51 protein-coding genes (2 of these 51 cut by a window edge) are annotated in these 57,671 nt (G+C 64.4%); 27 read left to right on the top strand and 24 right to left on the bottom strand.

The genetic code is table 11. The features are described 5' to 3' along the window. The 5 genes from chvE to FB597_RS12795 all read left to right on the top strand — a co-directional run. A protein-coding gene (gene chvE, locus FB597_RS12815) for a multiple monosaccharide ABC transporter substrate-binding protein (protein WP_141913457.1) crosses the window boundary here: on the top strand, window positions 1-246 show its final stretch. The gene continues 828 nt to the left of window position 1, outside the view; the window shows 246 of its 1,074 coding nt (coding positions 829-1,074); the start codon falls outside the window, past its left edge; it ends in the stop codon at window positions 244-246. Window positions 247-377: 131 nt separating this feature from the next. After that, window positions 378-1,907, top strand: a complete 1,530-nt coding sequence (gene mmsA / locus FB597_RS12810) for a multiple monosaccharide ABC transporter ATP-binding protein (protein WP_141913456.1) — start codon at window positions 378-380, stop codon at window positions 1,905-1,907. Between the two features lie 45 nt (window positions 1,908-1,952). Beyond that, window positions 1,953-3,179, top strand: a complete 1,227-nt coding sequence (gene mmsB, locus FB597_RS12805; RefSeq protein ID WP_144769755.1) for a multiple monosaccharide ABC transporter permease — start codon at window positions 1,953-1,955, stop codon at window positions 3,177-3,179. Between the two features lie 88 nt (window positions 3,180-3,267). After that, window positions 3,268-5,028, top strand: a complete 1,761-nt coding sequence (locus FB597_RS12800; protein WP_144769754.1) for an IlvD/Edd family dehydratase — start codon at window positions 3,268-3,270, stop codon at window positions 5,026-5,028. A gap of 66 nt (window positions 5,029-5,094) precedes the next feature. Continuing rightward, a complete protein-coding gene (locus FB597_RS12795; protein WP_144769753.1) occupies window positions 5,095-5,871 on the top strand; it encodes an SDR family NAD(P)-dependent oxidoreductase in 777 nt (258 codons plus the stop codon). 469 nt (window positions 5,872-6,340) lie between these two features. On the opposite strand, the gene FB597_RS12790 is transcribed toward FB597_RS12795, so the two are convergent. Beyond that, the gene (locus FB597_RS12790) at window positions 6,341-7,282 is read right to left on the bottom strand and encodes a LysR family transcriptional regulator (protein WP_141913452.1); all 942 of its coding nucleotides are present in this window, start codon (window positions 7,280-7,282) and stop codon (window positions 6,341-6,343) included. Between the two features lie 322 nt (window positions 7,283-7,604). Between FB597_RS12790 and FB597_RS12785 the strand changes: the two genes are divergently transcribed. Further along, complete coding sequence (locus tag FB597_RS12785; protein WP_141913451.1) at window positions 7,605-8,750, top strand: porin; 1,146 nt, start codon at window positions 7,605-7,607, stop codon at window positions 8,748-8,750. A gap of 164 nt (window positions 8,751-8,914) precedes the next feature. Further along, window positions 8,915-9,796, top strand: a complete 882-nt coding sequence (locus FB597_RS12780) for an SMP-30/gluconolactonase/LRE family protein (RefSeq protein WP_144769752.1) — start codon at window positions 8,915-8,917, stop codon at window positions 9,794-9,796. A gap of 26 nt (window positions 9,797-9,822) precedes the next feature. Here the strand turns inward: FB597_RS12780 and FB597_RS12775 are convergent, their stop codons facing one another. Beyond that, on the bottom strand, window positions 9,823-10,680 hold the full coding sequence (locus FB597_RS12775) for an IclR family transcriptional regulator (RefSeq protein ID WP_144769751.1): 858 nt from the start codon (window positions 10,678-10,680) through the stop codon (window positions 9,823-9,825). A 292-nt stretch (window positions 10,681-10,972) separates the two neighbouring features. On the opposite strand from FB597_RS12775, the gene FB597_RS12770 reads away from it, so the two are divergent. The 7 genes from FB597_RS12770 to FB597_RS12740 all read left to right on the top strand — a co-directional run bounded on the left by FB597_RS12770 (window position 10,973) and on the right by FB597_RS12740 (window position 18,225). Beyond that, complete coding sequence (locus tag FB597_RS12770) at window positions 10,973-12,250, top strand: L-fuconate dehydratase (RefSeq protein WP_144769750.1); 1,278 nt, start codon at window positions 10,973-10,975, stop codon at window positions 12,248-12,250. Between the two features lie 64 nt (window positions 12,251-12,314). Then, entirely contained in the window at window positions 12,315-13,091 is a 777-nt protein-coding gene (locus FB597_RS12765; protein WP_141913447.1) for an SDR family oxidoreductase, read from the top strand. A gap of 7 nt (window positions 13,092-13,098) precedes the next feature. Further along, entirely contained in the window at window positions 13,099-13,446 is a 348-nt protein-coding gene (locus tag FB597_RS12760; protein WP_141913446.1) for an L-rhamnose mutarotase, read from the top strand. Between the two features lie 160 nt (window positions 13,447-13,606). Then, window positions 13,607-15,160: a sugar ABC transporter ATP-binding protein gene (locus FB597_RS12755; protein WP_144769749.1), complete on the top strand. Its 1,554-nt coding sequence runs from the start codon at window positions 13,607-13,609 to the stop codon at window positions 15,158-15,160. Between the two features lie 21 nt (window positions 15,161-15,181). After that, entirely contained in the window at window positions 15,182-16,231 is a 1,050-nt protein-coding gene (locus FB597_RS12750; RefSeq protein WP_144769748.1) for an ABC transporter permease, read from the top strand. A gap of 90 nt (window positions 16,232-16,321) precedes the next feature. Continuing rightward, the gene (locus FB597_RS12745) at window positions 16,322-17,260 is read left to right on the top strand and encodes an ABC transporter substrate-binding protein (RefSeq protein ID WP_144769747.1); all 939 of its coding nucleotides are present in this window, start codon (window positions 16,322-16,324) and stop codon (window positions 17,258-17,260) included. An 89-nt stretch (window positions 17,261-17,349) separates the two neighbouring features. Beyond that, window positions 17,350-18,225 (top strand): amidohydrolase, encoded by an 876-nt coding sequence (locus tag FB597_RS12740; protein WP_141913442.1) that lies wholly within the window; start codon window positions 17,350-17,352, stop codon window positions 18,223-18,225. Window positions 18,226-18,252: 27 nt separating this feature from the next. On the opposite strand, the gene FB597_RS12735 is transcribed toward FB597_RS12740, so the two are convergent. The 4 genes from FB597_RS12735 to FB597_RS12720 form a co-directional block, all read right to left on the bottom strand. Then, window positions 18,253-18,876 (bottom strand): LysE family translocator, encoded by a 624-nt coding sequence (locus tag FB597_RS12735; RefSeq protein WP_141914177.1) that lies wholly within the window; start codon window positions 18,874-18,876, stop codon window positions 18,253-18,255. 113 nt (window positions 18,877-18,989) lie between these two features. Continuing rightward, a complete protein-coding gene (locus tag FB597_RS12730) occupies window positions 18,990-19,706 on the bottom strand; it encodes an MgtC/SapB family protein (protein WP_144769746.1) in 717 nt (238 codons plus the stop codon). 155 nt (window positions 19,707-19,861) lie between these two features. Continuing rightward, window positions 19,862-20,887, bottom strand: a complete 1,026-nt coding sequence (locus FB597_RS12725) for a TRAP transporter substrate-binding protein (RefSeq protein ID WP_144769745.1) — start codon at window positions 20,885-20,887, stop codon at window positions 19,862-19,864. 268 nt (window positions 20,888-21,155) lie between these two features. Further along, window positions 21,156-21,947 (bottom strand): phytanoyl-CoA dioxygenase family protein, encoded by a 792-nt coding sequence (locus FB597_RS12720; RefSeq protein WP_141913439.1) that lies wholly within the window; start codon window positions 21,945-21,947, stop codon window positions 21,156-21,158. A 270-nt stretch (window positions 21,948-22,217) separates the two neighbouring features. On the opposite strand from FB597_RS12720, the gene FB597_RS12715 reads away from it, so the two are divergent. Further along, window positions 22,218-23,288 (top strand): MBL fold metallo-hydrolase, encoded by a 1,071-nt coding sequence (locus FB597_RS12715; RefSeq protein WP_144769744.1) that lies wholly within the window; start codon window positions 22,218-22,220, stop codon window positions 23,286-23,288. Between the two features lie 28 nt (window positions 23,289-23,316). Here the strand turns inward: FB597_RS12715 and FB597_RS12710 are convergent, their stop codons facing one another. Together FB597_RS12710 and FB597_RS12705 are read right to left on the bottom strand one after the other, a co-directional pair. Continuing rightward, window positions 23,317-23,874 carry a phosphonate degradation HD-domain oxygenase gene (locus tag FB597_RS12710; protein ID WP_144769743.1) on the bottom strand — a complete coding sequence of 186 codons (558 nt, stop codon included), beginning with the start codon at window positions 23,872-23,874 and terminating at the stop codon, window positions 23,317-23,319. Window positions 23,875-24,022: 148 nt separating this feature from the next. Beyond that, complete coding sequence (locus tag FB597_RS12705; RefSeq protein WP_141913436.1) at window positions 24,023-24,238, bottom strand: glycine zipper 2TM domain-containing protein; 216 nt, start codon at window positions 24,236-24,238, stop codon at window positions 24,023-24,025. A 203-nt stretch (window positions 24,239-24,441) separates the two neighbouring features. Here FB597_RS12705 and FB597_RS12700 point away from each other — a divergent pair, with 203 nt between their 5' ends. From FB597_RS12700 to FB597_RS12690, 3 genes are all read left to right on the top strand, one after another. Then, window positions 24,442-24,858 carry a PaaI family thioesterase gene (locus FB597_RS12700; RefSeq protein ID WP_144769742.1) on the top strand — a complete coding sequence of 139 codons (417 nt, stop codon included), beginning with the start codon at window positions 24,442-24,444 and terminating at the stop codon, window positions 24,856-24,858. A gap of 104 nt (window positions 24,859-24,962) precedes the next feature. After that, on the top strand, window positions 24,963-26,045 hold the full coding sequence (locus FB597_RS12695; protein ID WP_141913434.1) for an alpha/beta fold hydrolase: 1,083 nt from the start codon (window positions 24,963-24,965) through the stop codon (window positions 26,043-26,045). 123 nt (window positions 26,046-26,168) lie between these two features. Then, the gene (locus tag FB597_RS12690) at window positions 26,169-26,765 is read left to right on the top strand and encodes a GNAT family N-acetyltransferase (RefSeq protein WP_144769741.1); all 597 of its coding nucleotides are present in this window, start codon (window positions 26,169-26,171) and stop codon (window positions 26,763-26,765) included. A gap of 81 nt (window positions 26,766-26,846) precedes the next feature. On the opposite strand, the gene gabD is transcribed toward FB597_RS12690, so the two are convergent. The 6 genes from gabD to gabT all read right to left on the bottom strand — a co-directional run bounded on the left by gabD (window position 26,847) and on the right by gabT (window position 34,161). Further along, complete coding sequence (gene gabD / locus FB597_RS12685; protein WP_144769740.1) at window positions 26,847-28,307, bottom strand: NADP-dependent succinate-semialdehyde dehydrogenase; 1,461 nt, start codon at window positions 28,305-28,307, stop codon at window positions 26,847-26,849. 19 nt (window positions 28,308-28,326) lie between these two features. Further along, a complete protein-coding gene (locus FB597_RS12680) occupies window positions 28,327-29,160 on the bottom strand; it encodes an ABC transporter permease (protein WP_141913431.1) in 834 nt (277 codons plus the stop codon). A gap of 28 nt (window positions 29,161-29,188) precedes the next feature. Next, complete coding sequence (locus FB597_RS12675) at window positions 29,189-30,472, bottom strand: ABC transporter permease (RefSeq protein ID WP_144769739.1); 1,284 nt, start codon at window positions 30,470-30,472, stop codon at window positions 29,189-29,191. Between the two features lie 77 nt (window positions 30,473-30,549). Then, window positions 30,550-31,602: an ABC transporter substrate-binding protein gene (locus FB597_RS12670; protein WP_144769738.1), complete on the bottom strand. Its 1,053-nt coding sequence runs from the start codon at window positions 31,600-31,602 to the stop codon at window positions 30,550-30,552. Between the two features lie 109 nt (window positions 31,603-31,711). Then, window positions 31,712-32,845, bottom strand: coding sequence for an ABC transporter ATP-binding protein (locus FB597_RS12665; RefSeq protein WP_144769737.1), 1,134 nt, complete (start codon window positions 32,843-32,845; stop codon window positions 31,712-31,714). 47 nt (window positions 32,846-32,892) lie between these two features. Further along, the gene (gene gabT / locus FB597_RS12660) at window positions 32,893-34,161 is read right to left on the bottom strand and encodes a 4-aminobutyrate--2-oxoglutarate transaminase (RefSeq protein WP_186442788.1); all 1,269 of its coding nucleotides are present in this window, start codon (window positions 34,159-34,161) and stop codon (window positions 32,893-32,895) included. 132 nt (window positions 34,162-34,293) lie between these two features. Here gabT and FB597_RS12655 point away from each other — a divergent pair, with 132 nt between their 5' ends. Beyond that, complete coding sequence (locus tag FB597_RS12655) at window positions 34,294-35,856, top strand: PLP-dependent aminotransferase family protein (protein WP_144769735.1); 1,563 nt, start codon at window positions 34,294-34,296, stop codon at window positions 35,854-35,856. A gap of 16 nt (window positions 35,857-35,872) precedes the next feature. Here the strand turns inward: FB597_RS12655 and FB597_RS12650 are convergent, their stop codons facing one another. Further along, complete coding sequence (locus FB597_RS12650) at window positions 35,873-36,802, bottom strand: LysR family transcriptional regulator (RefSeq protein WP_144769734.1); 930 nt, start codon at window positions 36,800-36,802, stop codon at window positions 35,873-35,875. 154 nt (window positions 36,803-36,956) lie between these two features. Here FB597_RS12650 and FB597_RS12645 point away from each other — a divergent pair, with 154 nt between their 5' ends. Beyond that, window positions 36,957-37,964 (top strand): zinc-binding alcohol dehydrogenase family protein, encoded by a 1,008-nt coding sequence (locus tag FB597_RS12645; RefSeq protein ID WP_144769733.1) that lies wholly within the window; start codon window positions 36,957-36,959, stop codon window positions 37,962-37,964. A 191-nt stretch (window positions 37,965-38,155) separates the two neighbouring features. Continuing rightward, complete coding sequence (locus tag FB597_RS12640; protein ID WP_144769732.1) at window positions 38,156-39,478, top strand: hemolysin family protein; 1,323 nt, start codon at window positions 38,156-38,158, stop codon at window positions 39,476-39,478. A gap of 108 nt (window positions 39,479-39,586) precedes the next feature. Here the strand turns inward: FB597_RS12640 and FB597_RS20275 are convergent, their stop codons facing one another. The 3 genes from FB597_RS20275 to FB597_RS12630 form a co-directional block, all read right to left on the bottom strand. Then, a complete protein-coding gene (locus FB597_RS20275; RefSeq protein WP_186442780.1) occupies window positions 39,587-39,751 on the bottom strand; it encodes a hypothetical protein in 165 nt (54 codons plus the stop codon). Window positions 39,752-39,764: 13 nt separating this feature from the next. Further along, a complete protein-coding gene (gene ggt, locus FB597_RS12635; RefSeq protein ID WP_144769731.1) occupies window positions 39,765-41,525 on the bottom strand; it encodes a gamma-glutamyltransferase in 1,761 nt (586 codons plus the stop codon). 195 nt (window positions 41,526-41,720) lie between these two features. Next, window positions 41,721-42,779, bottom strand: coding sequence for a LacI family DNA-binding transcriptional regulator (locus tag FB597_RS12630; protein ID WP_144769730.1), 1,059 nt, complete (start codon window positions 42,777-42,779; stop codon window positions 41,721-41,723). 379 nt (window positions 42,780-43,158) lie between these two features. Between FB597_RS12630 and FB597_RS12625 the strand changes: the two genes are divergently transcribed. From FB597_RS12625 to FB597_RS12610, 4 genes are read left to right on the top strand one after another with little or no spacing between them, the layout of a single operon-like run. Beyond that, the gene (locus tag FB597_RS12625) at window positions 43,159-44,511 is read left to right on the top strand and encodes a GntP family permease (RefSeq protein WP_141913420.1); all 1,353 of its coding nucleotides are present in this window, start codon (window positions 43,159-43,161) and stop codon (window positions 44,509-44,511) included. Window positions 44,512-44,564: 53 nt separating this feature from the next. Continuing rightward, the gene (gene gntK, locus FB597_RS12620; RefSeq protein ID WP_144769729.1) at window positions 44,565-46,118 is read left to right on the top strand and encodes a gluconokinase; all 1,554 of its coding nucleotides are present in this window, start codon (window positions 44,565-44,567) and stop codon (window positions 46,116-46,118) included. 49 nt (window positions 46,119-46,167) lie between these two features. After that, a complete protein-coding gene (locus FB597_RS12615) occupies window positions 46,168-46,962 on the top strand; it encodes an SDR family NAD(P)-dependent oxidoreductase (RefSeq protein ID WP_144769728.1) in 795 nt (264 codons plus the stop codon). A 33-nt stretch (window positions 46,963-46,995) separates the two neighbouring features. Further along, on the top strand, window positions 46,996-48,033 hold the full coding sequence (locus FB597_RS12610; protein ID WP_144769727.1) for an L-idonate 5-dehydrogenase: 1,038 nt from the start codon (window positions 46,996-46,998) through the stop codon (window positions 48,031-48,033). 256 nt (window positions 48,034-48,289) lie between these two features. Here the strand turns inward: FB597_RS12610 and tal are convergent, their stop codons facing one another. The 4 genes from tal to pgi all read right to left on the bottom strand — a co-directional run bounded on the left by tal (window position 48,290) and on the right by pgi (window position 53,460). Then, a complete protein-coding gene (gene tal, locus FB597_RS12605; protein ID WP_144769726.1) occupies window positions 48,290-49,225 on the bottom strand; it encodes a transaldolase in 936 nt (311 codons plus the stop codon). A gap of 127 nt (window positions 49,226-49,352) precedes the next feature. Continuing rightward, window positions 49,353-50,207, bottom strand: coding sequence for an SIS domain-containing protein (locus FB597_RS12600; protein ID WP_050468741.1), 855 nt, complete (start codon window positions 50,205-50,207; stop codon window positions 49,353-49,355). 47 nt (window positions 50,208-50,254) lie between these two features. After that, window positions 50,255-51,721, bottom strand: coding sequence for a glucose-6-phosphate dehydrogenase (gene zwf, locus FB597_RS12595; RefSeq protein WP_141913415.1), 1,467 nt, complete (start codon window positions 51,719-51,721; stop codon window positions 50,255-50,257). 83 nt (window positions 51,722-51,804) lie between these two features. Next, window positions 51,805-53,460, bottom strand: a complete 1,656-nt coding sequence (gene pgi, locus FB597_RS12590; RefSeq protein WP_144769725.1) for a glucose-6-phosphate isomerase — start codon at window positions 53,458-53,460, stop codon at window positions 51,805-51,807. Window positions 53,461-53,779: 319 nt separating this feature from the next. Here pgi and edd point away from each other — a divergent pair, with 319 nt between their 5' ends. Further along, window positions 53,780-55,651 (top strand): phosphogluconate dehydratase, encoded by a 1,872-nt coding sequence (gene edd / locus FB597_RS12585; protein WP_144769724.1) that lies wholly within the window; start codon window positions 53,780-53,782, stop codon window positions 55,649-55,651. After that, complete coding sequence (locus FB597_RS12580) at window positions 55,648-56,277, top strand: bifunctional 4-hydroxy-2-oxoglutarate aldolase/2-dehydro-3-deoxy-phosphogluconate aldolase (protein WP_141913412.1); 630 nt, start codon at window positions 55,648-55,650, stop codon at window positions 56,275-56,277. The genes edd and FB597_RS12580 overlap by 4 nt, the downstream gene beginning before the upstream one ends. Before the next feature lie 224 nt (window positions 56,278-56,501). On the opposite strand, the gene lgt is transcribed toward FB597_RS12580, so the two are convergent. Both lgt and FB597_RS12570 read right to left on the bottom strand, forming a co-directional pair. Further along, complete coding sequence (gene lgt / locus FB597_RS12575) at window positions 56,502-57,323, bottom strand: prolipoprotein diacylglyceryl transferase (protein WP_144769723.1); 822 nt, start codon at window positions 57,321-57,323, stop codon at window positions 56,502-56,504. Between the two features lie 65 nt (window positions 57,324-57,388). Continuing rightward, window positions 57,389-57,671 carry the 3' end of a LysR family transcriptional regulator gene (locus FB597_RS12570; protein ID WP_141913410.1) on the bottom strand. It continues 620 nt past the right edge of the window, so the window shows 283 of its 903 coding nt (coding positions 621-903); the start codon falls outside the window, past its right edge — the gene reads right to left on this strand; the stop codon is at window positions 57,389-57,391.

Raw genomic sequence — 57,671 nt, 5'->3', positions numbered from 1 at the left:
TCCATCATCCGCGGCGAACAGTATTCGACCATCTTCAAGGACACCCGCGAACTGGCCAAGGTCACCGTCGGCATGGTCGATGCGTTGTTGGGCGGAAAACAGCCGCAGATCAACGACACCAAGACCTACAACAACGGCGTGAAGGTCGTGCCGTCCTTCCTGCTGAAGCCGGTGGTGGTCGACAAGAGCAACTGGAAGGAAGTCCTGATCGGCAGCGGCTACTACACCGAAGCGCAGGTCAAGTAAGCCGGCCGGGCTGCGGCCTTGTGTTGCGGCCCGCCGTTCGATTCAATATATGAGGCATGAATCAGCATAGTCCCGCCCCCTGTGCGGGACTATTGCGTTCAAAAGCAGGTGCAGAACAAGAGGTCAGCATCATGAACAACATTCTCGAAATGCGCGGCATCGAGAAAACCTTCCCTGGCGTGAAGGCGCTCAACAACGTCAACCTGGCCGTGCGCGAAGGCGAGATCCACGCCATCGTCGGCGAGAACGGCGCCGGCAAGTCGACGCTGATGAAGGTGCTCTCCGGCGTCTATCCCCACGGTTCCTATTCCGGCGACATCGTCTACAAGGGCGACGTGCGCTCCTTCAAGGACATCCGCGACAGCGAACACCTGGGCATCATCATCATCCACCAGGAGCTGGCATTGGTGCCGCTGCTGTCGGTGATGGAAAACCTTTTCCTCGGCAACGAGCAGGCCCGCGGCGGCGTCATCGATTGGGAGCATTCCTACGTGCGCGCCAAGGAGCTGCTGGCCAAGGTCGGCCTGAAGGAGTCGCCGCTGACGCTGGTGAACAACCTGGGCGTGGGCAAGCAGCAACTGATCGAGATCGCCAAGGCGCTGTCCAAGGAAGTCAAGCTGCTGATCCTGGACGAGCCGACCGCCAGCCTTAACGAGAGCGATAGCGATGCGCTGCTGGAACTGTTGCTGGAACTGAAATCGCAGGGCATTTCCTCCATCCTGATCTCGCACAAGCTCAACGAAATTTCCAAGGTGGCCGATTCCATTACGGTGCTGCGCGACGGCGCCACGGTGGATACCTTCGACTGCCGCGCCGAGCCGATCAGCGAAGACCGCATCATCCAGAACATGGTCGGGCGCGAGATGGCCGACCGCTATCCGCAGCGCGACCCGCAGGTCGGCGAGGTCATCTTCGAAGTGCGCGACTGGCGCGTGCACCATCCGGTGCTGGCCGACCGGCTGGCGATCAAGGACGTCAACATGAGCGTGCGCGCCGGCGAGATCGTCGGCATCGCCGGCCTGATGGGGTCGGGCCGCACCGAGCTGGCCAAGAGCATCTTCGGGCGCGCCTACGGCAAGAAAATCACGGGCAAGGCTTTCCTGCACGGCAAGGAAGTCGACCTGTCCACCATCCAGAAGGCGATCCGGCACGGCATCGCCTACGTCACCGAAGACCGCAAGGGCGACGGCCTGGTGCTGGAAGAAGACATCAAGAAGAACATTTCGCTGGCCAACCTGGGCGGCGTGTCCGAGCGCACCGTGATCGACGAGGCGCGCGAGTACAAGGTCGCCAACGATTTCAGGGGCCAGATGCGGATCCGCTGCTCCAGCGTGCTGCAGAAGGTGGTCAACCTGTCCGGCGGCAACCAGCAGAAGGTGGTGCTTTCCAAGTGGCTGTTTTCCAGCCCGGAAGTGCTGATCCTGGACGAGCCCACGCGCGGCATCGACGTCGGCGCCAAGTTCGAGATCTACAACATCATCAGCAAGCTGGCCGCCGAGGGCAAGTGCATCATTATGATCTCGTCGGAAATGCCGGAGCTGCTGGGCATGTGCGACCGCATCTACGTGATGAACGAAGGCCAGTTCGTGGGCCAGTTCGAGCGCGGCGAGGCCAGCCAGGAAAGCATCATGCGCGCCATCATGCGCAACAAGCGGATCTGAGTATCCGGGCACCGAAAAGAATCGAAGCATCCAAGGAGCACCTACATGGAGACCATGAACATGAGCAAGAAAGAGTCGCTGGCGGCCAGCGGCACAACGATCACGATGGCCGAAAAGAAGGATTACGCCGGCTTCCTGAAGAACAATATGCGCGAGTACGGCATGCTGCTGTCGCTGGTGGCGATCATGGCGTTCTTCCAGATCATGACCGACGGCACGCTGATGCGCCCGCTGAACCTGACCAACCTGGTGCTGCAGAACAGCTACATCGTGATCATGGCGCTGGGCATGCTGATGGTGATCGTGGCCGGCCACATCGACCTCTCGGTGGGTTCGGTGGTGGGCCTGATCGGCGCGCTGGCGGCGGTATTGATGGTGGATTACGGCTGGGACTTCGTCACCGCCTCGGTGGTCTGCATCATCGCCGGCGCGGTGATCGGCGCGGCGCAAGGTTACTGGATCGCTTACTTCAAGATCCCGTCCTTCATTGTCACGCTGGCTGGCATGCTGGTGTTCAAGGGCATGGCGCTGGCCTTGCTGCAGGGCCAGTCGCTGGGCCCGTTCCCGCCGGCGTTCCAGATGCTGTCCTCGGGCTTCATCCCTGAGCTGACCGACAGCGCGCAATTCCGCACCACCTCGCTGATCGTCGGCGTGGTCGCCTCCATCGTGCTGATCGGCATCAAGATCCATGGCCGCCGCAAGCAGACCAAGCACGGCATGGAAGACGAACCGCAACTGTTCTTCCTGATCAAGAACTGCCTGTTCGCTGCCGCCATCATCGCCTTCAGCTATTTGCTGGCGACCTACAAGGGCATGCCCAATGTGCTCATCATCATGTTCGCGCTGATGGTGCTGTACACCTTCATCACCAACCGCACCACGCTGGGCCGCCGCGTCTATGCGGTGGGCGGCAACGAGAAGGCGGCCAAGCTGTCCGGCATCAAGACCGAGCGCGTTTCCTTCCTGACCTTCGTCAACATGGGCGTGCTGGCGGCGCTGGCCGGCCTGATCTTCGCGGCGCGCCTGAACACCGCCACGCCCAAGGCCGGCCTCGGTTTCGAGCTGGACGTGATCGCGGCCTGCTTCATCGGCGGCGCCTCGGCATCGGGCGGCGTGGGCAAGGTCATGGGCGCGGTCATCGGCGCCTTCATCATGGGCGTGATGAACAACGGCATGTCCATCATGGGCATCGGCATCGACTACCAGCAGATGATCAAGGGCTTCGTGCTGCTGATGGCCGTGTGCTTCGACGTCTATAACAAGAACAAGTAAGGCCGGGAAAACACGGGGCGATCCGCGATGGTCCGCCCCGTGTTTTCAATCACCATCTTCAAGAGATCAGGAAACCAGGAATTCCACAATGAGCAGTGACGACAAGAAAGACAAGAGCCGCAAGCTGCGCTCGGCCGGCTGGTTCGGCACCGCCGACAAGAACGGCTTCATGTACCGCAGCTGGATGAAGAACCAGGGCATCCCCGACCACGAGTTCCAGGGCAAGCCGGTGATCGGCATCTGCAACACCTGGTCGGAGCTCACGCCCTGCAACGCCCACTTCCGCAAGATCGCCGAACACGTGCGGCGCGGCATCATCGAGGCCGGCGGCTTCCCGGTGGAGTTCCCGGTGTTCTCCAACGGCGAATCCAACCTGCGCCCGACCGCCATGCTCACGCGCAACCTGGCCAGCATGGATGTCGAGGAATCGATCCGCGGCAACCCGATCGACGGCGTGGTGCTCCTGACCGGTTGCGACAAGACCACCCCGGCGCTGCTGATGGGCGCGGCCAGCGTGAACGTGCCGGCCATCGTGGTGACCGGCGGCCCGATGTTGAACGGCAAGCACCAGGGCCGCGACATCGGATCCGGCACCGTGGTGTGGCAATTGTCCGAGCAGGTCAAGGCCGGCGAGATCACCATCCATGACTTCATGGCGGCCGAGGCCGGCATGTCGCGTTCGGCCGGCACCTGCAACACCATGGGCACCGCGTCGACCATGGCCTGCATGGCCGAGTCGCTGGGCGTGTCGCTGCCGCACAATGCAGCGATCCCCGCGGTCGATGCGCGCCGCTATGTTCTCGCGCACTTGTCCGGCATGCGCATCGTCGACATGGTGTGGGAAGACCTGACGCTGTCCAAGATCCTGACCCGCAAGGCGTTCGAAAACGCCATCCGCACCAACGCCGCCATCGGCGGCTCCACCAATGCGGTGATCCACCTGAAGGCGATCGCCGGCCGTATCGGCGTGGATCTGGAGCTGGAAGACTGGACCCGCATCGGCCGCGGCACGCCGACCATCGTCGACCTGCAGCCTTCGGGCCGCTACCTGATGGAAGAGTTCTACTACGCCGGCGGCCTGCCGGCGGTGATGCGCCGCCTGGGCGAAGCCAACCTGTTGCCGCACCCGGATGCGTTGACCGCCAACGGCAAGATCATGTGGGACAACGTCAAGGATGCGCCGATCTACAACGATGAAGTGGTGCGTCCGCTGGACAAGCCGCTGATCGAGGATGGCGGCATGTGCATCCTGCGCGGCAACCTGGCGCCGCGCGGCGCCGTGCTGAAACCGTCGGCGGCGTCGCCTGAGCTGATGAAGCATCGCGGCCGCGCCGTGGTGTTCGAGGACTTCGCGCACTACAAGGAACGCATCAACGATCCCGCGCTCGACGTCGACGCCAGCTGCGTGCTGGTGATGAAGAACTGCGGTCCCAAGGGCTACCCCGGCATGGCCGAGGTCGGCAACATGGGCCTGCCGCCCAAGGTGCTGGCCACCGGCGTGAAGGACATGGTGCGCATCTCGGACGCGCGCATGAGCGGCACCGCCTACGGCACCGTGATCCTGCATGTGGCGCCGGAAGCCGCGGCCGGCGGCCCGCTGGGCATCGTGCAGGACGGCGACTTCATCGAACTCGACGCCTATGCCGGCAAGCTGCAGCTCGACATCAGCGATGAAGAGATGGCGCGCCGCCAGGCCGAGCGCGCCGCCAGGCTGGCCGAGCAGCAACCGGCGATGGCCGGCGGTTACCAGTCGCTGTACGTCGACCGCGTCTTGCAGGCGGACCAGGGATGCGACTTCGATTTCCTGGTCGGTTGCCGCGGCGCCGCCGTCCCCAAGCATTCGCACTGAGTACGCAATCGGAACAATCGAACATTGCGCCGGCCTCGCCATGAGGCCGGCCACCAAGGAGAAAAGATGAGCGGCAATGCACAACTGGCCAGCTTCCCCAGCCTCAAGGGAAAGCGGGTTTTCATTACCGGCGGCGGCACCGGCATCGGCGCTGCGATCGTCAGCGCCTTTGCCGAGCAGGGCGCGCACGTGGCCTTCGTCGATCTCGCCAAGGAGCCCAGCGAGGCCCTGTGCCATGAGTTGGCGCAGAAGGGATTTCCCGCGCCGCTGTTTCGCCATTGCGACCTGCGCGACATCCCCGCTTTCCAGAAGATCATCGCAGATCTGCAAGGCGAGATCGGCGACTTTGACGTGCTGGTCAACAACGCCGCCAACGACGAGCGCCACAAGCTGGAAGACGTGAGCCTGGATTACTGGAACGACCGCATCGCCATCAACCAGCGGCCGTCGTTTTTCGCCGTGCAGTCGGTGGTGCCGGGCATGAAGCGCCGCGGCGGCGGTTCCATCATCAACTTCAGTTCCATCAGCTGGCACCAGTCCAGCGGCGGTTTTCCGGTCTACACCACGGCCAAGGCCTCGACCCTGGGCCTGACCCGCGGCCTGGCGCGCGACCTCGGCCCGCACAAGATCCGCGTCAATACCGTGACGCCGGGCTGGGTCATGACCGAGCGCCAGATCAAGCTGTGGCTGGACGAGGAAGGCAAGCAGGCGATCGCGCGCAACCAGTGCCTGCCGGGCGAACTGCTGCCCTGGCACCTGGCGCGCATGGTGCTGTTCCTGGCGGCCGACGATAGCGAGATGTGCACGGCGCAGGAATTCATCGTCGATGCCGGATGGGTGTGACGGCGTTGGCCGGATATCGACACTGATATCCCGGCCATTGCGCCAATGAAAAAGAGTCGCCCGGATGACGTAATGCCGTTCAGTTAAGCACTGAACGGCATTTGTGTTTGTGGAGGTTTGTGCAGTCCAGACTCCGTTCGCCCTGAGTAGCTGCGCAGCAGCGTATCGAAGGGCAGGCAAGAGCGCCAACGCTGGCACGCTGGCTTCGATACGGCCCTGGCGGGCCTACTCAGCCCGAAGGGGTTCTGTGATGAGTTAGTCTGAACTGAACGGCGTTAGCTCGGATGGCGATTCTTTTTTATTTCGGGAGTTGGCAATGCGGTGGGCAAGGGCTGCAAGTGTGGCGCCGAAGCCGCACTCGATGCAGCATTTCAGCTTGGCTTACTCTTCCTTACATTTCTTAAAAAAACTCGGCGCCGCAGCGCCGCCGCCCGGCAGCATAATGTTTCGCGAAGAAGGGCCGGGCCAGTCAGTAGATCATTTTCGCGACTTCGCGAATCGCCTGCAGCAGCATGGTGGCGCCGGGAGAGAGCAGGTTGTCCTGGCGCGTGATGATGCCGAAGCCGGCCATGCGGCAGGGCAGTTCGATGGGCAGGATATCCATCAGGCGCGCCTGGGTGTAATAGCGCGCCACTTCGGTCGGCATGGCATACAGGAAATCGGTCTGCTGCAGCAGGCTGGTGATGAACAGGATGGCGGTGGTGTCGACCACATTGGACGGCGGCGCCAGGCCTTCTTCGCGGAACATCTGGTCGCAGCGCGCGCGCAGGATGCTGCCCTTGGGCGCCAGGATCCAGGGCTCGTTGGCCATATCCGACAGCTTGAGGTTGGGGTGCGCATGCAGCGGGTGGCCTACGCGCGCCACCGCGCACACGGGCTCGTCGGCCAGTTCCTGGTAGTGCAGGCCGTGTTTGGCTTCTTCATCGAGAATGCGGCCGATGATGAAATCCAGTTCGCCGTGCAGCAGCCGCGACAGCAGGATGTTGCTGCTTTCCACTTCCACGCCGATGCGCAGCATCGGCGCGTGTTCCTTCACGCGCGCGATCGCCGGAGGCAGCAGCGCCATGCCCGGCGACAAGATCACGCCCACATCCACCTGGCCCGACAGGCCCGACTTCAGCGCCACGATATCTTCATGCGCCTTGGACAGGCTGGTCAGCGCCATGCGCGCGTGGCGGATCATCGCCTCGCCGTAGATGGTGGGCCGCATGCCGCGCGGCAGGCGTTCGAACAGCGAGACGCCCAGCATGTCTTCCAGATCCTTGAGCTGCTTGGAGGCGGCCGGCTGGGTCATGTTCAGTTCGCTGGAGGCGCGATGGATGTTGCGTGTGTCGTCGAGGGCGATTAACAGCAGGAGTTGGCGTGTCTTCAATCGCGCCCGGAGAAACCAGTTGGGGTCACTGTTTTTCATATGCCTCCGTGGAGCCTTTGTTTTAAATTTTTTACTTGGAATTTTTTGCTGCGGACGATGATATCAAATCGCATATCGGAATTGCGAAAGAATTCATTGGAAAGACATGAACCGAATACTTAGTATCTAGCCACATTCCAAGCGCGCAAAAATAAACGAACGCAGCGTTTGGGATGGGTAGAGAAGGTCGGGCAGCACCATAAACAAAAAGTTGGAAGACTGTCAGGATCGAGTCAGGTTCGGATGGTCAAGAGTGCGAGCTTGCACGACCAAAGCCCACCGACGAAAAAAATTTAAACAGCAATATCCACGGAGACTATTCATGAAGCAAGTGAAGCCATCCTTTATTGGAGCAAAGACCCTGTGCGCGCTCGCGCTTCTGGGGGCATTTTCGGCGCAGGCGCAAGCACAGACCAGCGTGACCATTTATGGTCGTATTGTTGCCGGCGTTGATTTTCAGACTAATGCAGGTCCCAATGGCCAGGGCACCAAGTGGAGCGCCGCCAACAACCAGTGGGGCACCAGCATGATCGGCTTCAAGGGGACGGAAGACCTGGGTGGCGGCAACAATGCCTTCTTCCTGCTCGAGTCGGGTTTCAATTCGACCAAGGGCGGCGTCAACGGCACTGATACCAGCTCGTCAGCGCTGTTCAATCGCCGTTCCTACGTTGGCTTGGGTGGTTCCTACGGCTCGGTCAAGTTGGGCAAGAACCTGTTCATCAACAACGATATCTGGTTCCTGGATCCGACCGGCCAGCAAGCTATCGGCACTTCCGTCCTGGTGAATCAACGCAACTGGCCAGGCGCCAGCAACGTGATCGAATACGCGAGCCCCGACTTCGGTGGTTTCACCGTGGGTTTGCAAACCAGCCTGGGTGAGAAGCCTGGTTCCTTTAGCCAAGGCGTGGACAATTCCGCGGCGGGCGGTTCCAGCGATGGCCGCAAGGACGGCATCTCGCTGGCCTACCAGAAGAACGGCCTGGAGCTGCGCGCGATCTATGACGTGGTGCGCGATGCCAATGGCAAGTACACCAATGTCTGGGCTCACTCGAAAGAGCTGATCCTGGGCGGTACCTACAAATTCGACAAACTCAAGATGTTCGTCGGTTATGAAAACCTGCGTGCTCCTGATGCTACCGCTGGCGATCCGGATCGTGCCAACCATTACTGGATTGGCGCCAATTACGATGTGACTCCGCAGTTCCAGCTGGTTGGCGCTTTCTTCCGCGTCAATGCCAATAATGGCACTGCAGGTGCAGCAGACAGCAAGTCGGGCGGCGGCGGCAGCGCCAACCTGTACATGGCGGGTATCAACTATTTCCTGTCGAAGCGCACGATGCTGTACGTTGATGTGGGTACTGTGCGCAATAGCGGCAATGCCTCGCACGCACTGGAGTGGGGCAGCAATACCGGTGTTTCTGGCCTGAGCCAGACCGGCGGTTACTTCGGTATCGCCCATTCGTTCTGATGTAGCAATCCTTCCTGAGGTGGTCTTGATGTAGTTTGAGGGCAGGCGCAAGCCTGCCCTTTTTTGCTTGTTACGATGACGATGTCGGCAGCGACAATTGGATATGCGCGCGTTTGCCAGGCCGGCAGGCGCGCTTGTGGATGATGCAATGTGAGGACGTGGCGATGAAAGCGCAACTGGTGGTCGATGGGCGGCATGAACTGGGCGAAGGCGTGTTGTGGTGCGAACGCACGCAATCGGTATTCTGGACAGATATCCACGCCTCGCGCCTGTGGAACCATCATCCGCAAAGCGGCGCAACGCGCAGCTGGGGCATGCCGGAGCGGCTGTGCTGCTATGCCTTCACCGCCGACGCCCAGCAATTGCTGATCGGGCTGGAGTCGCGCCTGGCTTTCTTCAACCTGCTCACCGGCGTGATCGCGCCGATCTGCCGCATCGAGGACGATTTGCCGACGACCCGGCTCAATGACGGTCGTTGCGACCGCCAGGGCCGCTTCGTGTTCGGCACGCTCAATGAAGATCCCGGCCGCGCGCCGATCGCCAGCTTCTATCGGCTCAACACCGACCTGGTGCTGGAGCGCCTGCCGTTGCCGGGCATCGCGATTTCCAACAGCATCTGCTTCAGTCCGGACGGTCGCTTGATGTACCACTGCGACACGCTGCAAAAGCGCATCATGTGCTGCGACTACGACACGCTCACCGGCGCCGTCGCCAACCAGCGCGTGTTCGCCGACCTGTCGGCGCAGCCGGGCAGCCCGGATGGATCGACGGTGGATGCCGACGGTTTTGTCTGGAATGCGCAATGGGGCGGTGCGCGCGTGGTGCGTTTCGCGCCCGACGGCAGCATCGACCGCATTGTTGAAATGCCGACCGCGCAGCCGAGCTGCGTGGCCTTCGGCGGTGCGCAACTGGACCGCTTGTATGTGACCACCGCGCATGAGGGCATGTCGGCCGGCCAGCGCGCCGACGATGCCTTGGCCGGGGCCTTGTTCACGGTGCCGCTGGCCGATGTGCGCGGCTTGCCGGAAGCGCGTTTCGGCGGCTGAGCTTGCGGCGGCCGGAGCGCGGCGCGTCAGGCGCCGAAGCTGGAGTCGCCCATCAGCCGCGACAGCCGCGCCGAGATTTCCTGCACGATGCCTTGCACTTCATCCAGGCTGGGGTTGACCTTCTTGTCGATGCGTTCGATGTAAGGCACGTTCAGCGCCGCCAGCATGCGGTTGTTGGCGCCCATGACCGGATAGGACAGGTTGACCACGCCGCGGATCTGGCGGCTGTCCATGCGCGAATGCCCGCGCTTCCTGGTGTCTTCGATCTGGCGCATCAGCTGCGCCGGTTCGATCTCCTGTTCGCCGTCCATGCGCACGTGGGCGGCCAGCATGCGGGCGCGTTCGGCGTCGTCGCGGAAGGCCAGCAGCACATGGCCGGAAGCGGTGTCGGTCAGGCTCACCAGCGCGCCCACCTTGAGGCCGAAGGCCCAGCGTTCGGGGCTGTCGACCTGGGCCACCACTACCACGCGGCCGGCCTCGTAGACCGTCAGGTGGGTCGACTGCACGGCGCGGTTGGCCAGTTCGGTCATGTGCGGCAGGGCGGTGCTGACCAGCGAGCGGATCGGCTGGTGGTGGTGGGCCAGCTCGAACAGCTTGAGCGAGAGCCGATAGTGGTCGTTGTCGGCAATCAGGTAGCCGCGCTGCTCCAGCGTGACCACCATGCGGAAGATTTCATTGACGCTGCGGCCGAGCTGCCTGGAGAGCTGGTTCAGCGTCAACATCTGCTCGGAGCGGCTCAGCAGTTCCAGGATGTCCAGTCCCTTGTCCAGCGCGGGCGCCGCATAGCGGTTCCTGGCGCCGCCGGCGGCGACATCGTCGTCGGTCTCCGATGCGGTCTGGACGGCGGCGGATTCCGGCGTCGTGATTTTTCTGGTTCTGGGCATGGCGGCCTGGCCTGTTGGATTGCCTGTCTCGGGCGGGTTGGACGGATGATTTTCCGTCGCAGATTTTAGAAGATTTTATAGGGCATCAAATTTTATTTGTAAAAGTATTTTTTATTGATTGTGGATGGATGTCGCGTTGACATCTCCATTTCGATATCGGTAGCGATTGAAACATCATCGGTTCGATGCGACGGCAATGGGAAAATAACAGGTATTCTTTGTAACTCATATATGAAAACAAATTTTATTTGTGAGTTATTTGGCTGCCGCCGGTAACCCATACGGACTGACGATGACCAAGATCACTGCCATGCGCGTCCTCGACGTGCGTTTCCCTACCTCGCAATCGCTGGACGGTTCGGATGCGATGAATCCGGACCCGGATTATTCCGCCGCCTACGTCATCCTCGATACCGATAACGACCAGCTCAAGGGCCACGGCCTGACCTTCACCATCGGCCGCGGCAACGAGATCTGCTGTGCCGCCATCCGGGCCATGGAACACCTGGTGGTGGGCCTGGAGCTGGAATGGATCGCCGCCGACATGGGTCGCTTCTGGCGCCACGTCACCTCCGACAGCCAGTTGCGCTGGATCGGCCCGGACAAGGGCGCGATCCACCTGGCCACCGGCGCGGTGGTCAACGCCGCGTGGGACCTGTGGGCCAAGGCCGAAGGCAAGCCGCTGTGGCAACTGGTGGCCGACATGTCGCCGCAAGAACTGGTGCGCGCCATCGACTTCCGTTACCTGACCGACTGCATCACGCCCGACGAGGCGCTGGCGCTGCTGCGCGAGCAGGAAGGCGGCAAGGCCGAACGCATCCGCACGCTGCAGCAGGAAGGTTATCCCTGCTACACAACCTCGGCCGGCTGGCTGGGCTATGACGACGCCAAGCTGCGCCGCCTGTGCCAGGAGGCCATCGACCAGGGGTTCAACCATGTGAAGCTGAAGGTCGGGCGCGACCTGGCCGACGACAAGCGTCGCGTGACCATCGCGCGCGAAGTGCTGGGGCCGGAGCGCAAGCTGATGATCGACGCCAACCAGGTGTGGGAAGTCGACCAGGCCATCGACTGGGTCAACCAGCTGGCCTTTGCCCGGCCCTGGTTCATCGAAGAGCCGACCAGCCCGGACGATGTCGAAGGCCACCGCAAGATTCGCGCAGGCATTGGCGCGGTCAAGGTCGCCACCGGCGAGATGTGCCAGAACCGCGTGCTGTTCAAGCAGTTCATCATGCGCGGCGCCATCGACGTGGTGCAGATCGACTCCTGCCGCCTGGGCGGCGTCAACGAAATCCTGGCGGTGATGCTGATGGCCGCCAAGTACAAGCTGGTGGTGTGTCCGCACGCCGGCGGCGTGGGCCTGTGCGAATACGTGCAGCATTTGTCGATGATCGACTATGTCTGCATCTCGGGCAGCAAGGAAGGGCGCGTGACCGAATACGTCGACCACCTGCACGAGCATTTCGTCGACCCTTGCGTGGTCAGGAACGCGGCCTACATGCCGCCCAGCCGGCCGGGATTCTCGATCGAGATGAAGCCGGAGTCGCTGGAGCAATACCGCTTCCGCGGATAAGCCGCCACAGGCGGCAAGCATATCCACCGGCAAGCGAACCGATAAAAAGCAAACGGAGACAGAAGTGGATCTGAACCTGCAAGACAAAGTGGTGATCGTGACCGGCGGCGCTTCCGGCATCGGCGGCGCGATCACGATGCAACTGGCGGCCGAGGGCGCCATTCCCGTGGTGTTCGCGCGCAGCGAACCGGAGGCCGATTTCTGGCGCCGCCTGCAACAGTTGCAGCCGCATGCCGCGCTGTTCCGGCTGGAGCTGCAGGACGACGCCGCCTGTGGCGATGCCGTGGCGCAAACCGTCAAGCGCTTCGGCCGGCTGGACGGCCTGGTCAACAATGCCGGCGTCAACGACAGCGTCGGCCTGGATGCCGGGCACGACGCCTTCGTCGCCTCCCTGCAGCGCAACCTGATCCATTACTACACCATGGCGCATTACTGCGTGCCGCATCTCAAGGCCACGCGCGGCGCCATCGTCAACGTCTCGTCCAAGACCGCCGTCACCGGGCAGGGCAACACCAGCGGCTATTGCGCTTCCAAGGGTGCGCAACTGTCGCTCACGCGCGAATGGGCGGCGGCCTTGCTGGCCGATGGCGTGCGCGTGAACGCGCTGATCCCGGCCGAGGTGATGACGCCGCTGTATGAAAAATGGATCGCGACCTTCGACCATCCGCAGGAAAAGCTCGACGCCATCACCAGCAAGATCCCGCTGGGCAAGCGCTTCACCACGTCGGAGGAAATGGCCGACATGGCGGTGTTCCTGCTGTCGGGACGGTCGTCGCATACCACCGGCCAATGGATTTTCGTCGATGGCGGGTATACCCATCTCGACCGCGCGTTGAGCTGAGGCCGCCATGCGATACCTGCTGGCACTGGACTTGAAGGACGATCCCGCGCTGATTGCGCAGTATGAGCAGCACCATCGCCGCATCTGGCCGGAAATAGCGCGGCACTTGCGGCATCACGGCGTGACCGGCATGCAGATCTACCGGCTGGGAACGCGCATGGCGATGGTGATGGAAACCGACGATGCGGTCTATGACGCGGCGGCCATGGCGGCCGCGATGGAGAACGACCCGAAGGTGCGCGAATGGGAAGAACTGATGTGGCGTTTCCAGGCGCCCACGCCATGGACGCCGGCAGGGCAGAAGTGGATCGCGATGGAAAAGATCTTCGATCTTTCGACGCAGGTCGTTCAATAGCCGTCGTCCCGGCGAAGGCCGGGGCTCAGTGGCGGTCGTCATGCCTCGACGGCCGCTGACCGACGCTGGGTCCTGACCTTCGTCAGGACGACGAGACGTGGAATAGGGAAATAAAAAATCGACGGCTACCCAGAAGAGCCGCTATGCAACCGAGGTGAGCATGCAAGAACATTCAGAGACAAACAATACCCGGCAAGCGTCGCCACTGCCGCTGATCGCGCTGCGCAATGTCAGCAAGCGCTTTCCCGGCGTGCTGGCGCTGGACAATTGCCAGTTCGACCTGGTGCCGGGCGAAGTCCACGCGCTGATGGGCGAGAACGGCGCCGGCAAGTCGACGTTGATGAAGATCCTCTGCGGCGTCTACCAGAAGGACAGCGGCGAAATCCTGGTCGACGGCCGTCCGGCCGAGATCGATGAACCGCGCGCGGCGCAGGCGCTGGGCATCGGCATCATCCATCAGGAACTGAACCTGATGAACCACCTGAGCGCCGCGCAGAACATCTTCATCGGGCGCGAGCCGAAGAAGGGCCTGGGCCTGTTCATCGACGAGGAGCGCCTCAACCGCCAGGCCGCGGCCATCTTCGAGCGCATGCGGCTCGACCTCGATCCGCGCACGCCGGTCGGCCAGCTCACCGTGGCGCGGCAGCAGATGGTGGAAATCGCCAAGGCGCTGTCCTTCGATTCGCGCGTGCTGATCATGGACGAGCCGACCGCGGCGCTCAACAACGCCGAGATCGCCGAACTGTTCCGCATCATCCGCGACCTGCAGGCGCAGGGCGTGGGCATCGTCTACATCTCGCACAAGATGGACGAGCTGCGCCAGATCGCCGACCGCGTCACCGTCATGCGCGACGGCAAGTACGTCGCTACCGTGCCGATGGCCGGCACCTCGATGGACGCCATCATCTCGATGATGGTCGGCCGCCAGCTCGACGGCGCGCAGCGCGTGCCGCCCGACACCTCGGCCAACGAGGTGGTGCTGGAGGTGCGCGGCCTGTCGCGCGCACGGGCGATCCGCGATGTCGGCTTCAAGCTGCGGCGCGGCGAGATCCTCGGCTTCGCCGGGCTGATGGGCGCCGGCCGCACCGAGGTGGCGCGCGCCATCTTCGGCGCCGACCCGCTCGAGGCCGGCGAGATCTTCATCCATGGCGGCCGCGCCATGATCAAGTCGCCGGCCGATGCGGTGGCGCACGGCATCGGCTATCTCTCGGAAGACCGCAAGCATTTCGGCCTGGCCACCGGCATGGACGTGCAAACCAATATCGCCATGTCCAGCATGGGCCGCTTCACCCGGCGCGGCATGTTCCTCGACCAGCGCGCCATCCGCGACACCGCGCAGGGCTACGTGCAGCAGTTGGCGATCAAGACGCCGTCGGTGGAGCAGCAGGCGCGCCTGCTGTCGGGCGGCAACCAGCAAAAGATCGTGATCGCCAAATGGCTCTTGCGCGACTGCGACATCCTGTTCTTCGACGAGCCCACGCGCGGTATCGATGTCGGCGCCAAGAGCGAGATCTACAAGCTGCTCGACGCGCTGGCGGCGCAGGGCAAGGCGATCGTGATGATTTCTTCCGAGCTGCCCGAGGTGCTGCGCATGAGCCACCGCGTGCTGGTCATGTGCGAAGGGCGCATCACCGGCGAGCTGTCCGCCGCCGAGGCGACCCAGGAAAAGATCATGCAACTGGCCACCCAGCGCGAATCGGCCGTCATCCAATAATCCACAGGCTCCCAGGCGATCATGGCTAACCACATCCATCCCGTTTCTTCCGTATCCCCCATGGCTAATTCCGACATGTCCGCTGCGCGTTCCGGTTTGCGCGAACGCTTCTTCAATCCGGCCGCGCGCCAGAAGCTGCTGGCCTTCGCCAGCCTGCTGTTGCTGATCATCTTCTTCAGCGTGGCCTCGCCCAACTTCATGGAAGTGGACAACCTGGTCAGCATCCTGCAATCGACCGCGGTCAACGGCGTGCTGGCGATCGCCTGCACCTACGTGATCATCACTTCCGGCATCGACCTGTCGGTGGGCACCATGATGACCTTCTGCGCCGTCATGACCGGCGTGGTGCTGACCAACTGGGGCATGCCGCTGCCGCTGGGCATCGCCGCCGCGCTGTTCTTCGGCGCCTTGTCGGGCTGGGTCTCGGGCATGGTGATCGCCAAGCTGAAGGTGCCGCCCTTCATCGCCACGCTGGGCATGATGATGTTGCTGAAGGGCCTGTCGCTGGTGATCTCCGGCACGCGCCCGATCTATTTCAACGATACCGAGGGATTCTCGGCCATTGCCCAGGATTCGCTGATCGGCGACCTGATCCCGTCGCTGCCGATTCCCAACGCCGTGCTGATCCTGTTCCTGGTGGCCATCGGTTCTTCCATCATCCTCAACAAGACCGTGTTCGGCCGCTATACCTTCGCCCTGGGCAGCAACGAGGAGGCGCTGCGCCTGTCGGGCGTGAAGGTCGATTTCTGGAAGGTCGCGGTCTATACCTTCTCCGGCGCCATCTGCGGCATCGCCGGCCTGATCATCGCCTCCCGCCTGAATTCGGCGCAGCCGGCGCTGGGCCAGGGCTATGAGCTGGACGCCATCGCCGCGGTGGTGATCGGCGGCACCTCGCTGTCGGGCGGCACCGGCACCATCCTGGGCACCATCATCGGCGCCTTCATCATGAGCGTGCTGGTCAACGGCCTGCGCATCATGTCGGTGGCGCAGGAATGGCAGACGGTGGTGACCGGCGTGATCATCATCCTGGCGGTGTACCTGGATATCCTGCGCCGCCGCCGGCGCGCATGAGGAAATCCGATATTTCAACGCTTATTTCAACGCTTTCAACCCGCGCCGGGAAACCGGCACTCCATCATCGATAACAAAAGGAGACACAACGTGATCAAGAGCAAGCTACTCGGCACGGCCCTCGGGCTGGCCCTGGCCTTCGGCGCCGCCGGCGCGCAAGCGCAGGAAACCTACATCCCCCTGATCTCCAAGGGCTTCCAGCACCAGTTCTGGCAGGCGGTGAAGGCGGGCGCCGACCAGGCGGCCAAGGACTACAAGGTCAGGGTGACCTTCGAAGGCCCCGAGACCGAGGCCATGGTCGACAAGCAGATCGACATGCTGTCGGCCGCGCTGGCCAAGAAGCCGCAGGCGGTCGGCTTCGCCGCGCTCGACAGCAAGGCGGCGCTGCCGTTGCTGAAGAAGGCGCAGGCCGCCAAGATCCCGGTGGTGGCGTTCGACTCCGGCGTTGACAGCGACATCCCGGTCACCACCGCCACCACCGACAACAAGGCCGCCGCCGCGCTGGCCGCCGACAAGCTGGCCGACCTGATCGGCAAGGAAGGCGAAGTGGCCGTGGTCGCGCACGACCAGACCAGCCGCACCGCGATCGACCGCCGCGACGGCTTCCTCGAGCGCATCAAGTCGGCCTATCCGAAGATCAAGGTGGTCAGCGTGCAATACGGCGGCGGCGACCACCTGAAGTCGACCGAAGTCACCAAGTCGATCCTGCAGGCCTATCCCAAGCTCAAGGGCATGTTCGGCACCAATGAAGGTTCGGCCATCGGCGTGGTCAATGGCATGAAGGAAATGAAGCGCAAGCTGGTCGTCATCGGCTACGACTCCGGCAAGCAGCAGAAGGACGCGATCCGCGAAGGCCTGATGGCCGGCGCCATCACCCAGAACCCGGTGGGCATCGGCTACAAGACGGTGGAAGCGGCGGTCAAGGCGATCAAGGGCGAGAAGTTGCCCAAGGTTATCGACACCGGTTTCTACTGGTACGACAAGAGCAATATCGACGATCCCAAGATCGCCGCCGTGCTGTACGACTAAGAGGGCATTGGCGCACGCGCCGGAAAGATCCGGCGCGTCCGTTTTTGTTCTTTCTTGCTCTTTCTTGCCGCCTTTGTTTCAAGGACACCATGAAGCCGCAACGCATCGACGCCCACCAGCATTTCTGGCGCTACCGTCCAGAGGACTATCCGTGGATCGGCCGGGGCATGGAGCTGCTGGCGCAAGACCGTCTGCCATCCGAACTGCATCCGGTACTGATGGCCGAGGGACTGGATGCCTCGATCGCGGTGCAGGCGCGCGCGGGGCGGGAGGAAACGGGGTTCCTGCTGGAATTGGCGCGCCGCGATGCGCGCATCGCCGGCGTGGTCGGCTGGGAAGATATCGCCAGCGAGCAGTTGCCGGAGCATGTCGGCCAATGGGGACGCGACAAGCTGCTGGGGTTTCGCCACCAGATCCAGGACGAGGCCGACGTCGCCGCCTTCGTCGAACAGCCCGGTTTCAACCGCGGCGTGGCCTGGCTGCAAGGGCAGCGCCTGGTCTACGATGTGCTGGTGTACCAGCGCCAGTTGCCGGCGATCCAGGCATTCTGCGCGCGCCACGACGCCCACTGGCTGGTGCTGGATCATCTGGGCAAGCCGGCCTTGGCCGAGTTCGGCAAGGGAGACGATACCTATGCCCAATGGCGGCGCGAACTGAGCGCGCTGGGCGCATTGCCGCATGTGGCGTGCAAATTGTCGGGACTGGTGACCGAGGCGGATTGGATACGCGGCCTGCGGCCCAAGGATTACGAACACATTGTGCTGTGCCTGGATACGGCGCTCGACGTCTTCGGCGCGCACCGGCTGATGTTCGGCTCGGACTGGCCGGTGTGCCTGCTGGCGGCATCCTATGCGCGCGTGGCGGAAGTGGTCAGGGAATGGGCGCAGACGCGTTTGTCGGCATCCGAGCAGGCGCAGTTGTGGGGCGGCGCCGCTGCGCATTGCTATGGACTGGCGGAAGCCTGAAGCGGTAGCGCCCGGCACGATCCCCCGTCAGCGGATCAGTTGGCGAATCCCCAGGAACACGATCAGGCTGCCGCAGCAGCGGTCGACCAATACCGCACTCTTGCGGTAACGCGCGGCGACGCCGCCGTGCGACATCACCAGCGCCAGGAAGCTGTACCAGCTTCCCGCCACCACCAGCACCACGCCCAGCATGGCCGCGAAGGTCGGCCACGACACATGCGCCGGCGCCGCCGAGGCGAACACGGCAGCGAAGAATGCCATCGATTTCGGATTGACGATATTGGTCAGGAAACCCTGGATGAAGGATGACTTCAGGTCGTCGGTCTGCGCCATCCCGGCGGCCGCGGCGCCCAGTTGCTTGTGGCTGGCCCTGGAAATCAGGCGCGAACCGAACCACAGCAGGTAAGCCGCGCCGATCACTTTCACGATCAACGCCACCCAGGGGAAGGCGGCGAACACGATGCCCACGCCCAGGATGGCGCAGGAGGCCCAGAACAGGTTGACCAGCACGATGCCGGCCACCAGCGCCAGCGCCGCCGCACGGGTGGAGGAGGCGGCCTTGTGCAGCACCGCCACGAAGTTGGGGCCGGGAATGATGACGCCGGTGATATAGACGGAAAAAACGGCGAGGACGGCGGACCAGTTGATCAGGTGCATGGCGGTGATGGCAGGAGAGGGCGGCACAGGAGAGGGCGGCACAAGCCCACGATGATAACGCATCGCGGCGCCGCGCGTAGCCTGCCGGCCATGGCGCGCAACCCGCTTCAGTCGGTAGTGCTGGGACTCCAGAAGGCCTGCTTGACCGCCGGCAGCGCCTGCAGGCGGGCAACCAGGGCGTCCAGCTCGTCGCCGTCGACCGAGGTGGCGGCCAGCGTGGCTTCGATTTCTACCTCGTCTTCGGTGAAGGAGCGTATTTCCAGGTCGTGCGTCGGGTAGCGGCTTTGTTCCAGCATCTGGTTGACCTGGGCCAGCACGTGCTTCTGGTGCTCGCTGTCGACGATCAGGTGCAGGGTGTTGGTGACTTCCACCGACGGCATGTCCAGCGGCTTGCGGTTGATGGTGTTGACCACCGGGCGCAGCAGCGTGTTGGCGGCCAGCACGAAAATGGTGGCGACGATGGCTTCGAGGATCAGGTCGGCGCCGGCGGCAGCGCCCACCGCGGCCGAGCCCCATAGCGTGGCCGCGGTGTTGATGCCGCGCACATTGCCTTCTTCGCGCATGATCACGCCCGCGCCGAGAAAGCCCACTCCCGACACCACATAGGCCACCACATGCACCGCGCCTTCATGGCCGCCTATGCGGTTGGCCATGTCGACGAACACCGCCGCGCCCAGCGCCACCAGCACGTTGGTGCGCAGGCCGGCGGTGCGTTGGCGGTATTGGCGTTCCAGCCCGATCAACCCGCCCAGGATGAAGGCGGCGGTCAGGCTGATGACGGTGTCGAGCAGGGAGTCGAGATTGATGTTGTGCAGGATTTCCATGGGCGATCCGGGCTGCATGTGGTGAATGGGATGCGCTGCGATGGCCGCGATGACGGGCAAATGCGCTAGGCGGCTGCGCGATGATGCCCCAAAAATGCAACAGGCGCGTGACAAAAATCTGCCGCGCGCCTGTTCCCGCTGCCTGAAACCCGCCTTCAGGACAGCTTGCCGCTGTACTTTTCCAGGATGCTCCAGGCCTGGTCGCCGAATTTCTTGTGCCATTCGTCGTAGAACTTGACCTGCCTCAGCCTGGCGTGGAAGGCCTCATGGTCGGCATCGTTGAGCTGAATGCCCCTGGCCTTGAGTTCACCGGCCAGCGATTCGTTGAGCTTGCGTACGTCTTCACGCTGCTTCACGCCGGCGGCGTTGACGTTGGCGCGGACGATTTCCTGCAAGTCCCTGGGCAGGCGCTCGAAGGATTTCTTGTTGCCCAGCATCCAGAAGCCGTCCCACATGTGGTTGGTCAGCGAGCAGTATTTCTGCACTTCGTAGAGCTTGCCGGTGTAGATGATCGCCAGCGGATTCTCCTGGCCCTGCACGATGCCGGTCTGCAGCGCCGAATAGACCTCGGCGAAATTGATGCTGGTGGGCGACACGCCCAGCGCCTTGAACATCGAAGTCCACAATGGGCTGGGCGGCACCCGCAGCTTCATGCCCTTGAGGTCGTCCGGATTGCGGATGGGCTTGGCATTATTGGTGATCTGGCGGTAGCCGTTGTCCCAGATCTTCTCGAAGGCGAACAGGGTCGACTTGCCCTGGATCTCTTGCCGCATGTGGGCGCCGAGGTCGCCGTCCAGCGCGGCCCAGACCGTGTCGTAATCCTTGAAGGCGAAGCCCATGCCGGAAATCTGCGCCACCGGCACCAGCGTGCCCAGCGTCAGCGAGGACAGGGTGAACATGTCGATGGCGCCCGAGCGCACCTGCGCCAGCATGTCGGTGTCGCCGCCGAGCTGGTTGTTGGGATAGATCTGCAGTTCGATGCGGCCCTTGGATTGCTCGGAAATCGCCTTGGCCATTTCAGCGGCCCGGATATTCATCGGGTGCGTCATGGCCAGGTTGTTGGCGTATTTGAGGACGAATTCGGCAGCGTTGGCGCGCTGCGACCAGCTGCCGGCGGCAAGGGCGAGCGACGCCGCCGAGGCGGTCTTGAGGAAGTCGCGGCGCGAGTTGAAGTGGTTCATGGGTGTCTCCGTTGGCTTTTTATATGCGGCCGCAGGCGACACGGCCGGGTGGCTACGAGATGCAGGTAGGGCTGGATGCGACGGGTCAAGCGCGTTGCGGTGTTGCCAATCCGATTGCCGATCAATTGCCAATCAATTGTCGATTACGCGCATCGCCATGCCGGTTTCCGCGTTTGTTTCCGACGCGGATGCGGCGATGCGTTTGCCCATCCGCGCGACGCATTGCGCGCCGGCGGATGGAAACAGGGAAACCCAAAAGGCTTATGGCTTACGCCGCCTTCTGGCCGATGTAGCGGGACAGCGCGTCGTCGGCGGTGGGCTTGACCGGGGTGAAGTCCTGATGCGCGATGAATTCCGGGCGGGTCGGCTTGCGGATCGCATTGGAGACCGCATTGAGCGTCAGGTAGACGATGCGGCGCGGGTAAGGCGTGATGTTGCCGGCCGAGCCGTGCACTAGGTTGGCGTGGAACATCAGCACGCCGCCGGCGCGGCCGGTGGGGGTGACGATGCCGTTCTTTTCCACCAGCTCGGTAACGGTGGGCTGGTCCAGCGTCCACAGCGGATACGAGGTGGTTTCCAGGTCGTGCTCGGACTTGAGCGCGCCCGATTTGTGGCTGCGCGGCACCAGCATCAGCGGGCCGTTGATCGGCATCACTTCATCCAGGAACACGGCGATGTTCATCGCGCGCGCTTCCGGCATGCCGTCGTCGGCATGCCAGGTGGGGAAGTCCTGGTGCCATTGCCAGACCTCGCCGGTGAAGGCTGCCTTGGCGTTGATCTTGAACTGGTGCACGTAGACGTCTTCGCCGAACAGCTGTTGCAGCGGCTTTACCAGGCGCGGGTGCGAAGCCAGGATGTTGCAGGCATCGTTATAGGTGTGGGCGGCGAAGGCGGTGCGCGGCGCGCCGTTCTTTTCGCGCCAGATCTCGGGGCGCTGCTGCGCCAGCACGTTGGCGGCTTCCTGTTTCAACAGCGCGATTTCGTCGGCGTTGAAGCATTCGGGCAGGAACAGGTAGCCCAGTTCATCGAAATCCTTGAGCTGCTGGGGGGTGAGTTGCATGCTTGTCTCCTCGGTTGTGGGTTGGATTGCGGTTGGGATATTGTTGGTTTTATCGTGTTCTGTATACAGAATGCGACGTAAATGCAGCTTTGTCAAACACAAAATGCAGCCGTTGCGGATGAGGCCGCCATCGCTGCCCGGGATGGTTCTGGGGGGGCGGAGGACTGGTTGCATGAGCGGTTTGATATGATGGAAAAATTGCGGCGCGGCGTATCTGCATATCCACAGGCGCGGCGCTCCTTTTCTGTTTTGCGTTCCACGTTCCCGACCATGATCTTTCGCCAATTGTTCGACGCCGCCTCGTCCACCTACACCTACCTGCTCGGCGATGGCGGCGAGGCGCTGCTGATCGACCCGGTCTATGAGCAGGTCCCGCGCGATCTGGCGTTGCTGGACGAGCTTGGCTTGCGCCTGCTGGCCACGCTCGATACCCATGTGCATGCCGACCACGTCACCGGCGCCTGGCGCCTGCGCCAACGTTGCGGCAGCGCCATTGCCGTGGCGCAGGCCGCCGGCGCCGAGCTGGCGGACCGCCCGCTCAGGCATGGCGACCGCATCGCCTTCGGCGCACGCCATCTGGACGTGCGCGCCACGCCCGGCCACACCAACGGTTGCCTGACGTATGTGCTGGACGACCGCAGCATGGCCTTCACCGGCGACAGCCTGCTGATCCGCGGCTGCGGGCGCACCGACTTCCAGCAGGGCGACCCGCGCCAGCTGTTCGCCTCGGTGCGGGAGCAGATCCTGAGCTTGCCCGATGCCTGCCTGCTGTACCCGGCGCACGACTATCGCGGCGTCACCGTCACCAGCGTGGCCGAAGAGCGCCTGTTCAATCCCCGCCTGGGCGGCGGGGTGGATGTCGGCGACTTCGTCGGTTACATGAGCAACCTGAACCTCCCGCATCCCAAGCTGATGGCGCAGGCGGTGCCCGCCAACCTGCGCTGCGGCCGTCCCGAGGGCGATGCGCCGCCGCTGGACATGCCCGATTGGGCGCCGCTGACCTTGCGTTTCAGCGGCATCTGGGAAATCGCGCCGATGGCGCTGCTGGAACATGCATCAGCCGTGCAGATCGTGGACGTGCGCGAGGAGTCGGAATTCATCGACCGGCTGGGTCACTTGCCGGGTGCGCGGCTGCTGCCCTTGTCGCAATTGCCGCAACGGCTGGCGGAGCTGGATCGTGAACGGCCGGTGGTGGCGGTATGCCGCTCGGGCGTTCGTTCGGCGCAAGCCTGCACGATGCTGGGCAAGGCCGGTTTCGGCAAGGTGGCCAACCTGGCCGGCGGCATGCTGCAATGGCATGCCGAGGCCTTGCCGGTGGAGTGCGTGTCAGAGAAGCAATGAGGCGCGCGGGCATTTCCCGCGGCCGGGATCAGGTCGCGGATGTCCGCAGGCAGTGGGTGAAATAAGCCGAGAAGTGCGCGTAATCGGGCGTGGCGCATCCGGCCTCCTTGGCCAGGTCGTCCCAGCGCCGCAACCTGACGGCATCGGCCGCATGGGGCCGGGCGATGAAATCCCGAACCCCGTCGTCATCGAAGATGCCGCCTTGCAGCTGCAGGCTGCGCACCGAATCCTCGGACAGGGTGGAGAAGTAGGCCGGATCGACCGCGCACAGGTAGCGCTTGGCATCGACGTGCAGGCGGATGGGCGCCAGCACGTCTTCGTCGAACAACTGGCGCAGGAAGGGGAGGATGCGGTACTGGTGCAGGTCGTCGATGCCGGCCATGGTTGGCGTGGCACCATTGTCTTCCAACATATGGCCCAGGTCGTGCAGCAGGCTGGCCACGATCAGGCTGGGCGATGCGCCTTCCCGTTCCGCCAGGGCGGCGGTTTGCAGCGCGTGTTGCAGTTGCGTGACGGGTTCGCCGGTGTATTGCGTGTGGCCATGTTGCTGAAACAGCAGGCCGATGTCTTCAAGAGTCAATGCCATGGATGCCAGCCTTGTTGCGATGCGACAGGAAAACCGGGCGGCGCCAGTGACGGCGCCGCCCGGTTAGATTCAGGCATGCAAGTATGGCCGGGAAATATGACGGTTTGGTGAAGCGGCTTGTCCGGGCATCAGGTCGGCCCGGGAGGGATTACCTGCCGATCTGGTGGCCGATCACTCCGCCCACGGCAGCGCCGCCGGCCGTGCCGATGCCGCTGCCGCCGGTCAGGATGGCGCCGGCCACCGCGCCGACGCCGGCGCCGACGGCGGTATTCTTGTCTCGCCGCGACATGTTGCTGCAACCGCTCAATACGGCCAGCGCGCAGATGGTGACGGAGATGACGGTCATTTTATGGATTGTTTTCATGATGACGTTTTTCTTGAAGTGGTGAAATTCTTCGGTAGTGCCCGGTGGGCCGGGCGACCCCGATGCCAAGGGGAGATGCTGCAGATAGTTACATGGCACACGGTTTCCGGTTGCAAGATTTTGTAAGCGATCTCTTACAGTTGTTACATCTCGGGCGCCGCCAGGCGGCCAGCCACACCAAAACATACAGGGAGACCATCCAGATGAACAGTATGCAAGAGCGGATCACCGCCAGTTTCAATGCCCAGGGCCTGATGCAGACGCTGGGGGCCGAGCTGGTGTCGGTGGCCGACGGGGAGGTGCATATCGCCCTGCCTTTTTCCGCGCACCTGACGCAGCAGCACGGCTACCTGCATGCCGGCGCGACCACCAGCATCGTCGACAGCGCCTGCGGCTATGCCGCCTTGACCAGGGCGCCGGCCGGTTGCGAAGTGGTCACCGTCGAATTCAAGATCAACCTCATGCGTCCGGCCATTGGCGAGCGCTTCCTGGCGATCGGTCGCGTGCAGAATTCGGGCAGGTCGCTGGCGGTTTGCAGCGGCGAAGTCCATGCGTTCACCGCGGGCGGCAGCAAGGTGGTCGCACTGATGCAGGCCACCATGGCCCATGTGCCCGCCTGAAGCGGGACGCATTGGCGCCTGATGTTGCGGTGCGGTTTTGCGCTGCCAGGGGAGCGCGGTTAGGATGACGCTTTCCGCAACGCAGTCTTCCTACAAGGAACCCAATGAACCTGTTTTCCTGCAGCCGGCGTTTTGCCGGCATGTTGTTGTCCTCTGCGGCCATCGGCCTGTGCGCATCGTCGCCGGCGGGCGCGGCCGGCCATCCGGCGCCGGTGGAGGGCGACTGGGTCGCGCCGAGCTTCGTCTTCCATAACGGCCAGTCGCTGGACAACCTGCGCCTGCATTACGTCACCATCGGCAACCCCGGCAACCCGGCGGTGCTGGTGCTGCACGGCACCTACCAGACCGCCGGCGCCATGCTGGGCAAGGATTTCGGCGGCGAGCTGTTCGGCCCCGGCCAGCCGCTGGACGCCAGCAAATACTTCATCGTGATCCCGGACGGCATCGGCGTGGGCAAGTCGACCAAGCCCTCGGACGGCTTGCGCGCCGCTTTCCCGCAGTACAACTATGCCGACATGGTGCTGGCCCAATACCGCATGCTGACCGAAGGGCTGGGCATCCGGCGCCTGCGCCTGATCATCGGCAATTCCATGGGCGGCATGCAGACCTGGCTGTGGGGCGGCACGTATCCCGGTTTCGCCGACGCGCTGGTGCCGATGGCGTCGCAACCCACCGAAATGTCCAGCCGCAACTGGATGATGCGGCGCCTGCTGGTCGAATCGATCAGGCAGGATCCGGCCTGGAACAACGGCAACTACACCGTGCAGCCGCCTTCGCTGCGCCTGGCCAACAGCATGTTCGTGGTCGCCACCAACGGCGGCACGCTGGCGTACCAGCAGATCGCCGGCACCCGTGCCCAGGCCGACAAGCTGGTCGATGAGCGCCTGGCCGCACCGGTGACGGCCGACGCCAACGACTTCATCTACCAGTGGGGCTCCTCGGCCGACTACAACGCCATGCCGGGTTTGCCGAAGATCAAGGTGCCGCTGCTGGCGATCAACTCCGCCGACGATGAACGCAACCCGCCGGAAACCGGCCTCTTGCAGGATGTGTTGAAGGGCATGCCCAATGCCCAACTGCTGCTGATCCCGGCCAGCGTGCAGACGCGCGGCCACGGCACCACCGGCATGGCGCGCTTCTATGCGCGCCAGCTGGATGAGTTCATCAAGGGACTGCCGGCACGCTGAGCGGGGCGGGGGAGGGCATCCCTCTGCATCTGTTGCGCGGGGATTTGCGCGCATCTGTTCATCGCGCGCGGATGCGCGGTGCGGCATCATGGCCGTCCCATCCCAACTTGCTCCCGGAGCCGCATGCCCGCTTTCCTGTCGCCGCAGCCGATGCTCACCGGCGCCCTTATTGAACTGCAGCCGCTGGAGGCCGGGCATCGCCAGGCCTTGCTCGATGCCGCCGCCGACGGCGAACTGTGGAACATGACGCTGACGGTGGTGCCCGGCGAGCAGACCATCGACCAGTACCTCGCCACCGCGCTGGCAGGGCGCATGGCCGGCACCGTCATGCCTTTCGTCATTGCCCTGCGCGCGGGCGGGAAAGCCATCGGCGCCACGCGTTTCTGGAAGATGGACGCCGCCAACCGCAAGCTGGAGATCGGCCATACCTGGCTGGCGCAATCCTTCCAGCGCAGCGGCGCCAATACCGAAGCCAAGTACCTGCTGCTGCGGCAGGCCTTCGAAGCGATGGCCTGCGTGCGCGTGCAGTTCACCACCGATGAGCTTAACGATCGCTCACGCGCGGCCATCCTGCGCATCGGTGCCAAACAGGAAGGCATCGTGCGCCACGAGCGCATCATGCCGGATGGCCGCAAGCGCAACTCGGTGCGCTTTTCCATCATCGATGACGAATGGCCGGAAGTGAAGGCGCGGCTGCTGGAAAAGATGGGGCGCGGATAGATCTTCCCGGGCTTGCCAACGTTGCCGCACCCGCCGTCTCCTCCATGCAAGCCGGGATCCGGCAGGCGCGTCAGCCTCGGTTCAGATGCCGCCCATGCACAGGTACTTGACGACCAGGTAGTCGTCGATGCCATAGTGCGAACCCTCGCGCCCCAGGCCGGACTGCTTGACGCCCCCGAAGGGCGCCACCTCGTTGGAGATCAGGCCGGTGTTGATGCCAACCATGCCGCTCTCCAGGCCTTCGGCCACGCGCCAGATGCGGCCGATGTCGCGCGAGTAGAAATAGCTGGCCAGGCCGAATTCGGTATCGTTGGCCAGCGCCAAGGCTTCTTCGTCGGTCTTGAAACGGAACAGCGGCGCCATCGGCCCGAAGGTTTCCTCGCGCGCCACGCGCATGGCCGGCGTCACGTCGGCCAGAACGGTGGGTTCGAAGAAGCCGTGGCCCAGCGCATGCCGCTTGCCGCCCAGCAGCACGCGAGCGCCCTTGGCCACGGCGTCGGCCACATGTTGCTCGACCTTTTGCACCGCCTGCTCATTGATGAGCGGCCCTTGCGTGGTGTTCTGGTCCATGCCGTCGCCTACTTCCAGCTTTTGCACCGCCGCTACCAGTTTGGCGGCGAAGGCGTCGTAGACGCCGTCCTGCACGTAGATGCGGTTGGCGCACACGCAGGTCTGGCCGGCGTTGCGATACTTGGAGGCGATCGCGCCTTCGACCGCGGCATCCAGGTCGGCATCGTCGAAGACGATGAAGGGGGCGTTTCCGCCCAGTTCCAGCGACAGTTTCTTGATGCTGGCAGCGCATTGCTGCATCAGCAGCTTGCCCACGGCGGTCGAGCCGGTGAAGGACAGCTTGCGCACGATGGGGTTGGACGTCATCTCGCCGCCGATGGCCTGGGGCGAACCGGTCACGACGCTGAAGACGCCGGCCGGGATGCCGGCGCGTTCGGCCAGTACCGCCAGCGCCAACGCCGAGAACGGCGTGGCCTCGGCCGGCTTCAATACCATCGGGCAGCCGGCGGCCAGCGCCGGGCCTGCCTTGCGCGTGATCATCGCGGCCGGGAAATTCCACGGCGTGATGGCCGCGCATACGCCGATGGCTTCCTTGACCACCACGATGCGGCTGGACGGCGAGGGCGAGGGGATGGTGTCGCCATAAGTGCGCTTGCCTTCCTCGGCGAACCATTCGATGAAGGAGGCGGCGTAGCCGATCTCGCCCTTGGCCTCGGCCAGCGGCTTGCCTTGTTCGGCGGTCATGATCAGTGCCAGGTCGTCGGCGTTGGCCAGCATCAGCTCGTGCCAGCGGCGCAGGATGGCGCTGCGTTCCCTGGCGGTCTTCTTTTTCCAGGCCGGCCAGGCGGCGTTGGCGGCCTCGATGGCGCGCCGCGTCTCGGCCGCGCCCATCTGCGGCACCTTTCCCAGGCGTTCGCCGTTGGCGGGGTTGAACACATCCAGGGTTGCGCCGTCGTCGGCATCGCGCCATTGGCCGTTGACGTAGGCTTGCTGGCGCAGCAGGGAAGGGTCTTTCAGTTGTAGTTGCGGCATGATGGTTTCCTCGGATAAGTCAGAAGCGCGCGGCCGCCTTGTTGCGTCCGCGCAGCCATTCCAGCGCCAGCAGCAGGCAGGTCGAGAAGATGATCAGGATGGTCGCCAGCGCGGCGATGGTCGGGCTGATGTTGTCCTTGATGCCGGCGAACATCTGGCGCGGCAGCGTGGCCTGGTTGGGGCCGGCCACGAACAGCGTGAGCACCACTTCATCGAAGGAGGTGGCGAAGGCGAACAGCGCGCCCGAGATCAGCCCCGGTGCGATCACCGGCAGCGTGACGCGGAAGAAGGTGCGCAAGGGGCCGGCCCCCAGGCTCAAGCTGGCGCGCACCAGGTTGTGGTTGAACCCCTGCAGCGTGGCCAGCACGGTGGTGACCACGAACGGTGCGCCCAGCGCCGCGTGCGCCAGGATCAGGCCGAGGTAGCTGTCGGACAGGCCGATGCGCGCGAAGAACATGTACACGCCCACGCCGACCACCACCACCGGCACGATCATGGGCGAGATCAGCACCGCCATCAGCACGCCCTTGCCGCGAAAGTCGGCCTTGTTCAGGCCGACCGCCGCCAGCGTGCCGAGCACGGTGGCGATCGCCGTGGCGGCGGGGGCCACGATGAAACTGTTTTGCGCCGCGCGCATCCAGTCATCGGAGGCGAACAGGTTCTGGTACCAGCGCAGCGACACTCCCTTGATCGGATACATCAGGAAGCTGCTGTCGGAAAACGACAGCGGGATCATCACCAGGATCGGCAAGACCAGAAACAGCAGCACCAGCAGGTTGAAGCTGCGCGAGACGAAGAACCACAGGCGCTCGGCCAGCGAGACGTAGGGCGGGAAGAGAGGCGGTTTGTTCATGGCGGTTCCTGTATTGGCCGGCGGCGCGTCAGGCGATGCCGGCATCGAGCTTGGCGAAGCGGCGGTACACGCCGTACAGCACCAGCGTGCCGGTCAGGAGCAGCGCGCCCAGGGCGCAGGCCATGCCCCAGTTGATGGTGGTGTTGATGAAGTAGGCGATGAAGTAACTCACCATTTGCTCATTTGGGCCGCCCAGCAGCGCCGGCGTGATGTAGTAGCCGCCGGCCATGATGAACACCAGCAGCACGCCGGCGCCGATGCCGGGATAGGTCTGCGGCACGTACACGCGCCAGAACGCGGCAAAGGGATGGCTGCCCAGCGACACGGCGGCCTTGAGGTAGCTTGGCGGCACCGATTTCATCACGCTGTACAGCGGCAGGATCATGAAGGGCAGCAGGATGTGCGTCATCGAGATGTACACGCCGACGCGGTTGAACACCATCTCCAGCGGCGCGTGCGTGATGCCTGTGAGCATCAGCGCCTTGTTGACCAGGCCTTCGGATTGCAGCAGCACGATCCAGGCCGCCACGCGCACCAGGATCGAGGTCCAGAACGGGATCAGCACCAGGATCATCAGCAGGTTGGCGCGGCGTTCGCTCATGGTGGAGAGCCAGTACGCCAGCGGATAGGCCAGCAGCAGGGTGATGATGGTCACGACCGCGCTCATCCACAGCGTGCGGCCGAAGATGGTGCGGTAGATGGAAGCGTCGGGGGCGGCCTGGACGATGTCGCCGTAGACGTTCTGGCGCAGGTCCATCGCGGCCAGCAGGTAATAGGGGGAATAGCGCGAGCCGTTCTGCGCGATCACGCGCCAGACGTCCGGCTGGCCCCATTGCGGGTTGAGGGCGATCAGGGCGTCCTTGGCGGCGGGCGGCGCCAGGGGCTTGCCCGCGGCATCGCGCAGGGGCATGGCGCGCGCGGTGCCCATGATCAGCGAGCGCGCGCCGGACAGCTCGATGTTGATACGGCGCGCCAGCTGGCCGGCGGAGGTGTCTTCCTTGGCGCGCGCCAGGTCTTCGGCCAGTTCGGCGAAGGCCTGGTCGGGCGGCAGCGCCTGGCGGTCCCATTTGGCCAGCGCGGCCACGGTGCGCGGCAGCGTGGCCGCGACTTCGGGATTTTCGACGGCGCGCTGCAGCAGCGCCACGATAGGCGCGACGAAGGTCAGCAGCAGGAAGATCGCCAGCGGCGCGATCAGCGCCAGGGCGGCGACGCGCTTGCGGGTGTCGGCGGCGCGCAGTTCGCGCCTGAGTTGCTGCGGTGTCGGTTCGGCCAGTGGCATGGCTGCTGCAGGGCTGGTGGCGATGGTGGTCATGGTTCGGTATTCCTGGTGCGGCAAGGGTAAAGCGTAGCCGGCGCCTGCACCGGCGCCGGGTCAGGAGCCAGCGCCAGTTACTTCGCGACCCAGGCCGAGAAGCGCTGTTCCAGCTCCTCGCCGTGGTCGGTCCAGAACTGCAGGCTCAGCTGGATGGAATCCTTGGCGTTGGCCGTGGACGTCGGCAGGTTGGCCAGGGTCTTGGCGTCCAGCAGCTTCAATGCGCTCTTGTTGACCGGGCCGTAGGCGATATTGTTGGCATAGGTCTTTTGGGTCTCGGGCTGGCTGGCGTAGCTGATGAACTTCTCGCCCAACGCCTTGTTCGGCGAACCCTTGGGGATCACCCAGTAGTCCAGCGTATAGACGCTGCCGGCCCAGACCACCTTGAGGTTCTTGCCTTCGCGCTGGGCGGCGTCGATGCGGCCGTTGAAGGCATTGGCCATCACCACGTCGTCGGAGGCCAGGAACTGCGCCGGCAGCGCGCCCGCGTCCCACCACTGGATGTACGGCTTCAGCTGGTCCAGCTTCTTGAAGGCGCGGTCCACGCCGCCTTTTTCAGACAGCACCTTGTAGACATCCTTGGTCGGCACGCCGTCGGCCATCAGCGCGAACTCCAGATTGAATTGTGCGCTCTTTTTCATGCCACGTTTGCCGGGGTATTTCTTGACGTCCCAGAAATCGGCCCAGCCGGTCGGCGCGGTCTTGAGCTTGTCGGCGTTGTAGGCCAGCACGGTAGACCAGACGAAGGCGCCCATGCCGCATTCGCTGACGGTGGCTTCGGGAATGTAGTCGTCCTTCTTGATCGTCTTGGCCAGGTCGAGCTTCTCGATCAGGCCGTCGTCACAGGCGCGGTTGAGGTCGCCGCCGTCGATTTCCACCACATCCCAGCTGACTTTCTTCGCTTCCACCATGGCCTTGACCTTGGCCAGTTCGCCGTTGAATTCGGCGGTCACCACCTTGGTGCCGCTGCTTTTCTGGAAGGGGTCGACGTAGGCGACCTTCTGCGCGTTGGCGTTGGCGCCGCCGAAGTTGACCACGGTCAGTTCCGCGGCCGCAGCCGAAGTTGCGCCGACGGCAAACAGCATGCCCAGGGCGAGTGGGGATAACAGGGCAGGAGATAGGCGTTTCATGTGTTCCTCGTTGGTTATGTTGCGATGTTGGAGTTGTACCTGGAACTGCCGGCAATCTTGTGTTGCCTTCAAGGATTGAAGTCGCTGCTGCGTTCAGACCATGCCGCGCTTAGAGAAAGCAGCGCAGGTACTGCGGCGCAATCTCGAGCGTCGCCTCGCCGCCTTCGGCCAGGCCGGCCAGTGCCGGGTCGGACAGCGCAAGCTTGACGAAGCAGTCGTCCTGACCGGCCACGCTGCAGCGCACGCGCACGTGGTCGCCAAAATAGATCAGGCCGGCGATGCGCGCCTTGATGCGGTTGGGGCCGGCGCTCTCGGGCGCGGCGCCCGCATGCAGGCGGATGCGCTCGGGCCGTACGCAGGCGACGACCGTCTGGCCGGCATGGGCGCGGTGCACGTTCAATCCGGTGAGTTGCACGCCGTCCGGCAGGCGTAGGGCGCAGCGTTCGCCGCTGACCGATTCGACGCCGCCCTTGAAGCGGTTGTTGTCGCCGATGAAGTTGGCCACGAACTGGTTCTCGGGATATTCGTAGAGCTCGGTCACCGGCGCCAGCTGCTGGATCACGCCCTGGTCGAACACCGCCACGCGGTCGGACATGGTGAGCGCTTCGCTCTGGTCGTGGGTGACGTAGACGAAGGTCACGCCCAGGCGCTTGTGCAACGCCTTCAGCTCCAGCTGCATGTGCTCGCGCAACTGCTTGTCGAGCGCGCCCAGCGGCTCGTCCATCAGCACCAGCTGCGGATCGAACACCAGCGTGCGCGCCAGCGCCACGCGTTGCTGCTGGCCGCCGGAGAGCTGGGTCGGATAACGGTCGCCGAACTTGCCCATCTGTACCATGTCCAGCGCCTGTTTGACCTTGGCTTCGCGCTCGGCGCGCTTCATCTTGCGCACCGACAGCGGGTAGGCCACGTTCTGGGCGATGGTCATGTGCGGAAACAGCGCGTAGTTCTGAAACACCATGCCGATGTTGCGCTTGTGCGGCGGCACGCGGTTGAGCAACTGGCCGTCCAGGCGGATCTCGCCGCCGGTGGGAAATTCGAAGCCGGCCAGCATCATCAGGCAGGTGGTCTTGCCCGAACCCGATGGGCCCAGCAGCGTCAGGAATTCGCCGCGGCGGATCTCCAGGTCCAGGTTCTTGACGATCAGGTTTTCGCCGTCATAGGTCTTCTTCACGCCGCTGAACTGCGCCAGCACCTCGCCGGCCTGCGGCGCGATCTCTTCTTGTCTCAATGCGTTTGCACTCATTGTCGTTCTCCCTCTTTAGCGAAATCAGGCGCGATGCAATGCAAGACTCAGGCCAGCCGCATCGCGGCCGACAGGATCTCCAGCGCCTCGTCCATGACGGTATCGGGAATCGTCAGCGGGAACAAGAAGCGGATGACGTTGCCGCTGCTGCCGCAGGTCAGCAGCAGCAAGCCGTTTTGCAGCGCGTGCTGCTGCACCTTCCTGGCGTACTCGGCGTCCGGCTTGTTGCTGCCGGGCTGGGTGAATTCCACCGCCACCATTGCCCCCAGGCCGCGCACTTCGCCGATCTGCGGCACGGCCGATTTCAGTTCTCCCAGGTGGTCCTGCAATTTCTGGCCCAGGCGCGTGCCGCGCGCCACCAGGTTTTCTTCGGCAATTACCTCCAGCACCGCCAGCGCCGAAGCCACCGCCAGCGGGTTGCCGGCATAGGTGCCGCCCAAGCCGCCGGGGGCGGACGCGTCCATGATCTCGGCGCGGCCGCAGACGGCGGCCAGCGGCATGCCGCCGGCCAGGCTCTTGGCCATGGTCATCAGGTCGGGCAGCACGTCGTAGTGTTCCATCGCGAACAGCTTGCCGGTGCGGGCGAAGCCGGTCTGCACTTCATCGGCGATGAGCAGGATGCCGTACTCGTCGCACAGCGCGCGCAGGCCGCGCATGAACTCCGGCGGCGCGGCGTAGAAGCCGCCTTCGCCTTGCACCGGCTCCAGGATGATGGCCGCCACGCGGCTGGGATCGACATCGCTCTTGAACAGGTTGGCCACCGCATCCAGCGCGTCGGCGCTGCTGACGCCGTGCAGGGCGTTCGGGTAGGGCGCATGGAACACCTCGCCCGGGAACGGGCCGAAGCCCAGCTTGTACGGCGCCACCTTGCCGGTCAGCGCCATGCCCATCATGGTGCGGCCGTGGAAGCCGCCGGCGAAGGCGATGATGGCGGGACGGCCGGTGTGGGCGCGGGCGATCTTGACGGCATTTTCCACCGCTTCGGCGCCGGTCGAGAACAGTGCGGTCTTCTTGGCGTGGTTGCCCGGGGTGACGGCGTTGATGCGCTCGGCCAGTTCCACGTAGCTTGCATACGGCACGATCTGGTAGGCGGTATGGGTGAATTTTTCCATCTGGGCGCGGATGGCGTCCATCAGCTTCGGATGGCGGTGGCCGGTGTTGAGCACGGCGATGCCGGCGGCGAAGTCGATGAAGCGGCGGCCCTCCACATCCCACAGCTCGGAATTGGAGGCGCGTTCGGCGTAGAAGTCGCACATCACGCCCACGCCGCGCGGGGTGGCGGCGTTCTTGCGCTGCTGCAGTTGCTGGTTGCTGATGGCCTTGCTGTTCATTGCTTGCTCCGGTGAAAGGGCGCCTCGGCGGCGCATGAAATTCTTGTTCCGGAACCGATACTAAAACCGAAATGGATCTGTAATATAGAGCCAATATTAAATATTTGATGGTGCCAATTGAAGCTCGTCTCGCTCTCCGATTACCTGCTGCTGCGCATCGAACGCAGCGCGCAAAAGAACGCTCCGGCCAAGGCCGGAAAGACCTCCGGTCATGGAAGCGCCGCAGCGAAAACGGCCGTGCGCGGCCCCCGCATGCCCATCAACCGCCAGATTTACCAGCTGATCCGCGAAGCCATCCTGGCGCAGACGCTGCCGGCCGGATGGCAGTTGCCGTCTTCGCGCGACCTGGCGGCCGAGCTTGGCATGTCGCGCAACACCGTGACCTACGCCTACGAGCAACTGCTGGCCGAGGGCTACCTGGAAAGCCGCACCGGCGCCGGCACCTTTGTGGCCGATACCGCGCCCGACCAGATCCCGGAGGCGGTCGAGCGCATCGAGCCGCTGACCGATCCGTCGGGCAAGTCGGAACTGTCGGCGCGCGGCGCCATGCTCACGCGCCAGGCGGGCGTCGGCGAGCGGCAATGGGGCGCCTTCATGCCCGGCGTGCCGGACGTGACCTGCGTGCCGCACAAGGTGTGGAGCCGGTTGCAGAACAAGCATTGGCGCCGCTCCAATTCGGATTTGCTGACCTATGGGCCGGGCGCCGGCTACGCGCCGTTGCGCGAGGCGGTGGCCGAGTATCTGCGGGTGGCGCGCTCGGTCAATTGCAATGCTTCGCAGGTGCTGATTACGACCGGCATCCACCAGTCGATCGACATCGTGGTCAAGCTGCTGGGCGAGCATGGCGATTCGGCCTGGGTGGAGGATCCGTGCTACTGGGGCACGCGCAGCGTGCTCAATTCGTTGGGCATACAGTCGGTGCCGATCACGGTCGATCAGGAGGGCATGCGCATGCGCCTGGCCAACCTGCGGCGGCCGCCGCGCTTCATCTGCACCACGCCTTCGCACCAGTATCCGCTGGGCATGGTGATGAGCCTGTCGCGTCGGCGCATGCTGCTGGAGTACGCCGCCGCGCACAAGGTGTGGATCATCGAGGACGACTACGACAGCGAGTTCCGCTACGGCGGCCGTCCGCTGGCGTCGCTGCAAGGCATGGACACGCACGACCGCGTGCTCTACATGGGCACCTTCAGCAAGATCATGTTCCCGGGTTTGCGCATCGGTTTCCTGGTGGTGCCGGAGTCGCTGGCGAAAGCCTTCTCGACCGGCATCGCCGAGCTCTACCGCAACGGCCAGGTGTTCCTGCAGGCTACCTTGGCCGACTTCATGGGGGAGGGACATTTCGCCTCGCACATCCGCAAGATGCGCGTGCTGTACGCCGAGCGGCTGCAACTGCTGCAGCGCTCGATCGACCATCACTTCGGTGAAGCGATGACCATCACCGGCGGCGAGGCGGGCTTGCATCTGGTGCTGGGCTTGCCGCCGGAATGCGACGATGTCGCCATCTGCGAGGAAGCGCTGCGCGCGGGCATCATCGTGCGGCCGCTGTCACGCTATTACATGCACGCGCGCAGCGCGCGGCGCGGGCTGCTGCTGGGCTACGCCAGCGTGCCCAACGCGGAGATAGCACCCAGCTTCGACAAGCTGGCGGCGGTGATCAAGCGCCACCTGCCAGGCTAGGACCTGGGAGATGGGCTCAGGCCCGCGCCGCCAGCTCCCGTTCCAGGTCGGCGTGCAGGGCGGCGCAGCGCGATGCCAGCAGCGCCTGCAACTGGCGCACCGCCGGCGAATACTGGCGTCGGTGCGGGCACACCAGATGCAGCGGCACCGCCTGGCCGCGCTGCTGCGGCAGGATGATGTCCAGGCGTCCGGCGCGCACGTCGGTGCCTACATCCAGCCAGGACTTGTAGGCGATGCCTTCGCCGGCCATGGCCCAGCGCCGCACCACGTCGCCGTCGTCGGCGACCAGCGGCCCCTTCACTTGCACGGTCTGCTGGCCATCGGCCAGCGGGAAGGACCATTTGTCGTAGACCCGGTTGTGCAACTGGTACTGCAGGCAGTCGTGCTGCGCCAGCTCCTGCAGCGTTTGCGGCGCGCCGTGCCGGCGCAGGTAATCGGGGGAGGCCACCAGCACGCGCCGGTTGTCGGGCGCCAGCGGCAGCGCGATGAAGCTGGCATCGTCCATGCGGCCATAGCGGATGGCGATGTCGACCGGGGCGCGGAACACGTCGGCCACCAGGTCCGACACCTGCAGGCGCAGATCCAGCCTCGGATTGTCGCGGCGGAATTCCGCCAGCCAGGCCAGCAGCACGTTGCGGCCGAGGTCGGACGGCGCGGCCACCTGCAGCGTGCCGTACAGTTCGGTGTCGCTGCCGCGCAGGCCATCCTGGCCTTCGCGCAAGGTCTGCAGCGCTTCCAATGCATAGGGCAGGTAGCGCTCGCCTTCTTCGGTCAGGCGCAGGCTGCGGGTGGAACGGGCGAACAGGCGGATGTCGAGGTCGCGCTCCAGGCGGCCGATGGCGGCGCTCACTTGACCGGCCAGCAGGTTCGCCTCGCGCGCGGCCTGGGAGAAGCTGCCCAGGGCGGCCGAGCGGACAAACAGCTGGAGATCTTCTAAGCGGATCATTTTCACGTCTGGAGTGAAAGTCTTAATCGGGAATGCGGATGGCCGACGCGTCGGCGCTTGCCTAATATGGATGCCAATGGTGGAGGGTATTCCGGCATGGCCGGGGAGATCGTCTTCCACCGAAGATCACTTTACCTCTGAAAAAGGAAATGACATGAAAGCCATAGTCTACACGCAGCACGGTTTGCCGATTACCGATGCCAATTCCCTGCTGGATACCGACTTGCCGCAGCCCACGCCGGGCCCGCGCGATTTGCTGGTCGAGGTCAGGGCGGTATCGGTCAACCCGGTCGATACCAAGATCCGTATCGGCGCGCCGGCCAAGGAGCCGCGCGTGCTGGGGTGGGACGCTGCCGGCGTGGTGCGCGCCGTGGGTTCCGGGGTGACGCTGTTCAAGGCCGGCGATGAGGTGTTCTACGCCGGCTCCATCACGCGTCCCGGCTCCAACAGCGAACTGCATCTGGTGGACGAGCGTATCGTCGGCGCCAAGCCCCGCAGCCTGGGCTATGCCGACGCCGCGGCGATCCCGCTGACGGCGATCACTGCCTGGGAACTGCTGTTCGACCGTCTCGCGGTGCCTGAGAACGGCGGCGACGGCAAGCGCCTGCTGATCATCGGCGCGGCCGGCGGCGTCGGTTCCATGCTGGTCCAGCTGGCGCGCAAGCTGACCCGCCTGACCGTGATCGGCACCGCGTCGCGCAAGCAGACGCAGCAATGGGTGAGCGAGCTGGGCGCGCATCACGTGATCGACCATAGCCAGCCGTTGCCGGAGCAATTGCAGAAAATCGGCCTGGCCAATGTCGACATCGTCATCAGCCTGACCCATACCGACCAGCATTACGCCCAGATCGTCGAGGTGCTGGCGCCGCAGGGGCAGTTCGCGCTGATCGACGACCCGGCCACGCTGGATGCCGTGCCGCTCAAGCGCAAGAGCATCTCCCTGCATTGGGAGCTGATGTTCACCCGCTCGATGTTCGAGACGCCCGATATGATCCGGCAGCACCAGTTGCTGCAGCGCGTGTCGTCGCTGATCGATGAGGGTGTGATCCGCACCACGCTGGGCGAGCATTTCGGCCGGATCAATGCCGACAACCTGCGCCGCGCCCATGCACTGATCGAAACCGGCCGCGCGCGCGGCAAGGTGGTGCTGGAAGGCTTCTGAGCCGGGCGGTTTGCGCTGCCGTGGAGGGGACGCAGCTTGCCCGTCGTCCCGGCAGCGGCCATGCAACGCCACGATGGAAAGTTATCTTTAACGCAATCTTCCGGGGTCACCCCATGGCGCATGGTAAATTACGGAGTCCGGGCCGGCATGTTTGGGCCCGGGCCCCTCGACAAGCCCTATAGGAACCCTAGTTGGAAAATATATTACTGATCGTCGCAGCCTTCTTCCTGGTTGCGTTGAACGGTTTTTTCGTTGCAGCAGAATTCAGTCTGGTCAAGTTGCGCCAAACGCGCATCCGGGCCATCGCAAAAACACAAGGCCTGCGCGGCCGCATCCTGGCGGTGGTCCACAACCAGCTGGACGCCTACCTCTCCGCCTGCCAATTGGGCATCACGCTGGCCTCGCTGGGCCTGGGCTGGATCGGCGAACCGGCTTTCGCTCGCCTGCTCGAGCCGCTGTTCTCGCTGGCCGGGGTGACCAACCAGGAACTGATCCACGGCGTTTCCTTCGTGTTCGCCTTCTTCGTCATCTCCTTCCTGCACATCGTGGCCGGCGAACTGGCGCCCAAGTCCCTGGCCATCCGCAGCCCGGAAAAGCTGGGCCTGTGGTGCGCCTTGCCGCTGTACGGTTTCTACTGGGGCATGTATCCGCTGATCTGGGTGCTCAACGCCAGCTCCAACTGGCTGCTGCGCGTGGCCGGCCTGGGCGGCGTGCACGGCCATGACGCGCATTACTCGTCCGACGAACTCAAGCTGATCCTGCGCGCCGGCAACAAGAGCGGCAAGAACGGCAAGTTCACCCGCGACGAATGGAACGTGCTGGCGCAAAGCCTGAACTTCGCCGAACTGGATGTGGCCGACATCATGCGCCCGGCCAGCGAGATCGTGGCCCTGGGCGACGACATGACGCTGGAGGGGAACCTCGGGATCATCTACCGCAACCGCTTCTCGCGTTACCCGTATTTCGACGCCGAGCGCCAGCAGGTGCTGGGGCTGGTGCACCTGAAGGATGTGTTCCTGGCGCAGCAGGACGGGCGCGCCGTCGCCGACCTGAAGGCCTACCTGCGCCCGGTGCAGTACATCTCGCCGGCGCTGCCGGCACTGGACCTGCTGCGGCGCTTTCGCACCGGCTCGCCGCACTTCGCCATCATCGGCAAGAAGGGCCAGCCGCCGGACGGCTTCATCACGCTCGATAACATGCTCAGCCTGCTGGTGGGCGAGATCCGCGACGAGTTCCGCCACAACACCGGCGAGTGGACGCGCCAGGACGACGGCAGCTTGCTGGGCAAGGGCAGCCTGCCGATCGTCACGCTGGAGAACATGCTGGGCATCGATATCGAATACGACGACAGCATCGACTCGGTCGGCGGCCTGGTGATGGAGAAGCTGGGCGACCTGCCCAAGGAAGGCCAGCGTATCGAGTTCCCGGCGTTCGACGTGGTGATCAAGCGCATGTCGGGGCCGAAGATCGTGCTGGTGAAGGTCAATCCGAAACTGCAGGAAGGGCGGGAGTAAGGATGGTTCAGGCCAACTGAACGAGATTGAGGCGGGGATTGAGCCATTGTCGGTTCGAGTGACCGCCTCACTGTCGTCCTGACGAAGGCCAGGACACAGTCTCGTTTGTCATGCCTCATTGGCGCAGGAAGAGCGCAACGAACGTCGCTGGATCCCGGCATGCGCCGGGATGACGGAAGAATTGGCGAAGATCCCGCAAGCATCAAAGAAAAATGCCGCGACGTTCATCACGTCGCGGCATTTTTGTTGGCGGCCGCAGCCGCCGGTTTGCATCGGGTATTGCGGATCAGAACCCCAAGGTACGCCCGTCCGGATTGCGCGGATCGGAGAAGCCGTAGAAGCCGTCCGGCTTGATCTGGATGGTCTGGGTGCGGCCCATCGAAGGCTGGACGCTGACTTTCTGGCCCTTGTCCTGCAGGATCCTGACGGTGTCGGCCGACAGGCCCTTTTCCACGCGCAGCTGGTCCGGCGCCCACTGGTGATGAATGCGCGGCGTGATGGTGGCTTCGGCCACGTTCATGTCGTAGTCGATCACGTTGAGGATGGTCTGCAGCGTGGTGGTGATGATGCGGCTGCCGCCCGGGCTGCCGGTGACCAGGAAGGGCTTGCCGTCCTTGAGCACGAAGGTGGGCGACATCGACGACAGCGGGCGCTTGTACGGGCCGACCGCATTGGCGTCGCCGCCGACCAGGCCGAACGCGTTGGGCACGCCCGGCTTGGCCGAGAAGTCATCCATCTCGTTGTTCAGGGTGATGCCGGTGCCGGTGGCCACGATGCCGCTGCCGAAGTTCAGGTTCAGCGTGTAGGTGGTGGCCACCAGGTTGCCGTCCTTGTCAGCTACGGAATAGTGCGTGGTCTGGTCGCTTTCATACGGCTGCGGCTGGCCCGGCTTGATCTCGGACGACGGGGTGGCGCGGTCCGGGTTGATCTTCTTGGCCAGCTCGTCGGCGTAGGCGCGCGAAGTCAGGCCCTTGACCGGCACCTTGGTGAAGTCGGGGTCGCCCAGGTATTCGGAGCGGTCGGCATAGGCCAGCTTCATGGTCTCGGCCATCAGGTGGATCGACTGCGCGCTGTCGGCGCCGTATTCCTTGAGCGGATAGCGTTCCAGGATATTCATCATCTGGATGATGTGCACCCCGCCCGAGCTCGGCGGCGGCATCGACATGACCTGGTAGCCGCGGTAGTTGCCGGTGACCGGCACCCGTTCCACCACCTTGTAGTTCTTCAGGTCATCGGAGGAGATCAGGCCGCCGTGCTTGTCCATCTCGGCCACGATCTTCTTGGCGATGGCGCCTTCATAGAAGGCCTTCGGGCCTTCCTTGGCGATCAGCCGCATCGACTTGGCCAGGTCTTTCTGCACCAGCATTTCGCCGGCCTGCAGCGGACGGCCGTCCTTGAAGAAGATGGCGCGGCTCGACTCCCACTGGCCCAGGTGCTCGCGCTCGGCGGCCAGGATCAGCGCCAGGCCGGGGCTGACCGGATAGCCCTTTTCGGCCAGCTCGATGGCTGGCTGGATCACTTGCGACAGCTTCATGGTGCCGTACTTGGCCAGCGCATACGACAGGCCGGCGACCGTGCCGGGCACGCCCACGGCCAGGTGGGTATACAGCGAGCGGCCGGGCACCACGTTGCCCTTGTCGTCCAGGTACATGTTGCGGGTGGCGCGCTGCGGCGCCATTTCGCGGAAGTCCAGCGCCACGTTCTTGCCGGTCTTGGCGTCGTGGATCATCATGAAACCGCCGCCGCCGATGTTGCCGGCATTGGGCAGCACCACCGCCAGCGCAAAGCCGACCGCCACGCCGGCGTCGACCGCGTTGCCGCCCTTCTTCAGGATATCGACGCCGACCTTGGTGGCCAGCTCCTGCTCGGTGGCGACCATGCCGTGCTTGGCATGGACCGGGCTGATGATGTCGTAGGTGAGGTCGTACTTGATGACCGGCGCCGCGGGCGCAGGCGTCTGTGCGCAAGCCGGCATGAACGCCAGCGAGGTACAGAGGGGCAGCAAGGCCAATGCGGCCGGCTTGCAAAGTCCGGTGAATTTTTGCATGTGGATTCTCCTGATATCTGGACTTGTCGTGGTGGTTATTGTTTTAGAACATTTTGTGCCTTGCATGCCGCTATCGGTGGCGGCATGCAATCGATGGCGGCACCCGGTGATTGTAGAGGTTGCCCCGAACCTGTCTATAGGATTTCTCTGACAAGCGCCGGATTATTGGCGCCGCTTTCCTCCAGGCATGGGCGCTCAGGTGCTTTCGCGCACCGCCAGTTCGAAGCCGAGGTCGAGCCGCCCTTTGGGAATGTCCTCGCCCTTGAGCTGGCGGATCAGCATTTCGGCCGACTTGTAGCCGATGTCGTAGCGCGGGGTGATGACGGTGGTGATGGAGGGGGTGGCGCAGGCCGCCCATGAAAGGTCGTTGAAGCCGGCGATGGCCAGTTGCCCGGGCACCGCGATGCCCTGGCGCTGGCATTCGAACAGCGCGCCCAGGGCCAGGTCGTCGTTGCAGCAGAACACGGCGTCGCAGTCGGGGCGCGTTTCCAGGACCCGGCGCAAAAGCTGCGCACCCATGTCCACCGTGGTCGGCAACGGCAGCAGCACTTCCACGGCGGGATCGATGCCGGCCTCCTGCAAGCCTTTGCGAAAGCCCTCGCGGCGTTTCATCATGCGCGGGTCGAGCTGGGCGGCGATGAAGGCCGGGCGCCGGTAGCCGCGCTCGGCCAGATGGCGCGCCACCGCATAGCCGGCCCTGGTCTGCGAGAAGCCGACCGAGTATTCGTCGTTGCTGCGCCCCAGGTCGAACATGCGCACGGCGGGGATGGCGCGGCTGGCCGGGCGGCTTTGCAGGATCTCGTACTGCTCGCTGCTGGAGAGCAGGAAGCCGGCCGGCGCATGCGCCAGGTAGGTTGAGATCAGTTGCGCTTCCTTGTCGCGCGCATAGCCGGTTTCGCCGATCAGGAACTGGTAGCCGGCTTCGGCCAGGTAATCGCGGATGCCGGAGAGCGTTTCGATGAACACGGCATTGGTCAGCGACGGCACCAATACCCCGATCACCTGCGAGCGCGCCGAGGCCAGCGTGGCGGCGGCCTGGTTGGGCACATAGCCCAGTTTCTCGATGGCGGCAAAGATGCGCTCGCGCGACTGTTCCTGCACAAGTTCCGGCATCTTCAAGGCGCGCGATACCGTCATCGAACTGACGCCGGCCTCGGCCGCGACATCGGTGATGGTGACGCGGCCGGTGGCCCGGCTGCCTTTCGGAACGGGGAGGGGAACGGTTTTTTTGTCTTGTGCTGCGCGCTTGCTCATGGCGGTGGAATCGTCAATGTGGCCGACATCATACCGCGCCACGCCGCGGGCGGCGACCCGGAATCGGTTTCCCGCGGCCAATTGCCTGCCTGTGCCGCAGTGCAGCACAACAAGTGTTTGACCGGCTTGAAATGTTAGCGTTATCATCGCGCCCAATGTTAACGCTAACATATCGACCGCCGGAAACACGGCGGCGCAGTCGGCGCTGGCTACCACACTCAGGAATATTCAATAAAACACTACGAAGATAGTGCAGACGGACGCGCCGCCATCATCGGTAGGCCGCAGGAGACGCTCGCCCACAGCCGCCATGGCGAAGGGCTCCCCTCCGGCGGCCTGCCAGGCCGCGCGCCGTCGGCTATCGGCATACGGAGATCCCATGCTGGGCATGAGCCACGAAGCAACACTGCTGTTTAACGCATTCATCGCGATCCTCGCGCTGGTCCTGATGATCACGCGCCTGCGCATCCACCCCTTCATCGCGCTGACCATCACGTCCGGCTTCCTCGGCCTGATTTCCGGCATGCCGCTGCCCAAGATCGTCAAATCCTTCCAGGACGGTTTCGGCGGCGTGCTGGGCTTCGTCGGCATCGTGCTGGGCCTGGGTACCATGCTGGGCAAGCTGATGGCCGAATCCGGCGGCGCCGACCAGATCTCGCAGACGCTGGTGCGCGCCTTCGGCCGCGAGCGCGTGCACTGGGCCATGATGATGGGCGCCTTCCTGGTCGGCATCCCGCTGTTCTTTGAAATCGGTTTCGTGTTGCTGATCCCGCTGGTGTTCATCGTCGCGCGCCGCTCGGGCGTGCCGCTGTTCAAGATCGGCATGCCCATGCTGGCCAGCCTGTCGGTGATGCACGGCCTGGTGCCGCCGCATCCGGGCCCGCTGCTGGCCATCGGCATCTTCGGCGCCGATATCGGCAAGACCATCTTCTACGGCCTGATCGTCGGCTTGCCGACCGTCATCATTGCCGGCCCGATGTTCGGCTCCTTCATTTCCAAGTATGTCGACATCAAGCCGTCCGACGAGCTGATGGCGCAACTGGCGCGCGAGCCGGAAACCAAGAACCTGCCGGGCTTCGCCGTCACCCTGGTCACCGTGCTGTCGCCGGTGTTCCTGATGCTGTTGAAGACCTTCGTCGACGTCAGCCTTCCGGAAGGCCATGCCGTGCGCGACCTGATGGACTTCGTCGGCAACCCCATCGTGGCCCTGCTGGCGGCGCTGCTGCTGGCGATGTGGACCTTCGGCATCGCCCGCGGCTTCACTCGCCAGCAAGTACTGAAATTCGTCGACCAGAGCCTGGCGCCGACCGCGGCCATCGTGCTGATCATTGGCGCCGGCGGCGGCTTCAAGCAGATGCTGGTGAACTCCGGCGTGGGCACCGCCATCGGCCAGCTGGCCGTGCATGCGCAGATCTCGCCGCTGCTGCTGGCCTGGTTCGTGGCCGGCGTGATTCGCGTGGCGACCGGTTCGGCCACGGTGGCCACCATCACCGGCGCCGGCATCGTGGCGCCGCTGGTGGCGCTGGTGCCCGGCACCAACAAGGAACTGCTGGTGCTGGCCACCGGCGCCGGCTCGCTGATCCTGTCGCACGTCAACGATGCGGGCTTCTGGCTGGTCAAGGAATACTTCAACATGAGCGTGGGCGAAACCTTCAAGACCTGGACGCTGATGGAAACCCTGATTTCGGTTGTTGCTATCATCTTCATCATGCTGCTCAACCTGGTCGTGTAATTGCCATACCCGCCCGGCCGCGTGCCGGGCTTTTGCCTTAAAGGAAACAAACCATGTCCAACGCTCCCCGCTACATGCTTGGCGTCGATCTCGGCACCACCAGCACCAAGACCGTCGTCTTCACCCTCGACGGCAAGGTGGTTGCGCAGCACGCGGAGGAATACCCGGTGCTGTGCACCGAGCCGGGCATGGCCGAGCAGGACCCGCAGCAAATCTATGAAGCCGCGCTGGATTCGATCGCCGGCGCGGTGAAGGCCGCCCGGGCGGCGCCGCAGGACATCGCGCTGCTGTCCTTCAGTGCCGCCATGCACAGCGTGATCGCGCTGGATGCCGACAACGGCCTGCTGTCCAACAGCATCACCTGGGGCGACATCCGCGCCTCGGTCTGGGCCGAGCGCATCAGGAAGGAATTCGACGGCAACGCCATCTACCGCCGCACCGGCACGCCCATCCATCCGATGTCGCCGCTGTGCAAGCTGATGTGGATGCGCCACGAAAAACCCGAGGTGTTCGGCAAGGCCGCGCGCTTCGTCGGCATCAAGGAATACCTGATGTTCCGCCTGTTCGGCGAGTGGGTGGTGGACCACTCGATCGCCTCGGCCACCGGCATGTTCAACCTGCGCGAGCTGGCATGGGACAGGGAAGCGCTGGCGCTGCTGCAGGTCGACGCCGCCCAGTTGCCCAAGCCGGTGCCGACCACCTACCGCCTGCCGGCGCTCCAGCCGGAGATGGCGCAGCGCCTGGGTTTGTCGACTGCCACGCCGTTCATCATCGGCGCCAATGACGGCGTGCTGTCCAACCTCGGCGTGAACGCCATCGAGACCGGCCACGTGGCGGTCACCATCGGCACTTCCGGCGCCATGCGCACCGTGATCGACCGGCCGCTGACCGACCCGCACGGCCGCCTGTTCTGCTACGCGCTGACCGAGAAGCACTGGGTGGTCGGCGGCCCGGTCAACAACGGCGGCAACATCTTCCGCTGGGTGCGCGACGAACTGGCCACGGCCGAAGCGGCTGCCGCGCGCGACGAGGGCGTCGATCCCTACGAGGCATTGACGCGCATCGCCGAGAAGGTCACGCCCGGCGCCGAAGGCCTGCTGTTCCACCCGTTCCTGGCCGGCGAGCGCGCGCCGCTGTGGAACGCCGACCTGCGCGGTTCCTTCTTCGGCCTCGGCCTGCACCATGGCAAGCACCACATGATCCGCGCCGCGCTGGAAGGCGTGATCTTCAACCTCTACAGCATCCTGCCGGCGCTGGAAGACCTGGTCGGCCCCACCAAGCGCATGATGGCCACCGGCGGCTTCGCCCGTTCGGCATTGTGGCGCCAGATGATGGCCGATATCTTCAACCGGGAAGTGATGGTGCCCGAGAGCGTGGAATCGTCCTGCCTGGGCGCAGCCGTGCTGGGCGCGTATGCGCTGGGCCTGGTCGATTCGCTGGAAGCGATCTCGGGCATGGTCGGATCGAACCACCACCACGCGCCGCAAGCCGCGGCGGTCAAGGTCTACAGCCGCCTGCAGCCGATCTTCGCGGCCATTCCCGCCAAGCTGGAAGCCGAGTACCACGCCATCGCCGCCTTCCAGCGCGAGATGGTCAAACCTGAATAAAACCAATAAAGCAGCACCCGCAAGACCACCACCGACAACAGGAGATGACATGACAGTGAAGACAAGCGCTTTGCCCGCAGGCCTGAAGGACTTTTCGCTGGAGGGCAAGCTGGCCCTGATCACCGGGTCTTCCGGCGGCATCGGCCTGGCGCTGGCGCGCGGTATGGCGCAGGCGGGCGCGGCCATCGTGCTCAACGGGCGCGATGCCGGCAAGCTGGCCAAGGTGGCGCAGCAATTGCGCGACGAGGGCCACACCATCCATGAATCCAGCTTCGACGCCACCTCGAACGAGGCGGTCAAGGCCGCGGTGCAACGGATCGAAAGCGAGATGGGCGCCATCGATATCCTGGTCAACAACGCCGGCATCCAGCGCCGCAACCCGCTGGAGGATTTCAAGGAATCCGACTGGCACGACATCATCAACACCAACTTGAACAGCGTGTTCTACGCCGCGCAGGCGGTGGCGCGCCACATGATCGGCCGCGGCCGCGGCAAGATCATCAACATCTGCTCGGTGCAGAGCGAACTGGGCCGTCCCGGCATCGCGCCGTATGCCGCCACCAAGGGCGCGGTGAAGATGTTCACCAAGGGCATGGCGATCGATTGGGGCAAGTACGGCCTTCAAGTCAACGGCCTCGGCCCCGGCTACTTCAAGACCGAGATGAACATGGCGCTGGTCAACGACCAGAAGTTCACCGACTGGCTGGTGGGCCGCACGCCCTCGCGCCGCTGGGGCGATGTCGAAGACCTGGTCGGCGCCGCGGTGTTCCTCGGCAGCGATGCCTCGCGCTTCGTCAACGGCCACATCCTCTATGTGGACGGCGGCGTGACCGCGACACTGTAAATCAATCCTTCAAGCACACATCGGGAGAGCACCATGCAACAAGGCATCGTCATCCACGCGCCGCACGACCTGCGCATCCAGGAACTGGAAACCGGCGCCCTGCAGCCGCAGCAACTGAAGGTCAAGGTCAAGGCCGGCGGCATCTGCGGCTCCGACCTGCATTACTACCACCACGGCGGCTTCGGCGTGGTGCGCATCAAGGAGCCGATGGTGCTGGGCCATGAAGTGTCGGGCCAGATCGCCGAGGTCGGCTCGGACATTTCCGATATCCAGCCCGGCGCCCGCATCGCGATTTCCCCCAGCCGCCCTTGCGGCGCCTGCAAGTACTGCCAGGAAGGCAAGCAGAACCATTGCCTGGACATGCGCTTCTACGGCAGCGCCATGCGCATGCCGCACGTGCAGGGCGCGTTCCGCCAGGAGATCGTGATCGAGCGCGCGCAAGCGCATGTGGTGGCCGACCACGTCAGCGACGGCGAAGCAGCCATGGCCGAGCCGCTGTCGGTGGCCTTGCATGCGGTGCGCCGCGCCGGCCCGCTGGTCGGCAAGCGCGTGCTGGTGACCGGCTGCGGTCCGATCGGCGCACTGGTGGTCATCGCCGCCCGCCGCGCCGGCGCGCTGGAAGTGGTCGCCACCGATGTGGCCAAGATGCCGCTGGAAACCGCCGTCAAGGTGGGCGCCGACCGCGCCGTCAACATGGCCGAAACGCCTGACGCCTTGAAGGAATACGCCGCCGACAAGGGCCACTTCGACGTGCTGTTCGAAGTCAGCGGCAACGAGCGCGCGCTGGTCGGTGCGCTGGAGGCGCTGCGCCCGCAAGCCATCATCGTGCAGGTGGGCCTGGGCGGCGACATCAACTTCCCGGCCAACCTGCTGGTGGGCAAGGAACTGGACTGGCGCGGCGCCTTCCGCTTCCATGAAGAGTTCGCCATGGCGGTGGAGCTGATGAACAAGCAGCTGGTGGACGTGAAGCCGCTGATCACGGCCACCTATCCGTTCGAGAAATCGGTGGAAGCCTTCGAGATCGCCGGCGACCGCGCGAAGATGATGAAGGTGCAGATCAGCTTTGCCTGATGCTTTTAGGTATCGCCAATAAAAAATCCCGGTTGCGTGCCGGGATTTTTTTCGTCTTCAGGTCAGAAAGCGGAGCAGGGTATTGGCGACCGCCTGAACGACGCTGGATCCTGGCTTTCGTCAGGATGACGGCGACGAGTGGAAGAGTATCGGCCTTACCCCAATCGCCGTCATCCCGGCGCAGGCCGGAATTCAGTGGCGTTCGTATCCAGCGGCGTTCGTTGCGCGAGACCGGCGGTCGGGAAATCCTTGTCTTTTACTTCAATGCCTCGACGATCTTGTCCAGCTTGACCGCATCGGCGGCGAACAGGCGGATGCCTTCGGCCAGCTTTTCGGTGGCCATCGCATCGGCGTTGAGCGCCAGGCGGAAGGCCTTCTCGTCCAGCGTCACGCGCTCGATGTCGGCGGCCTGGGCGGCTTCCACGCTCAGCTTGCGCTCCACCGGCGCATCCGCCTCGGACAGCTTTTGCAGCAGTTCCGGGCTGATGGTCAGCAGGTCGCAGCCGGCCAGTTCGACGATCTGCGAGGTGTTGCGGAAGCTCGCGCCCATCACTTCGGTGGCGTAGCCGAACTTGCGGTAATAGTTGTAGACGGCCTTGACCGACTGCACGCCCGGATCGTCGGCGCCGGTGTATTCCTGGCCGGTGGATTTCTTGTACCAGTCGTAGATGCGGCCGACGAACGGCGAGATCAGTTGCACCCGGGCTTCGGCGCAGGCGATGGCCTGCGGCAGCGAGAACAGCAGGGTCAGGTTGCAGCGGATGCCTTCTTTTTCCAGGATCTCGGCGGCGCGGATGCCTTCCCAGGTGGAGGCGATCTTGATCAGCACGCGCTCGCGCTTGATGCCGGCTTGCTCGTACAGGCAGATCAGTTCGCGGCCCTTGGCCACCGTGCCTTCGGTATCGAACGACAGGCGCGCATCGGTCTCGGTGGATACGCGGCCCGGGATGATCTTGAGGATTTCCAGGCCGAAAGCCACCAGCAGGCGGTCGATGATCTGCTCGGTGCCCTGGCCGGCGTTGGCCTTGACCACGGACGCCAGCAGCGGCTTGTACTCGTCCTTTTGCACCGCCTTGAGGATCAGCGAGGGGTTGGTGGTGGCGTCCTGCGGCGCGAAGGCTTTCATCGCCTGGAAGTCGCCGGTGTCGGCCACGATGGTGGTGTACTGCTTCAACTGGTCAAGCTGGCTCATGGGAAGTCCTGGTTGCGAAGTTGGAAGGGAAGTCGATAACCTCATTGTACGCAATCGCGGCGGGTTGTCTGTCGGCGGATGCCTGATCCTTGATCCGGATCCGGATCAAGATTCACAGCGGCGCGGATCAGCGGAAGAACGAATCGAACTGCATGTCGAACTTCTGCAGCGACTTTTGCGCGTTCTGCATCTGCTTGCGGAATTCCGGGCCGCGTCGCAGCGCCAGGCCGACGGCCAGGATGTCGATCACCACCAGGTGCGCCAGGCGCGCCGAGATCGGCGTGTAGGGGTCGATGTTGAAGGACAGGTCGATCGGCACCAGTACCGTGGCCAGCTCGGCCAGCGGGGTGCCGGACGGGCCCAGCACGATGATGTCGGCGCCGCCCTTGCGCGCCAGCTGGATCGAGCGCAGCAGCGCCGCGTTGCCGCCGCGCTGCGAGATGGCCACCACGCAGTCGCCGGCCTTGAGCAGCGAGGCGGCGATGCTGTGGATGTGCGGGTCGGAGTAGGCGACCGTGGGCACGCCCGAGCGGAAGAACTTGTGCTGGGCATCGTTGGCCACGATGCCGGAGGTGCCCTGGCCGTAGAACTCGATCTTGTTGGCGCGCGCCAGCACGTCCAGCGCCAGCTGGATGGCGTCCGGGTTGAGGTGGTTGCGCAGGTCGAGCAGGGTATTGATGGAGCGGCTGCAGATCTTGTTGACCAGGTCGGCCGCGAGGTCGTCCTGGGCCAGCGTCTCGTCCGCGCCCGGCAGCGCCAGCGCCAGGCTTTGCGCCAGCTTCAGCTTGAAGTCGTGCCAGCCTTCGTAGCCGATGGCGCGGCAGAAGCGGATCACGGTCGGCTCCGACACTTCCGCGTTCTTGGCCAGCGCGGTCAGGTTTTCCGCCAGCGCCAGCTGCGGATTGGCGAGCACGGTCGCGGCCACCTTCTTCTCCGACTTCGAGAGGGAGTTGATGTGGGTGCGGATGGAGTCGAGCAGCATGGACATGGCGCGGCCTTTTTACGTGCTTTCTGCGTGCTGGTTGCGTGTCAGACTTCGGGCAGCGCTTCTTCGCGCCACTGCAGTCCGTCGCGGCCGATCAGCGCGCTGGCGGCGGCAGGCCCCCAGGTGCCGGCGTTGTAGGGGATGGGGTCGGACTCCTGCTGCTCCCAGTGGTCGAGGATGGGTTCCACCCATTCCCAGGCGGCTTCCAGTTCGTCGCTGCGCATGAACAGCGTCAGGTGGCCGCGCAGCACATCCAGCAGCAGGCGCTCGTAGGCGTCCATGCGCGGGGTCTTGAACTTCTCGCGGAAGTCCAGCTCCAGCTCGACCGGGCGCAGGCGCATGCCGTCGCCGGGCTGCTTGGCCATCAGGTTCATATGCAGGCCTTCATCGGGCTGCAGGCGAATGACGAGGCAGTTCGGGGTGTCGTTCTGGTGCGCGAAGATCGAGTGCGGCACGCTCTTGAAGCGCACCACGATCTCGGCCAGCGAGTCGGCCATGCGCTTGCCGGTGCGCAGGTAGAAGGGCACGCCGGCCCAGCGCCAGGTGTCGATCTCGGCCTTGACGGCGACGAAGGTCTCGGTGCGCGATTCGGGGTTGGCGTCGTCTTCCTTGCGGTAGCCCGGCACCGGCACGCCGTTGACGTGGCCCGAGCGGTACTGGCCGCGCACCACGTTCATGGCCAGCGTGGTCGGGGTGAAGCGCTTGAGCGAGCGCAGCACCTTCAGTTTCTCGTCGCGCACGGCATCGGCCGAGTTGGACACGGGCGGTTCCATGGCGACGATGCACAGCAGTTGCAGCAAGTGGTTCTGCAGCATGTCGCGCAGCGCGCCCGAGGTGTCGTAATAGTCGAAGCGGCCGCCCACGCCGAGCTCTTCGGCGATGGTGATCTGCACGTCGGAAATCCATTCGCGGCGCCACAGCGGCTCGAACAGCACGTTGCCGAAACGCAGCGCCAGCAGGTTCTGCACCGCTTCCTTGCCGAGGTAGTGGTCGATACGGAAGATCTGCGATTCCTCGAAGTACTGGCCGACTTGCTTGTTGATGTCGCGCGCGCTGGCGAGGTCGCGGCCCAGCGGCTTTTCCAGCACCACGCGCGAGCTCGGCGTGACCAGCCCGGCCTTGGACAGGTTCTCGCAGATCGAGGCGAACAGGCTGGGCGGCGTGGCCAGGTAGAACACGCGCGGCAGGCCAGCGGTGTCGCGCAGCGCTTCCTTCAGGTGCTCGAAGCTGGCGCCTTCCCTGGCGTTGACCGAGGCATAGCGCAACCGCGCGGCGAAGCGATCCCAGACGGCGGCGTCCAGGTTGCCGGCGGGAATGTGCGGCTTGGAGTCCTTCTCCACGATCTTCAGGAACTCTTCGCGGGTCTTGTCGTCGCGACCGATGCAGACGATGCGCGCTTCGGGCGGCAGGTCGCGGGCGCGGTCGCGCGCGTACAGGGCCGGCAGCAGCTTGCGCATCGAGAGGTCGCCGGTGCCACCGAATAAAACCAGGTCGAAATCGGAAATAGCCATGATGTAGGTTGGGTCGTCTGCGTTGGTTGTCGAGGCCGGCGTGGTTCAGTTGCGCCGGCGATCCGTCATTGCTGCGGGGCCGCTCAAGCTTGTTGGGCCTGCTTCGCCAGGGCGATCAGGGCATTGGTCGAGGCGTCGTGCAGGGCCGGGTTGGGCGCGGCCTGGAGTTCGCCGTGGATGGTCTTGGCCAGCACCTTGCCCAGTTCCACGCCCCACTGGTCGAAGCTGTTGATGCCCCAGATCGCGCCTTGCACGAAAGTCTTGTGCTCATACAGCGCGATCAGCGAGCCCAGCGTGGCCGGCGTCAGCTCGGGCAGCAGGATGGTGTTGCTCGGGCGGTTGCCGTCGAAGGTTTTGTGCGGCAACAGCGCGTTCAGTTCCGCCTCGTCCAGGCCCTGCTTTTGCAGGTCGGCGCGCACCTCATCGGCATCCTTGCCGCGCATGAAGGCTTCGGACTGGGCGAAGCAGTTGGCCAGCAGCACCTGGTGGTGGCCGTCGATATCGTGCGAGGGCTTGAGCACGGCGATGAAGTCGATCGGCGTGATGTCGGTGCCCTGGTGCAGCAGCTGGAAAAAGGCGTGCTGGCCGTTGGTGCCGACATCGCCCCAGATGAACGGACAGGTGGCCACGCCCACGGCGCTGCCGTCGCGGGTGATGCGCTTGCCGTTGCTTTCCATCTCCAGTTGCTGCAGGTAGGCCTGGAAATAGCGCAGGCCATGGTGGTAAGGCGCGATCGACAGCGATTCGCTGTTGAAGAAGTTGCGGTTCCAGATGCCGATGAGCGCCTGGATCACCGGCATGTTGGCTTCCAGCGGCGCTTCGCGGAAATGGCGGTCCATCGCGTGGGCGCCGCCCAGGAACTCGGAGAAGCGCTCGAAACCGACCATCAGCGCGATCGACAGGCCGATCGCCGACCATACCGAATAGCGCCCGCCGACCCAGTCCCAGAAGGGGAACATGTTGTCGGGGTCGATGCCGAAGGCCGACACTTCCCTGGCATTGGTCGATACCGCCACGAAATGGCGCGCCAGGTCGCCCTCGTTGCCGTGGCGCAGGAACCATCTGCGCGCGGACTGCGCGTTCAACATGGTTTCCTGCGTGGTGAATGTCTTGGAGGCAACGATGAACAGCGTGGTCTCGGGATCGACCCTGGACAACACCTCATCAAGGTCGTGGCCGTCCACGTTGGAGACGAAGTGCGCCTTCAGGCGCGCATGGCTGAACTGGCGCAGCGCGGTGCAGACCATCTGCGGGCCGAGGTAGGAGCCGCCGATGCCGATGTTGACGATATCGGTGATCTCGCGCCCGGTGTGGCCGCGCCACTGCCCGTTGCGCACGCGTTCGGAGAAATCGCGGATATGGCCGAGTACGGCGTGAACATCCGCGCCGACCTGCTGTCCATCCACTTGCGCCGGGGCTTCGCCGGCCGGCGCGCGCAATGCAGTGTGCAAGACCGCCCGATGTTCTGTAAAGTTGATTTTCGCGCCGCTGAACATGGCGTCGCGCAGGGCTTCCACCTGGCGTTCGCGCGCCAGCTCCAGCAGCAGCGACAGGGTTTCGGACTCGATGCGGTTCTTGGAGTAGTCCAGCAGCAGGCCGGCGGCGCGCACCGACATGCGTTCGAAGCGGTCGGGCTGCTGCGCGAACAGTTCGCGCATGTGCCAGTGGACGGCTTGTCCGGCGTGGTGTTGCTGCAGGGCTTTGAATGCTGCCGTGTCGGTCAGGGCGGTGGTGTGCATGTGGTCAATGTTGTTGGATGCCGTGGCGCAGCGGGCACTTTCCAGCCCCGGCACGGCTTGAGTTCTTGGGCGCGACCTGCAGACTATACATCAAATGCGTCTTCGATGGTAATTTCACTACAGTTTGTGACGGATGGATGACATTGCCGGTGAAGATCTGGAAAAGCCTGCATCGCCTGCTGGATGGGCGTCTTGGAGAATGATGAGGTTGCTTGCGCAAGCCGGTGCTGCGTTGCGGTATCGAAAAGCCGGGCATTCGATTCGGTTTGTTGAAAATTGTGTAGTAAAATTACATTGTTAACGCTAACAGGAAACGACAATGCCTCTCAACGCTACCTTAGCCAGCGTCACCCGACGCATCGCCGAACGTAGTCGTCCCTACCGGACCGCTTACCTCGAACGACTGGAAGCGGCCCGCCGCAAGGGCGTGCAGCGCGGCGCGCTGGCATGTACCAACCTGGCCCACGGCTTCGCCGCCTTCCCGGCCAACGACAAACTGAAGTTGAAGGAAGACAAGGCGCCCTCGCTGGCCATCGTCTCCGCCTACAACGACATGCTCTCGGCGCACCAGCCGTTCGAGCGTTTTCCCCAGATCCTCAAGCAGGCCGCGCGCGAAGCCGGCGCCGTGGCGCAGTTCGCCGGCGGCACCCCGGCCATGTGCGACGGCGTCACCCAGGGCCAGACCGGCATGGAAATGTCGCTGTTCTCGCGCGACGCTATCGCCATGGCAACCGCCATCGCGCTCTCGCACAACATGTTCGACGCCGCGCTGTACCTGGGCGTATGCGACAAGATCGTGCCGGGCCTGTTGATCGGCGCGCTGCACTTCGGCCACCTGCCGGCGGTGTTCGTGCCGGCCGGGCCGATGACCAGCGGCATGAGCAACAGCGACAAGGTCAAGATCCGCCAGCTCTACACCGCCGGCAAGATCGGTCGCGCCGAGCTGCTGGAAGCCGAGTCGCAGTCCTACCACGGCGCCGGCACCTGCACCTTCTACGGCACCGCCAACAGTAACCAGATGCTGATGGAAGCCATGGGCCTGCACCTGCCGGGCGCCGCCTTCATTACTCCCAACACGCCGCTGCGCGACGCACTGACCGCCGAAGCCGCGCGCCAGGCCGCGCGCATCACCGACCAGGGCGCGCAGTACACGCCGGTGGGCCGCATGATCGACGAGAAGGCCATCGTCAACGCCATCGTCGCGCTGCACGCCACCGGCGGCTCCACCAACCACACGTTGCACCTGGTGGCCATCGCCAAGGCGGCCGGCATCGTGATCGACTGGGACGATTTCTCCAGGCTCTCCGCCGTGGTGCCGCTGATCACCAAGATCTACCCCAACGGCACCGCCGACGTGAACCATTTCCATGCCGCCGGCGGCACCGGCTTCGTGCTGCGCGAGCTGATCGACGCCGGCCTGATGCACGACGACGTCACCACCATCCTCGGCCAGGGCCTGCGCCAGCACTGCAAGGAACCGATGCTGGCCGGCGAGGCGCCGCAAGGCCAGGTTGGCAAGGTAGTGTGGCAGGACGTGCCGGCAACCAGCGCCGACGAAGGCGTGCTGGGCACGGTGGCCAAGCCGTTCTCGGCCGACGGCGGCCTCAAGCTGCTGCAGGGCAACCTCGGCCGCGCGGTCATCAAGACTTCGGCAGTCAAGCACGAGCACCGCGCGGTGCAGGCGCCGGCCATCGTGTTCCACTCGCAGGAAGCCTTCATGGCGGCCTTCAAGGCCGGCGAGCTGGATAAGGACTTCGTCGCCGTGATCACCTTCCAGGGCCCGCGCGCCAACGGCATGCCGGAACTGCACGCGCTGACCCCGGCGCTGGGCATCCTGCAGGACAAGGGGCGCCATGTGGCCTTGGTGACCGATGGCCGCATGTCGGGCGCATCGGGTAAAGTACCTGCCGCGATCCACGTCACGCCCGAAGTGCTGGGCGGCGGTCCGCTGGGGCGCGTGCGCAGCGGCGACATGATCCGCCTGGACGCCGAGGCCGGCGTGCTGGAAGCGCTGGTGCCGCAGGATGAATGGGAGCGGCGCGGACAAGACGCCAGCGACCTGTTCGACAACCAGCACGGCATGGGGCGCGAGCTGTTTGCCATGTTCCGTAACACCGTCGGTACGGCGGAAGAGGGCGGCGCCACTTTCGGCCTGCCTCCGATCAAAGAGAAAGAGAAGACAACGGTATGAAGACCACACTGGAAATCATGCGCGCCTCGCCGGTCATTCCGGTGATCGCGATCGACAAGTTCGAACACGCCATTCCGCTGGCCAGGGCGCTGGTCGCCGGCGGCATCCGCGTGCTGGAAATCACGCTGCGCACCGAGCACGGCCTGCCGGCCATCCGCGCCATCGCCGAGTCGGTGCCTGAGGCCATCGTCGGCGTCGGCACGCTGACCGCGCCCGAAGAGTTCGCCGCCTCGCGCGACGCCGGCGCGGTATTCGGCGTCTCGCCCGGCCTGACCCCGGCGCTGATCGAAGCCGCCAAGCGCAGCGGCCTGCCGCTGCTGCCCGGCGTGATGACGCCGTCCGAAGTGATGGCCGCGCGCGAGGCGGGTTTTCGCCAGTTGAAGCTGTTCCCGGCGGTGCCGGCCGGCGGCATCGGCATGTTGAACGGTATTGCCGGCCCGCTGGGCGACGTCGCGTTTTGCCCGACCGGCGGCATCACGCAAGAGACCGCGCCGCAGTTCCTGGCCTGCAAGAACGTGGTCTGCGTAGGCGGTTCGTGGCTGACCCCGAAGGCGGCCATCGAAGCCGGCGACTGGGACAAGATCACCGAACTGGCGAAGGCGGCCAGCGCGCTGAAGAAGGCCTGAGGTTCGCCTCGGCGCGTCCCTGCGACAAGCTCGGGCAGGCTTCGATACGCCGCTGCGCGGTTACCCGGCCCGAACGGTTATTAGATTTTCGCGATTTGATTTCCGTTCGCACTGAGTAGCGGCAACGCCGGGTATCGAAGGCGCGCCGACGATCCAATGAAAACGGGCGGTACCGATGAAGGTACCGCCCGTTTTCATTGGCGTCTTGCAAATGTTATCCGGCGTTATCCGGCCTGCGCGGGCGCTTGCGCCTGCTGCTTGTTGCGGTAGGCCACCACCAGCAGCAGGATGCCCAGCACGATCATCGGCACCGACAGCATCTGTCCGGCCGAGATGGTGAAGCCGGCGACATGCACCTCGTAGTCCGGCACCCGGAAGTACTCGGTGAAGAAGCGCGCGCAGCCGTACAGCAGCGAGAACATGCCGGCCACCGCCATGCGCGGGCGCGGCTGGCGCGCGAAGAACCACAGGATGATGAACAGCAGGATGCCGTCCACCAGCATCTGGTAGATCGGCGACGGATGGCGCGGGATGTTGTCGACGTTGGGCCAGATCATCGCCCACGGCAACGAGGGGTCGGCCGGGCGGCCCGGCAGTTCGGCGTTGATGAAGTTGCCCAGGCGGCCGGCGGCGTAGCCCAGCGGCACCATCGGCGCGATGAAGTCCATGATGTCCATCAGGTGGCGGCCGCGCTTGCGGCCCCACAACCACATCGCCAGCAGCACGCCGAGGAAGCCGCCGTGGAAGGACATGCCGCCTTTCCATACCGCGATCATGTCGGCCGGATGGGCGAAGTAATACGCCGGGTTGTAGAACAGGATCTCGCCCAGGCGGCCGCCGATGACCACCCCCAGCACGCCGTAGAACAGCATGTCGTCGAGATCCTCCTTTTTCCAGCCGACCGCGGCGATATGCGGCTGCCTGATGCGCAGGCGGCCGATGGCGATGAATTGCGCAAAGGCCAGCAGGTACATCAGGCCATACCAGTGGACGGCAAGCGGGCCGATCTGGAGGGCGATCGGGTTGGGCATGGGGTGGATCAGCATGAATTCGGTCTTTCAGTGATGGGCGGGACGGAGATGCATTTGGAGCATGCCCTAACAAAACAAGTTCAGGCGGCCGGTTCCAGCAATTCAAGGAAGGCGCGCAGCACCGTCGATTGGCTGTCGCGCCGCCAGGCCAGGCCGGTCTGGATGTCCGGCGTCGGGTCCGACAGCCGGCGGTAGTCGACGCCTGGCCGCTTCAGGTTGGATACGGATTGTGGCACAAGCGCCATTCCCATGCCAGCCGACACCAGGCCGACGATGGTCTGCATCTGGATCGCCTCCTGGCCGATGTGCGGCGTCACCCCGGCATCGCGAAAGCACGAGAGGATGGTGTCGTGGAAGGCCGGC

This window comes from Herbaspirillum sp. SJZ099, assembly GCF_007828355.1.
GTDB lineage: Bacteria > Pseudomonadota > Gammaproteobacteria > Burkholderiales > Burkholderiaceae_D > Herbaspirillum.
The sequence above is the reverse complement of the archived record's forward strand: the minus strand, read 5'-3'. Positions and strand labels throughout refer to the sequence as shown.

Coding starts and splice junctions, on each gene's coding strand:
- FB597_RS12680 (WP_141913431.1), bottom strand. CDS start 29,160: ATGAACAAACCGCCTCTCTTCCCGCCCTACGTCTCGCTGGCCGAGCGC.
- FB597_RS12770 (WP_144769750.1), top strand. CDS start 10,973: ATGACCAAGATCACTGCCATGCGCGTCCTCGACGTGCGTTTCCCTACC.
- FB597_RS12615 (WP_144769728.1), top strand. CDS start 46,168: ATGACAGTGAAGACAAGCGCTTTGCCCGCAGGCCTGAAGGACTTTTCG.
- mmsA (WP_141913456.1), top strand. CDS start 378: ATGAACAACATTCTCGAAATGCGCGGCATCGAGAAAACCTTCCCTGGC.
- ggt (WP_144769731.1), bottom strand. CDS start 41,525: ATGCAAAAATTCACCGGACTTTGCAAGCCGGCCGCATTGGCCTTGCTG.
- FB597_RS12700 (WP_144769742.1), top strand. CDS start 24,442: ATGAACAGTATGCAAGAGCGGATCACCGCCAGTTTCAATGCCCAGGGC.
- zwf (WP_141913415.1), bottom strand. CDS start 51,721: ATGGCTATTTCCGATTTCGACCTGGTTTTATTCGGTGGCACCGGCGAC.
- lgt (WP_144769723.1), bottom strand. CDS start 57,323: ATGCTGATCCACCCCATGCCCAACCCGATCGCCCTCCAGATCGGCCCG.
- mmsB (WP_144769755.1), top strand. CDS start 1,953: ATGGAGACCATGAACATGAGCAAGAAAGAGTCGCTGGCGGCCAGCGGC.
- FB597_RS12775 (WP_144769751.1), bottom strand. CDS start 10,680: ATGCCCAGAACCAGAAAAATCACGACGCCGGAATCCGCCGCCGTCCAG.
- FB597_RS12580 (WP_141913412.1), top strand. CDS start 55,648: ATGAAGACCACACTGGAAATCATGCGCGCCTCGCCGGTCATTCCGGTG.
- FB597_RS12760 (WP_141913446.1), top strand. CDS start 13,099: ATGCGATACCTGCTGGCACTGGACTTGAAGGACGATCCCGCGCTGATT.
- FB597_RS20275 (WP_186442780.1), bottom strand. CDS start 39,751: ATGCAAACCGGCGGCTGCGGCCGCCAACAAAAATGCCGCGACGTGATG.
- FB597_RS12755 (WP_144769749.1), top strand. CDS start 13,607: ATGCAAGAACATTCAGAGACAAACAATACCCGGCAAGCGTCGCCACTG.
- FB597_RS12795 (WP_144769753.1), top strand. CDS start 5,095: ATGAGCGGCAATGCACAACTGGCCAGCTTCCCCAGCCTCAAGGGAAAG.
- FB597_RS12740 (WP_141913442.1), top strand. CDS start 17,350: ATGAAGCCGCAACGCATCGACGCCCACCAGCATTTCTGGCGCTACCGT.
- FB597_RS12630 (WP_144769730.1), bottom strand. CDS start 42,779: ATGAGCAAGCGCGCAGCACAAGACAAAAAAACCGTTCCCCTCCCCGTT.
- FB597_RS12705 (WP_141913436.1), bottom strand. CDS start 24,238: ATGAAAACAATCCATAAAATGACCGTCATCTCCGTCACCATCTGCGCG.
- FB597_RS12695 (WP_141913434.1), top strand. CDS start 24,963: ATGAACCTGTTTTCCTGCAGCCGGCGTTTTGCCGGCATGTTGTTGTCC.
- FB597_RS12600 (WP_050468741.1), bottom strand. CDS start 50,207: ATGCTGCTCGACTCCATCCGCACCCACATCAACTCCCTCTCGAAGTCG.
- FB597_RS12650 (WP_144769734.1), bottom strand. CDS start 36,802: ATGATCCGCTTAGAAGATCTCCAGCTGTTTGTCCGCTCGGCCGCCCTG.
- FB597_RS12645 (WP_144769733.1), top strand. CDS start 36,957: ATGAAAGCCATAGTCTACACGCAGCACGGTTTGCCGATTACCGATGCC.
- FB597_RS12690 (WP_144769741.1), top strand. CDS start 26,169: ATGCCCGCTTTCCTGTCGCCGCAGCCGATGCTCACCGGCGCCCTTATT.
- FB597_RS12665 (WP_144769737.1), bottom strand. CDS start 32,845: ATGAGTGCAAACGCATTGAGACAAGAAGAGATCGCGCCGCAGGCCGGC.
- gabD (WP_144769740.1), bottom strand. CDS start 28,307: ATGCCGCAACTACAACTGAAAGACCCTTCCCTGCTGCGCCAGCAAGCC.
- FB597_RS12800 (WP_144769754.1), top strand. CDS start 3,268: ATGAGCAGTGACGACAAGAAAGACAAGAGCCGCAAGCTGCGCTCGGCC.
- FB597_RS12780 (WP_144769752.1), top strand. CDS start 8,915: ATGAAAGCGCAACTGGTGGTCGATGGGCGGCATGAACTGGGCGAAGGC.
- pgi (WP_144769725.1), bottom strand. CDS start 53,460: ATGCACACCACCGCCCTGACCGACACGGCAGCATTCAAAGCCCTGCAG.
- FB597_RS12785 (WP_141913451.1), top strand. CDS start 7,605: ATGAAGCAAGTGAAGCCATCCTTTATTGGAGCAAAGACCCTGTGCGCG.
- FB597_RS12790 (WP_141913452.1), bottom strand. CDS start 7,282: ATGAAAAACAGTGACCCCAACTGGTTTCTCCGGGCGCGATTGAAGACA.
- FB597_RS12625 (WP_141913420.1), top strand. CDS start 43,159: ATGCTGGGCATGAGCCACGAAGCAACACTGCTGTTTAACGCATTCATC.
- edd (WP_144769724.1), top strand. CDS start 53,780: ATGCCTCTCAACGCTACCTTAGCCAGCGTCACCCGACGCATCGCCGAA.
- FB597_RS12750 (WP_144769748.1), top strand. CDS start 15,182: ATGGCTAACCACATCCATCCCGTTTCTTCCGTATCCCCCATGGCTAAT.
- FB597_RS12715 (WP_144769744.1), top strand. CDS start 22,218: ATGATCTTTCGCCAATTGTTCGACGCCGCCTCGTCCACCTACACCTAC.
- FB597_RS12730 (WP_144769746.1), bottom strand. CDS start 19,706: ATGGAAATCCTGCACAACATCAATCTCGACTCCCTGCTCGACACCGTC.
- tal (WP_144769726.1), bottom strand. CDS start 49,225: ATGAGCCAGCTTGACCAGTTGAAGCAGTACACCACCATCGTGGCCGAC.
- FB597_RS12610 (WP_144769727.1), top strand. CDS start 46,996: ATGCAACAAGGCATCGTCATCCACGCGCCGCACGACCTGCGCATCCAG.
- FB597_RS12675 (WP_144769739.1), bottom strand. CDS start 30,472: ATGACCACCATCGCCACCAGCCCTGCAGCAGCCATGCCACTGGCCGAA.
- FB597_RS12725 (WP_144769745.1), bottom strand. CDS start 20,887: ATGAACCACTTCAACTCGCGCCGCGACTTCCTCAAGACCGCCTCGGCG.
- gntK (WP_144769729.1), top strand. CDS start 44,565: ATGTCCAACGCTCCCCGCTACATGCTTGGCGTCGATCTCGGCACCACC.
- FB597_RS12720 (WP_141913439.1), bottom strand. CDS start 21,947: ATGCAACTCACCCCCCAGCAGCTCAAGGATTTCGATGAACTGGGCTAC.
- FB597_RS12710 (WP_144769743.1), bottom strand. CDS start 23,874: ATGGCATTGACTCTTGAAGACATCGGCCTGCTGTTTCAGCAACATGGC.
- FB597_RS12670 (WP_144769738.1), bottom strand. CDS start 31,602: ATGAAACGCCTATCTCCTGCCCTGTTATCCCCACTCGCCCTGGGCATG.